The sequence below is a fragment of the Amycolatopsis sp. NBC_00438 genome (genome assembly GCF_036026695.1).
GTDB lineage: Bacteria > Actinomycetota > Actinomycetes > Mycobacteriales > Pseudonocardiaceae > Amycolatopsis.
Genome location: NZ_CP107923.1, coordinates 6962844 through 7019550 on the forward strand (window position 1 = coordinate 6962844; position 56707 = coordinate 7019550).

56 protein-coding genes (2 of these 56 only partly in view) are annotated in these 56707 nt (G+C 70.7%); 18 read left to right on the plus strand and 38 right to left on the minus strand.

Translation table 11 applies throughout. The annotated features are described in order from the left end of the window. Positions 1-197, plus strand: the 3' end of a protein-coding gene (locus OG494_RS31225) for a hypothetical protein (protein WP_328444804.1). 289 nt of this gene lie to the left of the window's left edge; the window shows 197 of its 486 coding nt (coding positions 290-486); its start codon lies beyond the left edge, outside the window; its stop codon occupies positions 195-197. A 44-nt stretch (positions 198-241) separates the two neighbouring features. On the opposite strand, the gene OG494_RS31230 is transcribed toward OG494_RS31225, so the two are convergent. The 11 genes from OG494_RS31230 to OG494_RS31280 all read right to left on the minus strand — a co-directional run bounded on the left by OG494_RS31230 (position 242) and on the right by OG494_RS31280 (position 14069). Then, entirely contained in the window at positions 242-1345 is a 1104-nt protein-coding gene (locus OG494_RS31230; RefSeq protein ID WP_328444806.1) for a uroporphyrinogen-III synthase, read from the minus strand. Beyond that, positions 1342-1683 (minus strand): nitrite reductase small subunit NirD, encoded by a 342-nt coding sequence (gene nirD / locus OG494_RS31235; RefSeq protein WP_328444808.1) that lies wholly within the window; start codon positions 1681-1683, stop codon positions 1342-1344. The genes OG494_RS31230 and nirD overlap by 4 nt, the downstream gene beginning before the upstream one ends. Continuing rightward, positions 1680-4184 carry a nitrite reductase large subunit NirB gene (nirB, locus tag OG494_RS31240; protein WP_328444810.1) on the minus strand — a complete coding sequence of 835 codons (2505 nt, stop codon included), beginning with the start codon at positions 4182-4184 and terminating at the stop codon, positions 1680-1682. The genes nirD and nirB overlap by 4 nt, the downstream gene beginning before the upstream one ends. Position 4185: 1 nt before the next feature. After that, positions 4186-5574 (minus strand): nitrate/nitrite transporter, encoded by a 1389-nt coding sequence (locus OG494_RS31245; protein ID WP_328444812.1) that lies wholly within the window; start codon positions 5572-5574, stop codon positions 4186-4188. Next, a complete protein-coding gene (locus OG494_RS31250) occupies positions 5571-6992 on the minus strand; it encodes an FAD-dependent oxidoreductase (RefSeq protein WP_328444814.1) in 1422 nt (473 codons plus the stop codon). Before OG494_RS31250 ends, OG494_RS31245 begins: the two co-directional genes overlap by 4 nt. After that, complete coding sequence (locus OG494_RS31255) at positions 6989-9037, minus strand: molybdopterin oxidoreductase family protein (RefSeq protein WP_328444816.1); 2049 nt, start codon at positions 9035-9037, stop codon at positions 6989-6991. The genes OG494_RS31250 and OG494_RS31255 overlap by 4 nt, the downstream gene beginning before the upstream one ends. Positions 9038-9189: 152 nt before the next feature. Beyond that, complete coding sequence (locus OG494_RS31260) at positions 9190-9615, minus strand: hypothetical protein (protein ID WP_328444818.1); 426 nt, start codon at positions 9613-9615, stop codon at positions 9190-9192. Positions 9616-9646: 31 nt separating this feature from the next. After that, positions 9647-10444, minus strand: coding sequence for a TIGR02569 family protein (locus OG494_RS31265; protein ID WP_328444820.1), 798 nt, complete (start codon positions 10442-10444; stop codon positions 9647-9649). Positions 10445-10599: 155 nt separating this feature from the next. Next, entirely contained in the window at positions 10600-11775 is a 1176-nt protein-coding gene (moeZ, locus tag OG494_RS31270; RefSeq protein WP_328444822.1) for an adenylyltransferase/sulfurtransferase MoeZ, read from the minus strand. A gap of 153 nt (positions 11776-11928) precedes the next feature. Continuing rightward, entirely contained in the window at positions 11929-13089 is a 1161-nt protein-coding gene (locus tag OG494_RS31275; protein ID WP_328444824.1) for a DUF3152 domain-containing protein, read from the minus strand. Positions 13090-13169: 80 nt separating this feature from the next. Then, positions 13170-14069: an alpha/beta fold hydrolase gene (locus OG494_RS31280; RefSeq protein ID WP_328459076.1), complete on the minus strand. Its 900-nt coding sequence runs from the start codon at positions 14067-14069 to the stop codon at positions 13170-13172. A gap of 213 nt (positions 14070-14282) precedes the next feature. On the opposite strand from OG494_RS31280, the gene OG494_RS31285 reads away from it, so the two are divergent. Next, complete coding sequence (locus tag OG494_RS31285) at positions 14283-14909, plus strand: TetR/AcrR family transcriptional regulator (protein ID WP_247061100.1); 627 nt, start codon at positions 14283-14285, stop codon at positions 14907-14909. Positions 14910-14993: 84 nt separating this feature from the next. Here the strand turns inward: OG494_RS31285 and OG494_RS31290 are convergent, their stop codons facing one another. Together OG494_RS31290 and OG494_RS31295 are read right to left on the minus strand one after the other, a co-directional pair. Continuing rightward, complete coding sequence (locus OG494_RS31290) at positions 14994-15905, minus strand: alpha/beta fold hydrolase (RefSeq protein ID WP_328444826.1); 912 nt, start codon at positions 15903-15905, stop codon at positions 14994-14996. After that, positions 15902-16810, minus strand: coding sequence for an AurF N-oxygenase family protein (locus tag OG494_RS31295; RefSeq protein ID WP_328444828.1), 909 nt, complete (start codon positions 16808-16810; stop codon positions 15902-15904). Before OG494_RS31295 ends, OG494_RS31290 begins: the two co-directional genes overlap by 4 nt. 55 nt (positions 16811-16865) lie before the next feature. Between OG494_RS31295 and OG494_RS31300 the strand changes: the two genes are divergently transcribed. Then, entirely contained in the window at positions 16866-17633 is a 768-nt protein-coding gene (locus OG494_RS31300; RefSeq protein WP_328459077.1) for a TetR/AcrR family transcriptional regulator, read from the plus strand. Continuing rightward, on the plus strand, positions 17630-17947 hold the full coding sequence (locus OG494_RS31305; protein ID WP_328444829.1) for a DUF4873 domain-containing protein: 318 nt from the start codon (positions 17630-17632) through the stop codon (positions 17945-17947). Before OG494_RS31300 ends, OG494_RS31305 begins: the two co-directional genes overlap by 4 nt. A gap of 166 nt (positions 17948-18113) precedes the next feature. Here the strand turns inward: OG494_RS31305 and OG494_RS31310 are convergent, their stop codons facing one another. From OG494_RS31310 to OG494_RS31325, 4 genes are all read right to left on the minus strand, one after another. Then, the gene (locus OG494_RS31310) at positions 18114-18569 is read right to left on the minus strand and encodes a pyridoxamine 5'-phosphate oxidase family protein (RefSeq protein WP_328444831.1); all 456 of its coding nucleotides are present in this window, start codon (positions 18567-18569) and stop codon (positions 18114-18116) included. A 109-nt stretch (positions 18570-18678) separates the two neighbouring features. Further along, entirely contained in the window at positions 18679-19968 is a 1290-nt protein-coding gene (locus OG494_RS31315; RefSeq protein ID WP_328444833.1) for a DUF418 domain-containing protein, read from the minus strand. 95 nt (positions 19969-20063) lie between these two features. After that, positions 20064-20294, minus strand: coding sequence for a DUF3107 domain-containing protein (locus OG494_RS31320; protein WP_247063962.1), 231 nt, complete (start codon positions 20292-20294; stop codon positions 20064-20066). A 119-nt stretch (positions 20295-20413) separates the two neighbouring features. After that, positions 20414-21067 carry a ferritin-like fold-containing protein gene (locus tag OG494_RS31325; RefSeq protein ID WP_328444836.1) on the minus strand — a complete coding sequence of 218 codons (654 nt, stop codon included), beginning with the start codon at positions 21065-21067 and terminating at the stop codon, positions 20414-20416. A gap of 421 nt (positions 21068-21488) precedes the next feature. Between OG494_RS31325 and OG494_RS31330 the strand changes: the two genes are divergently transcribed. Together OG494_RS31330 and OG494_RS31335 are read left to right on the plus strand one after the other, a co-directional pair. Beyond that, positions 21489-23117 (plus strand): DEAD/DEAH box helicase, encoded by a 1629-nt coding sequence (locus tag OG494_RS31330; protein WP_328459078.1) that lies wholly within the window; start codon positions 21489-21491, stop codon positions 23115-23117. Between the two features lie 24 nt (positions 23118-23141). Continuing rightward, positions 23142-24482, plus strand: a complete 1341-nt coding sequence (locus OG494_RS31335) for an Rv3212 family protein (protein WP_328444838.1) — start codon at positions 23142-23144, stop codon at positions 24480-24482. Positions 24483-24490: 8 nt separating this feature from the next. On the opposite strand, the gene OG494_RS31340 is transcribed toward OG494_RS31335, so the two are convergent. The 7 genes from OG494_RS31340 to OG494_RS31370 all read right to left on the minus strand — a co-directional run bounded on the left by OG494_RS31340 (position 24491) and on the right by OG494_RS31370 (position 31004). Continuing rightward, on the minus strand, positions 24491-24976 hold the full coding sequence (locus OG494_RS31340) for a hypothetical protein (RefSeq protein WP_328444840.1): 486 nt from the start codon (positions 24974-24976) through the stop codon (positions 24491-24493). A gap of 12 nt (positions 24977-24988) precedes the next feature. After that, complete coding sequence (locus tag OG494_RS31345) at positions 24989-25840, minus strand: RecB family exonuclease (RefSeq protein WP_328459079.1); 852 nt, start codon at positions 25838-25840, stop codon at positions 24989-24991. A gap of 162 nt (positions 25841-26002) precedes the next feature. After that, on the minus strand, positions 26003-28489 hold the full coding sequence (locus OG494_RS31350) for an alpha-L-rhamnosidase-related protein (protein ID WP_328444841.1): 2487 nt from the start codon (positions 28487-28489) through the stop codon (positions 26003-26005). Positions 28490-28615: 126 nt separating this feature from the next. Further along, a complete protein-coding gene (locus OG494_RS31355) occupies positions 28616-29245 on the minus strand; it encodes a MarC family protein (protein ID WP_328444842.1) in 630 nt (209 codons plus the stop codon). Between the two features lies 1 nt (position 29246). Next, positions 29247-30110: a PHP domain-containing protein gene (locus OG494_RS31360; protein WP_442874300.1), complete on the minus strand. Its 864-nt coding sequence runs from the start codon at positions 30108-30110 to the stop codon at positions 29247-29249. Between the two features lie 148 nt (positions 30111-30258). Continuing rightward, the gene (locus tag OG494_RS31365) at positions 30259-30819 is read right to left on the minus strand and encodes a PH domain-containing protein (protein ID WP_247014507.1); all 561 of its coding nucleotides are present in this window, start codon (positions 30817-30819) and stop codon (positions 30259-30261) included. Between the two features lie 20 nt (positions 30820-30839). Further along, positions 30840-31004, minus strand: a complete 165-nt coding sequence (locus OG494_RS31370) for a hypothetical protein (RefSeq protein ID WP_167379843.1) — start codon at positions 31002-31004, stop codon at positions 30840-30842. A gap of 195 nt (positions 31005-31199) precedes the next feature. Here OG494_RS31370 and OG494_RS31375 point away from each other — a divergent pair, with 195 nt between their 5' ends. Continuing rightward, positions 31200-31613, plus strand: a complete 414-nt coding sequence (locus tag OG494_RS31375) for an NUDIX hydrolase (protein ID WP_328444854.1) — start codon at positions 31200-31202, stop codon at positions 31611-31613. A 131-nt stretch (positions 31614-31744) separates the two neighbouring features. Here OG494_RS31375 and OG494_RS31380 read toward each other — a convergent pair whose 3' ends face one another. Together OG494_RS31380 and OG494_RS31385 are read right to left on the minus strand one after the other, a co-directional pair. Next, entirely contained in the window at positions 31745-32851 is a 1107-nt protein-coding gene (locus OG494_RS31380; RefSeq protein ID WP_328444856.1) for a DUF2332 domain-containing protein, read from the minus strand. 7 nt (positions 32852-32858) lie between these two features. Further along, complete coding sequence (locus OG494_RS31385; protein ID WP_328444858.1) at positions 32859-33362, minus strand: MaoC family dehydratase; 504 nt, start codon at positions 33360-33362, stop codon at positions 32859-32861. Between the two features lie 332 nt (positions 33363-33694). Here OG494_RS31385 and corA point away from each other — a divergent pair, with 332 nt between their 5' ends. The 3 genes from corA to OG494_RS31400 all read left to right on the plus strand — a co-directional run bounded on the left by corA (position 33695) and on the right by OG494_RS31400 (position 36450). Continuing rightward, positions 33695-34783, plus strand: a complete 1089-nt coding sequence (gene corA, locus OG494_RS31390; protein WP_326946327.1) for a magnesium/cobalt transporter CorA — start codon at positions 33695-33697, stop codon at positions 34781-34783. A gap of 180 nt (positions 34784-34963) precedes the next feature. Beyond that, positions 34964-35614, plus strand: coding sequence for a metallophosphoesterase family protein (locus OG494_RS31395; RefSeq protein WP_328444862.1), 651 nt, complete (start codon positions 34964-34966; stop codon positions 35612-35614). Then, a complete protein-coding gene (locus OG494_RS31400) occupies positions 35611-36450 on the plus strand; it encodes a chromosome partitioning protein ParB (protein WP_328444864.1) in 840 nt (279 codons plus the stop codon). The genes OG494_RS31395 and OG494_RS31400 overlap by 4 nt, the downstream gene beginning before the upstream one ends. Before the next feature lie 4 nt (positions 36451-36454). Here OG494_RS31400 and OG494_RS31405 read toward each other — a convergent pair whose 3' ends face one another. Then, complete coding sequence (locus OG494_RS31405; protein ID WP_328444866.1) at positions 36455-38269, minus strand: diguanylate cyclase domain-containing protein; 1815 nt, start codon at positions 38267-38269, stop codon at positions 36455-36457. A 346-nt stretch (positions 38270-38615) separates the two neighbouring features. After that, on the minus strand, positions 38616-40115 hold the full coding sequence (locus OG494_RS31410; RefSeq protein ID WP_328444868.1) for an MFS transporter: 1500 nt from the start codon (positions 40113-40115) through the stop codon (positions 38616-38618). A gap of 117 nt (positions 40116-40232) precedes the next feature. Between OG494_RS31410 and OG494_RS31415 the strand changes: the two genes are divergently transcribed. Then, positions 40233-40898, plus strand: a complete 666-nt coding sequence (locus tag OG494_RS31415; protein WP_328444870.1) for a TetR/AcrR family transcriptional regulator — start codon at positions 40233-40235, stop codon at positions 40896-40898. A gap of 95 nt (positions 40899-40993) precedes the next feature. Here OG494_RS31415 and OG494_RS31420 read toward each other — a convergent pair whose 3' ends face one another. Next, positions 40994-41188 carry a PspC domain-containing protein gene (locus OG494_RS31420; protein WP_328444872.1) on the minus strand — a complete coding sequence of 65 codons (195 nt, stop codon included), beginning with the start codon at positions 41186-41188 and terminating at the stop codon, positions 40994-40996. Between the two features lie 253 nt (positions 41189-41441). Here OG494_RS31420 and OG494_RS31425 point away from each other — a divergent pair, with 253 nt between their 5' ends. After that, positions 41442-42347, plus strand: coding sequence for a hypothetical protein (locus OG494_RS31425; protein ID WP_328444874.1), 906 nt, complete (start codon positions 41442-41444; stop codon positions 42345-42347). Positions 42348-42407: 60 nt separating this feature from the next. On the opposite strand, the gene OG494_RS31430 is transcribed toward OG494_RS31425, so the two are convergent. From OG494_RS31430 to OG494_RS31455, 6 genes are all read right to left on the minus strand, one after another. After that, the gene (locus tag OG494_RS31430; protein ID WP_328444876.1) at positions 42408-43589 is read right to left on the minus strand and encodes an ABC transporter ATP-binding protein; all 1182 of its coding nucleotides are present in this window, start codon (positions 43587-43589) and stop codon (positions 42408-42410) included. A gap of 2 nt (positions 43590-43591) precedes the next feature. After that, complete coding sequence (locus OG494_RS31435) at positions 43592-44431, minus strand: carbohydrate ABC transporter permease (protein ID WP_247061047.1); 840 nt, start codon at positions 44429-44431, stop codon at positions 43592-43594. Further along, positions 44431-45402, minus strand: a complete 972-nt coding sequence (locus OG494_RS31440) for a carbohydrate ABC transporter permease (RefSeq protein WP_328444877.1) — start codon at positions 45400-45402, stop codon at positions 44431-44433. Before OG494_RS31440 ends, OG494_RS31435 begins: the two co-directional genes overlap by 1 nt. Further along, the gene (locus OG494_RS31445) at positions 45399-46721 is read right to left on the minus strand and encodes an ABC transporter substrate-binding protein (protein WP_328444878.1); all 1323 of its coding nucleotides are present in this window, start codon (positions 46719-46721) and stop codon (positions 45399-45401) included. Before OG494_RS31445 ends, OG494_RS31440 begins: the two co-directional genes overlap by 4 nt. A gap of 243 nt (positions 46722-46964) precedes the next feature. Further along, positions 46965-47483 carry a general stress protein gene (locus tag OG494_RS31450; protein WP_328444880.1) on the minus strand — a complete coding sequence of 173 codons (519 nt, stop codon included), beginning with the start codon at positions 47481-47483 and terminating at the stop codon, positions 46965-46967. A 217-nt stretch (positions 47484-47700) separates the two neighbouring features. After that, the gene (locus OG494_RS31455) at positions 47701-48897 is read right to left on the minus strand and encodes an acyl-CoA dehydrogenase family protein (RefSeq protein ID WP_328444882.1); all 1197 of its coding nucleotides are present in this window, start codon (positions 48895-48897) and stop codon (positions 47701-47703) included. 140 nt (positions 48898-49037) lie between these two features. Here OG494_RS31455 and OG494_RS31460 point away from each other — a divergent pair, with 140 nt between their 5' ends. Together OG494_RS31460 and OG494_RS31465 are read left to right on the plus strand one after the other, a co-directional pair. Then, positions 49038-49466: a DUF4190 domain-containing protein gene (locus tag OG494_RS31460; protein WP_328444884.1), complete on the plus strand. Its 429-nt coding sequence runs from the start codon at positions 49038-49040 to the stop codon at positions 49464-49466. A gap of 41 nt (positions 49467-49507) precedes the next feature. Continuing rightward, on the plus strand, positions 49508-50200 hold the full coding sequence (locus OG494_RS31465; RefSeq protein ID WP_328444886.1) for a DUF4190 domain-containing protein: 693 nt from the start codon (positions 49508-49510) through the stop codon (positions 50198-50200). Here OG494_RS31465 and OG494_RS31470 read toward each other — a convergent pair. Then, on the minus strand, positions 50197-51108 hold the full coding sequence (locus tag OG494_RS31470; RefSeq protein WP_328444887.1) for a slipin family protein: 912 nt from the start codon (positions 51106-51108) through the stop codon (positions 50197-50199). The genes OG494_RS31465 and OG494_RS31470 overlap by 4 nt on opposite strands. 95 nt (positions 51109-51203) lie before the next feature. Here OG494_RS31470 and OG494_RS31475 point away from each other — a divergent pair, with 95 nt between their 5' ends. From OG494_RS31475 to OG494_RS31490, 4 genes are read left to right on the plus strand one after another with little or no spacing between them, the layout of a single operon-like run. Next, on the plus strand, positions 51204-52112 hold the full coding sequence (locus tag OG494_RS31475) for an aminoglycoside phosphotransferase family protein (RefSeq protein ID WP_328444888.1): 909 nt from the start codon (positions 51204-51206) through the stop codon (positions 52110-52112). Positions 52113-52122: 10 nt separating this feature from the next. Continuing rightward, positions 52123-53421 (plus strand): magnesium transporter MgtE N-terminal domain-containing protein, encoded by a 1299-nt coding sequence (locus OG494_RS31480; RefSeq protein WP_328444889.1) that lies wholly within the window; start codon positions 52123-52125, stop codon positions 53419-53421. Beyond that, entirely contained in the window at positions 53414-53923 is a 510-nt protein-coding gene (locus OG494_RS31485) for a DUF1003 domain-containing protein (protein WP_328444891.1), read from the plus strand. Before OG494_RS31480 ends, OG494_RS31485 begins: the two co-directional genes overlap by 8 nt. Before the next feature lie 10 nt (positions 53924-53933). Further along, the gene (locus OG494_RS31490; protein ID WP_328444893.1) at positions 53934-55079 is read left to right on the plus strand and encodes an Mrp/NBP35 family ATP-binding protein; all 1146 of its coding nucleotides are present in this window, start codon (positions 53934-53936) and stop codon (positions 55077-55079) included. Positions 55080-55151: 72 nt separating this feature from the next. Here the strand turns inward: OG494_RS31490 and tatB are convergent, their stop codons facing one another. Together tatB and OG494_RS31500 are read right to left on the minus strand one after the other, a co-directional pair. Then, positions 55152-55571: a Sec-independent protein translocase protein TatB gene (gene tatB / locus OG494_RS31495; RefSeq protein ID WP_328444895.1), complete on the minus strand. Its 420-nt coding sequence runs from the start codon at positions 55569-55571 to the stop codon at positions 55152-55154. Positions 55572-55741: 170 nt separating this feature from the next. Further along, positions 55742-56707, minus strand: partial view of a S1C family serine protease gene (locus OG494_RS31500; protein WP_328444897.1) — the 3' portion only. It continues 552 nt past the right edge of the window; 966 of the gene's 1518 nt are visible here — the last part of the coding sequence; the start codon falls outside the window, past its right edge; the stop codon is at positions 55742-55744.

Sequence of the window (56707 nt, forward strand, 5' to 3'; positions counted from 1 at the left end):
CCTACGACAGCGCCGTACACGAGCTGGACGTCCGGAGCACCAGCCTCCTGTGCCCGACCGCCCAGGCCGCGATCACCCCCTTCTCGGTTCCGGCGGACGTCCCCGGCGGAGCGGCCTTCGTGTCCGCCTGCCTCGCGGACGACCAGCTCCACCCGCTCGGCGACTGCGTCGCGTATGCCCGCTCGGACGCGAGCTGACGTTCGCCCGGCTCGAGAGCGGGCTCGGTCATCTCCGAGCCCGCTCAGGCGTCCACCGCCAGCCGGTAGCCGCGCTTCACCACCGTCTGCACCACTCGCCCGCCACCCAGTGACGTCCGCAGCCGGCCGATCGCCGTCTCCACCGCGTGCTCCTCGCCGCCGCCCGGCAAGGCCGCGATCAGCTCGCGCCGCGACACCACCCGGCCGGGCGACGCCGCCAATGCCCGCAGCAGCGCCATCGGTGCCGGCGCGACCTCGCACCATTCACCGTCCACAATGGCCGCCTCACCGCGGAGTTCCAGGCACCGCCCGCCCGCCCGCAACCGCGGCGAACGCGCCACCAGCGTCTCCGCAAGCGTCCGGGCCAGCGCGCCGATCCGCGCTCGGTGCGGCTGGATCGTCGGGACACCCAACGCAGCCAACGGACCCGCCGTGATCGGGCCGACGCACGCGGCCACCACGGGACCCGAAAGCGCCGAGATCAACCCGGGCAGCCGGCCCGTGCGGCGGGCCAGAGCCAGCAAGGAAGCCACAGCCGGCGCGCTCGTGAACGGCAGCGCGTGGATCGAGCCCTCCAGCACGCCGTCGAGCAGGCGGTCCACCGGGCCCGGGTCGACCGGGCCGACCCAGCGGTACACCGAAATCTCGATGACCTCCGCGCCCGCCTCGCGCAGCGTGTCCACGAAGTACGGCAGCGGCTCGCCGTGCAGCTGGACCGCGATCCGCCTGCCGGAGACGCCGGTGGCCAGCAGGTGCTGCAAGAGTTCCGCGTTGCTCTCCGACGCCGGCGAGTAGTCCTCCGACAGCCCCGCCGCGCGGATCGCCCCCGTCACCTTCGGGCCGCGCGCGAGCAGCATCGACGTCGAAAGGCGCGCGACCAGCTCCTCCCCCAGGCCCCAGCCCTCGGCCGCCTCCAGCCAGCCGCGGAAGCCGATGCCGGTCGTCGCCACCACGGCGTCCACCGGCGAGCCGAGCAGCCGCGCGGTCGCCGCGTGCAGCTCGGTGTCGTCCGTCAGCGGCACGATCCGGATCGCCGGGCCGTACCGGACGCCCGCCCCCTTGCGCACCAGCAGCGCGCCGAGCTCGTCCGCCCGGCGCGCCGCGGTGATGCCGATGACAAAACCGGCCAGCGGGAGCACTTCCGTCACGGCGACTCCACTTCGACCACGCCCTCTCGCACGCGCACCCCGTACACCGGGACCGAGACGCCCTCGGCGTCCAGGCACTGTCCACTGTCGAGCGCGAACCGTTCTTTGTAGACCGGCGACGCGACCACGGGCACCCCGCCGGCGTCCCCGACGATCCCCCGCGAAAGCACCGCCGCGCCACTGCACGGGTCCCAATTGGACAGTGCGTACCACCGCGCACCCGGCAGCCGGAAGATCGCCACCTGGACGCCGTCCAGCAGGGCGGCGACCCCCGAGTACTCCGGCACCGCGTCCACGCCGCACACCGCCGTCCACGTCCGTTCGAGAGACGTCGTCATCGCCGCACCTCCGGGACACCCAGCATGACCGGTACTTTCTGCGCCCGCTCGGACCGGAACGAGATCGCCGGGTCGGGCGTGCCCGGCGCGTTGACGAAGGAGGTGAACCGGGCCAGCTTCGCCGGATCCTCCAGCACACCGCGCCACTCGTCGGCGTAGTTGTCGACGTGCTTGGCCATCGCCGCGTCGAGGTCCTCGCAGATGCCGAGGCTGTCGTCGACGATCACCGCGCGCAGGTGGTCGAGCCCGCCGTCCAGCTCCTCGATCCACGGCGCCGTGCGCTGCAGCCGGTCGGCCGTGCGGACGTAGAACATCAGGAACCGGTCGATCGTCCGAATCAACATCTCTGTGTCCACATCGGACACCAGCAGCTCCGCGTGCCGCGGTGTCGTGCCGCCGTTGCCGCCGACGTAGAGGTTCCAGCCGTTCTCCGTCGCGATGATCCCGAAGTCCTTGCTCCGCGCCTCGGCGCACTCGCGCGCACACCCGGACACCGCCGACTTCAGCTTGTGCGGCGACCGCAGCCCGCGGTACCGCAGCTCCAGCTCGATCGCCAGGCCGACGCTGTCCTGCACGCCGTAGCGGCACCACGTCGTCCCGACGCACGACTTCACCGTGCGCAGCGCCTTGCCGTACGCGTGCCCGGACTCGAACCCGGCGTCGACCAGCCGGCGCCAGATCAGCGGCAGCTGGTCCACCGTGGCGCCGAACAGGTCGATCCGCTGCCCGCCGGTGATCTTGGTGTACAGCCCGAAGTCCTTCGCCACCTGCCCGATCACGATCAGCTTCTCCGGCGTGATCTCGCCGCCGGGGATCCGCGGGACGACCGAGTAGGTGCCGTTGCGCTGGATGTTGGCCAGGAACCGGTCGTTGGTGTCCTGCAACGTCATCCGCTCGCCGCCGAGCACGTGACCGCCGCCCAGCGTGGCCAGGATCGACGCCACCGCGGGCTTGCAGACCGCGCAGCCGGTGCCCGTGCCGTAACGGGCGATGACCTCGCTGAACGTCGGGATCCGGGTGGCCCGGACGATCTCGAACAGTTCCGCCCGCGACTGTCCGAAGTGCTCACACAGGGCTTTCGACTGCTCGACGCCGGCCGCGGTCAGCAGCCTCCCGAGCAGCGGGACGCAGGAGCCGCACGCGGTCCCGGCGCGGGTGCACGCCTTGAGCTCGCCGACGGTGTCGCAGCCGTCCTCGTGGATCGCCCGTGTGAGCGTGCCCTTGGAAACGGCGTTGCACGAACAGATCTGCGCCGCGTCCGGCAGCGCGTCGACGCCGACCGCGGCGCCGCCTCCGGCCGGGGCGAGGATCGCCGAAGGCTCGGCCGGCAGCGGACGGCCGACCAGGGCCCGCAGCGTGTTGTACTCCGCCGCGTCACCCACCAGCACCCCGCCGAGCAGCGTCTTGCCGTCGTCGGTGACCACGAGCTTCTTGTACGTCCCGGCGACCGCGTCGTTGACGGCGACCTCGAGCGCGCCCTCGGTGGCCGCGTGCGCGTCACCGAACGACGCGACGTCGACGCCCATCAGCTTCAGCTTGGTCGACGTGTCCGGCTCCGGGAACGTCCCGGAGCCGCCGGTCAGCTGGGCCGCGACGATCTCGGCCATCGCGTACCCGGGTGCCACGATGCCGTAGACGCGGCCCTCGACCGAGGCGCACTCACCGATCGCGTACACCGCCGGATCACCGGTGCGGCAGGAAGAGTCGACGAGCACGCCGCCGCGCGGGCCGACGTCCAAACCGGACTGCCGCGCGAGGTCGTCCCGCGGCCGCACCCCGGCGGAGAACACGACCAGGTCGACGTCCAGCTCGGTGCCGTTGCCCAGCCGGGCCACCAGCCGCGAGCCGTCGGCCTCGATCGCGTCGGTCGAGGTTCCCGTGTGGACAGTCACATCCAGCCCGGAGATGAGCCGCCGTAGCAGCGAGCCGCCACCCTCGTCCACCTGGAGCGGCATCAGCCGCGGCGCCATTTCGACGACGTGCGGCGAGAGTCCCATGTCCCGCAACGCCTTGGCCGCTTCCAGGCCGAGCAGGCCACCGCCGATGACGACGGCCGCCCGTCGTCCCCGGCCGGGCCGCTCGGCCGCCGCGCGGATCGCGTCGAGGTCCTCGATGGTGCGGTAGACGAAACAGCCGGGCAGGTCGTGCCCGGGCACCGGTGGCACGAACGGCCGCGACCCGGTGGCCAGGACCAGAGCGTCGTACGAGACCGTGGAACCGGACGCGGTGGCGACCGTGCGAGCAGGCCGGTCCACCGACACGGCCAGCTCACCGAGCCGCAAGTCCACATGGGAGTCACCGGCGTAGTCCGAGCCGGGCAGCGCCAGCGACGAGGGATCCCAGCCGTCCACATAGGACGTCAGGGCCACCCGGTCGTACGCCGGGCGCGGCTCCTCGGAGAGCACGACGATCCGCCAGGTTCCGGAGCTGTCGGCGGTGCGCACCGCCTCCACCAGGCGGTGGGCGACCATGCCGTGTCCGGCGACGACCAGGGTGGGCATCTCAGACCTCCGCTCCCGCGAGCGCCAGACCGCGCTCACTCGGCTGTTCGGCGGGCTTGCGCAGGTAGACCGCCCAGGTGACGGCGAAGCACAGCCCGTAGAAGACCAGGAACCCGATGAACGCCGGCACGCCGCTCTTGGTGTCGGCGAACGACTGCCGGAAGGCCAGGTTGATGAACAGCCCGCCTTCCGCGCCGATCGCGCCGGCCAAGCCGATCAACGCGCCGGACAGCCGCCGCGCCTTGAGCAGTTCGGCCGCCTCTTCGGCACCGTTCGCGATCGCCGTGCGGGCTTTCGCGCGGAAGATCGCCGGGATCATCTTGTACGTCGAACCGTTGCCGACGCCGGTGAGGACAAAGAGGACGATGAACGCGACGGTGAAGAGCGTCAGGGACTTCGACGTCGAGGCGAGGATCAGCACGACCGTCGCGAGCGCCATCCCGACGAACGTGGCGAAGGTGACCTTGCCGCCGCCGATCCGGTCGGACAGCCAGCCGCCGGCCGGCCTGGCCAGCGAACCGAGCAGTGGGCCGAGGAACGTCACCGCGGCCGCCTGCAGCGGGGTGCGGCCGAACTGGTTCTGCAGCACGAGCCCGAACGCGAAGCTGTACCCGATGAACGAACCGAACGTGCCGACGTAGAGGAACGACATCACCCAGGTGTGCGGGTCCTTGACGACCTCGCGCATCGCCTTGGTGTCACCGCGCACGGTGGCCAGGTTGTCCATGTAGAAGTACGCGCACACGGCGGCGACCACGATCAGCGGGATGTAGACGTACAGCACGATCCGCGGCGCGGTCGCGCCCGCCGTGCCGATCACGAGCAGCCCGACCAGCTGGATCGCCGCGACGCCGAGGTTGCCGCCACCCGCGTTGAGGCCGAGTGCCCAGCCCTTGTGCTTCTCCGGGTAGAACGTGTTGATGTTCGTCATCGACGACGCGAAGTTGCCGCCGCCGACCCCGCCGAGGGCCGCGACCAGCAGGAACGTGCCGAGCGACGTGCCGGGGTGCAGCACGATCGCGGCCAGGATCGTCGGGATCAGCAGCAGGAGAGCGCTGACGACCGTCCAGTTGCGACCGCCGAACTTCGCCACGGCGAACGTGTACGGCAGCCGCATCAGGCCGCCGATCAACGTCGGCGTCGAGACGAGCAGGAACTTGTCGGCGGCGGAGAACCCGTAGTCCTTGCCCATGAACAGGACGATGACCGACCACAGTGTCCAGATGGAGAAGCCGATGTGCTCGGCGAAGACGGAGAACCAGAGGTTGCGGCGGGCGACCTTCTTGCCGGTCTCCTCCCAGAACACCTCGTTCTCCGGCTCCCAGTGCTCGATCCAGTGCTTTCCTTGGTGCGCCACGGCGTTCTCCTTCGTGCGGGTCGAGTTGCTCATTGCGCGGCCAGCCAATTCGCGACGGCGCCGACGGTGTCGGCGCACCCGCCGCAGCCCGTGGTGGCCCGCGTGGCCCGCGCCAGTGCGGGAGTATCGGTGGCCCCGGCTTTCCAGGCGTCGATCAGCCGGGCCTTGGTGACGTTGTTGCAGCGGCAGATCACCGCGGTCGCCGGCAGGTCGGCCGGACTGGCCGCGGGGGTGGCACCGGCCGGCAGCGCCCGGCCGAGGAGCACCGCGAGCCGGTCTTCCGGCAACGGCGTCCCGCGGTCGTGGTACTGGGTGATCGACGCGGCCGCGTCGGGCAAGCCCAGCAGGATCGCCCCGGTGACGCGGTTTTCGCGGACGACGAGCTTGCCGTAGCGACCGCCGGCCGGGTCGGTGAACGTCAGCACCTCCGCGTCGTCGTCGGTGGCCTCGACCTGCGTCTCCCCCAACGCGGCGAGGTCGATGCCGCGGGCCTTGAGCCGGGTGACCGCGGTCGTGCCGCGGTAGCGCGCGGCGGCGTTCGTGCCGGTCAGGACGTCGGCCAGCACCTCGGCCTGCTCCCACGCGGGCTGGACCAGCCCGGCCGGGGCGCCGGGGTGACGAGCGCAGTCGCCGAGCGCGTGGATCCGGCCGTCGCTGCTGCGCAGCACGTCGTCCACCAGGATCCCGCGGTCGACGTCGAGCCCGGCGTCCTCGGCGAGGCTCGTCTCGGCCCGGACGCCAGCGGCGACCACGACCAGGTCGGCCGGGACGAAACTGCCGTCGTCGAGCTTGAGGCCGTCGCCAGGCAGGTAGCGGGCGGCGGTGGCACCGAACCGGAAGGTGACGCCCATCGCGGTCAGCTGCCGGGCCAGCACGTGCCCGGCGGCCGGGTCGAGCTGGCGCTCCATGACGTGGCCGTTCGGGTGCACGACGGTCACCTGGTTGCCGCGCCCGGCCAGGCCGCGGGCGGCTTCGAGCCCGAGCAGCCCGCCGCCGAGCACCGCGACCGGCGCGCCGAAGCGGGCGGCGTCGAGGATCCTGGCGCAGTCGTCGAGCGTCCTGAAGGTGACAACACCGGGTCCGAGGCCTTCGACCGGCGGGATCCACGGGTTGGCGCCGGTGGCGAGCACCAGGGCGTCGTAGTACACAGTGGATCCGTCACCGAGTTCGACGCAGCGCTTCCCGCGGTCGATCCGCACGGCTTCCGTGCCGAGGCGGAGGTCGACGTTCGCGCGCACAGCCCACTCGTCGTCGTGCAGCCGGACGCTCGCCGGGCTCATCCCGCCCGCGACGACGGCCGAGAGCAGCACCCGGTTGTAGGCCGCGTGCTTTTCGGCGCCGAGCACGGTCAGCCGGACACGCTCGGCGGCCGGGTCGCGGCGGCGGATCTCGTCGGCCAGCCGGGCCCCGGCCATGCCGTACCCGACGATCACGACGTCCCGGGCGCTCATGCCACACCGTCCACAGCGGACAGGGCGACGGCGCACACCTTGAACTCCGGCATCCGGCTGACCGGGTCGAGCGCCGGGTTGGTGAACAGGTTCGCGCGCTGCGCGCCGGGGAAGTGGAACGGCACGAAGACCAGGTCAGGCCGCAGCGTCTGCGCGAACCGCACCTTCGCCGTCATCTCGCCGCGACGGGAGCGGATCCGCGCGTGGTCGCCTTCTTCGAGCCCGGCGCGCTTGGCGGTGTCCGGGTGCACCTCGACGAACGCCTCCGGCACGACGTCGTTCAGCTCACCGATCAAGCGGGTCTGCGCGCCCGACTGGTAGTGCTGCAGCACGCGGCCGGTGGTGGCCTGCAGCGGGAACTCGTCGTCGGGCAGTTCGGCCGGGCCGGTGTGCTCGACCGGCACGAACCGCGCGCGGCCGTCCGGGTGGGCGAAGGCGTCGAGGAACATCCGCGGCGTGCCGGGGTGGTCGTCGGCCGGCACCGGCCAGTGCAGCGCCTCGCCGGCGCGCAGCCGGTCGTAGCTGACACCCGAGTAGTCGGCGATGCCGCCCTTGGAGGCGATCCGCAGCTCCTCGAACACCGTCTCGGCCTCGGCCGGGAAACGCTCTTCGGGTTGGCCGAGCCGGCGGGCGAGTCCGTTGAGGACGTCCAAATCGGACCGCACACCCGGCGTTGGATCGATGGCCCTGCGTCGCAGCAGGATCCGGCCCTCCAAGTTGGTGAGGGTGCCGTCTTCTTCGGCCCATTGGGTGACCGGGAGGACGACGTCGGCGAGCGCCGCCGTCTCGGACAGCACGAAGTCCGCGACCACCAGGAGGTCCAGGGCGGACAGTCGATCTTGGACCCGCTGGGAGCGCGGCGCCGAGACGACGACGTTGCTGCCGAACACCATCAGTGCCTTCGGCCCGCCCTCCTGACCGAGCGCTTCGAGCAGTTCGGACGCCGAACGCCCGGGTCCGGGCAGCGAGTCGGCGTCGACGCCCCACACTCCGGCGACGTACTCGCGGGCGGCCGGGTCGTCGAGCTTGCGGTAGCCGGGCAGCTGGTCGGCTTTCTGGCCGTGCTCGCGGCCGCCCTGGCCGTTGCCCTGGCCGGTGAGACAGCCGAAGCCGGAACCTTTCCGGCCCGGCAGGCCCAGCGAGAGGGCGAGGTTGATCCAGCCGCCGACGGTCGCGGTGCCCGTGGCGTGCTGCTCGGTGCCGCGGGCGGTGAGGATGTAGGCGTTGCGCGCGTTGGCGAGCTTCGCGGCGGCCAGCCGCATGTCGGCGGCCGGAACGCCGGTGACCTGCTCGGCGCGTTCCGGCCACCAGGACGCGGCGATCCGCCACATCTGCGCGAAGCCGGTCGTCCTCTCGTCCACATAGGAATGGTTCAGGTGCCCGTCGGCGACGACGGCGTGCAGGATGCCCAGCGCCAGCGCGAGATCGGTGCCGGGCGCGGGAGCGAGGTGCAAGCCGGCGAGCTCGGCGGTCGGCGTCCGCCGCGGGTCGACTACGATCACGTCGGCACCGCGCAGGTGCTGGGTGAACGGCGGCATCGTCTCGGCCGGGTTCGCCCCGGCGAGCAGCACGACGTCGGCGCCGGCCAGATCGGTGACGGGGAACGGCATCCCGCGGTCGGCGCCGAAGGCCTTGATCCCCGCGGCGGCGGCCGAGGACATGCAGAACCGGCCGTTGTAGTCGATCTGCGAGGTGCCGAGCGCGACGCGGGCGAACTTGCCGAGCAGGTAGGCCTTTTCGTTGGTCAGCCCACCGCCGCCGAAGACCGCGACGGCGTCCGGGCCGTGTGCTTCCCGGAGTTCCCCCAGCTTCCGCGCGACGAAGTCGAGAGCGAAGTCCCAGCCGACCGGCTCGAGCACGCCGTCGACACGGACCATCGGACTGGTCAGCCGCCTCGGCGACGTCAGGAGTTCGCCGGCCGTCCAGCCCTTCTGGCACAGGCCGCCGGCGTTGACCGGGAAGTCCCGCGGCGTGACGCGGACGCCCTCGAGGCGCATGCCGCACTGCAGCGCGCAGTACGGGCAGTGCGTGTCGACCTGCGGCACGTGCACCTCCGGCGTCGTTCGGGATGACCCGACGCTAAGGAGGCCGTGTTACTCGGAATCGACCGAATGTTTCCGGCAGTTGACATTGCGGCGCGACTCACGCGCCCCCGGCGGTGAGGTGCGTGACCGGCGCCACTCCGGGCGTGCGGTGTTCAGCGCCTGCCCCAGCCGTCCTGTTCGAGGAAGCGCCGCTCGAACCACCACGGCGACCGGCTGAGCGGATCGGGCGGCGCGCGGCGCGCGAACCGGCGGTCCGCGCGGGAGAGCACCGCCCTCACCAGCGCGCGCTCCCGGCGTGGCAGCTTCTGGAGAAGCCCGGCCAGGTCCCGCCGCGCGCCCACCGGGTCGCACTCCGAGCAGGGGCACACGTCCGACACCGACAGCACGTCCGGCGAGCGGGTGCCACGATCCCAGGCGAGCAGTAGTTCGGCGGTGCTACCCGGGCCGAACCCGGCGTCCACCTCGGCGAACGCGAGCTCACGCGCGGCGCGGCGGGAAAGGTGCGGAACCCGGATCGGCGGCGTGGCCGCCTCGATGCGATGAGCCCGGCGCAGGCTCGAAGGCCGGCTACGCGGCATGGCCCTTTCGAAGAGCGATCATGCGTCCAGGTTAGAGCACGCCGCTGACCTCGCGGGCCGCCACGCGAAGGCCGTCCAACGCCGCCCGCGTCGACCTCGGGTTCAACGCGTTCGCCGCCAGGCGGAACAGCACCGCGCGCAGCAGCAGCTGCGGCCACTCCGGCAGGTGGGCCCAGCGTTCGACCAGCTCGCGGGTCGCGCCGCCCCAGGCCAGCGCGTCGACCGCGACGATCGCGGCGCCGTACTCGCCCGGGCGGTAGTACGGGACGAAGTCGACCAAGCCCGGTGTCGCGTCGCCGTCGAAGAGCAGGCCCGCCAGCAGCTCGCCGTGCGCGACCTGGGACGGCAGCTTGATCGGCCGGCGCGCACCGGCCAGGACCTCGAACCAGCGGCCGCCCTTGGTCTCGTCCAGGGGAACCTCGAGCTCTTCCCAGGCGACCCGGTCGGCGACGGCGTCGACGTCCTTGCGGGCGGCGATGAAGTCCGGCCGCGGCAGCCCGACGGTCGCCCGGTGCAGCTTCACCGCGGCCAGCACCGACGCGTCACCGCGGTGCTCGGCCGAGCCGGCGACGAACCGCGACGCCGTCCAGCCGCCGACGATCCACCGGCCGTCGGTGGACCGCACCGGCTTCGCGACCCGCAGGCCCGGCTCGTCGACGTAGTCGAGCGCGCGGGCGGTCCACAGGGTCCGGGCCTTGTCGGTGACCGGTTTGAGCACCAGATCGCCGCAGCGCCACGCCGCCGAGTCCGGCATCGGTTCGCCGCCGTCGGCAAGCCCGCCGAAGGCCGAGCAGACGTGTCCGGGAGGGCGTTCGAGGGTTGACCGCACAAGTTCCGACGGTACCCGGCCGGGTGGTCCACGATCGAGAAGACGCGCTGGTCACACACCGTTTTGAGAGCACGGTGAGAACCGGGCCGAAACGCCGTGAAGGCCACCTTGAGGGACTCTGAGTCCCTCAAGGTGGCCTTCACGGACAACCACTGTCAGTAGGTCGGCAGGCTCGGGTCGATCTGCTTGGCCCAGGCCAGCACGCCGCCGCCGAGGTGCGTCGCGTCCTTGAAGCCGGCCGCGTGCAGGGCCGCCAGGGCCTCCGCCGAGCGGGCGCCCGACTTGCAGTGCAGGACGATCGGCTTGTCCTGCGGCAGCTCGGCCAGCGCCTCGCCCGAGAGGATGCGGTCCTTCGGGATCAGCGTCGCGCCCTTGATGTTGACGATCTCGTACTCGTGCGGCTCGCGGACGTCGATCAGGGCGAAGTTCTCGCCGCTGTCGAACTTGGCCTTGAGCTCCGCCGGCGTGATGGTGCTGCCGGACGCCGCCGACGCGGCCTCGTCCGACACCACGCCGCAGAACGCCTCGTAGTCGATCAGCTCGGTGATCTTCGGGGTCTCCGGGTCCTTGCGGATCTTGACCTCGCGGTACTTCATCTCCAGCGCGTCGTAGCTGATGAGCCGCCCGAGCAGCGGCTCGCCGATGCCGGTGATGAGCTTGATCGCCTCGGTCACCATGATCGAGCCGATGGACGCGCACAGCACGCCCAGCACGCCACCCTCGGCGCACGACGGGACCATGCCCGGGGGCGGCGGCTCCGGGTAGAGGTCGCGGTAGTTGAGGCCCCTGCCGTTCGGCGCGTCCTCCCAGAACACGCTGACCTGGCCCTCGAACCGGAAGATCGAGCCCCAGACGTACGGCTTGCCCAGCAGCACCGCGGCGTCGTTCACCAGGTAGCGCGTGGCGAAGTTGTCCGTGCCGTCGACGATCAGGTCGTACTGCTCGAAGATCTCCAGCGCGTTCGACGAGTCCAGCCGCTCGGTGTGCAGGTACACCCGGACCAGCGGGTTGATCTCGGCGATCGACTCCTGGGCGGACGCGGCCTTGAGCTTGCCGACGTCGGACTGGCCGTGGATGACCTGGCGCTGCAGGTTCGACTCGTCGACGACGTCGAAGTCGACGATGCCGAGCGAGCCGACGCCGGCCGCGGCCAGGTACAGCAGCGCCGGGCTGCCGAGGCCGCCGGCGCCGATGACCAGGACCTTCGCGTTCTTCAGCCGCTTCTGCCCGGTCACCCCGACGTCCGGGATGATCAGGTGACGGCTGTAACGAGCCACCTCTTCCTTGGTGAGCTCGGCAGCCGGCTCGACGAGCGGCGGCAGTGCTGACATCGGGTCCTCCATCTCGCGCGGATCGCGTCCATCCCACTATGCACAACGCGCGCGGGCAAACAGACCTTCCCAGGTCCGGATCGTGGGACGGCTACCGCGGCGTTCACGGGTTCCGGGTGGCGGAGCCCCCGGCCCGGGGCGAGGCCCCGGATGTCACGGCGTGGGGTTCGGCCAGGAGTTGGTCTTGCAGATCAGACCGTCCTTGGCGACCTTGCCCTTGTCGCCGCCGGGGATGTCGTTGAGCATCGAGACGTAGTCGTCGTTGACGCCGAAGGACTGCTGCATCATCACCGGCGCGGGCTGGTTGTTGCCGCCGCAGCCGACGTGCTGGTTGCCCAGGGCGTGCCCGACCTCGTGGTTGATGGCGTATTGCCGGTAGCCGGTCATGTCGGCGCCGTAGGCCTTCGCGCCGCGCACCCAGCGGGCCAGGTTGATCAGGACGCGGCCCATGCTCTTGCGGTAGCAGGACGCCTCGAACTTGATCTGGAACCCGCAGGCGTCCGCCCGGTGCGTCGTCTCCGGCGTGGTGAGGCTCACCTTGAACGACGGGTTCGGGAAGTTCGCGTCCACCCGCTGGAAGGCGACCTTGCCGTCCCACGTCCAGCTCTTGGGATCCGACAGCGTGCCCTGGACCGCCGTGGCGAAGGCGTCGTCACCGGCGTAGCTGGCCGGGTCGATGCCGTCCTCGACGTCGACGGTGTAGGTGTACAGCTTCCCGGAGCCGACCTTCGGGCCGCTGCCGGGCACGGTGTGCCACGCGCCCGCGCCGGCCTGGGTGAAGGGGCTGCCCTCGGGGAGGTCCGCGGTCGGCACCTTGAGGTCGACCGGCGTCGCCGGGTTCTCCGGGATGCCCTGCCCGTCGGCGCCGTCGATGGAGCCACCGGACGTGTCGCCGCCCGCCGACTCGATCCCGGAACCGGCGCCCTGCTCGGCGATCGGCTCGGCCGGGCTGTTCGCGGTGTTGACGACGACGAGCACGGTCAGCACGACGAGGATCGGCAGCGCGTAGACGCGCCAGCCGTAGGTCTTGGTGAGCTTGGCGAAGGCGGTCTTCGGGGGCTCTTCGGCCTGCTTGGCCTCCCGCGCCTCCACGTGCGGCTTCCAGGAAGCGCTCAGCGGCTCGGCGGAGGTCCGGCGCCCGCCCGGGCGGTAGCGGTCCTCGCTGACGCGCTGGGCCGGCGCCTTCGACGGGCGGTACTGCCCGGTGCGCGGCGGCTCTTCGGGCTCCGGGGCGCCTTGCGCGGGCCGGCGGGCCGACGCGCGGTGGGGAGCCCGCCGATCATCACCTCGCGCGTCCTGCTTCACCCGGTCCACCGCACCAGGGTGCCACAGCGCCGAAGCGGCGCCCTCGGCGACTGGCGGATCACGCAGCGATCAGTTGTCGCCCGATCGGGCTACCAATTTCCGGCTTCGACGTGCTCCCACATGCCGAGGACCGCCTTCGCGACGACGATCGGACGCTCCATCTGCGCCACGTGGCCGGTGCGCGGGAGCACCAGCAACCGGGCCCGCGGGATCGCGCGGGCGGTGCGCATGGCGCGTCGCACCGAGATGACGCGGTCCTCGCGACCCCAGACGACCAGCGTCGGCACCTTCACCAACGGCGCGAGCGCCCACAGGGACGCCTTCCCGACCGCCGACCAGGCCCGGAAGATGCCGAACGTGCTGCGCGCCATCGCCGGCGCGGCCCAGGCGAAGGCCGCGCGGGCGCCGTGCTCCTCGGTCAGCTCGTCGAGCCGGCTCTCCGGGAACCTCGACGGGTCCGCGAAGCACAGCTTGATGACCTGCGCGGCGCGTTCCCGCGGGCCGAGCGCGGCGAGCTGGGCGCGCGCCCGCGCGCCGACCAGCGGCAGGTACGCGAACGCCATCCGCGGGTCCGACAGCCGCCGCGGGTCGGGGCGCCGGTCGGGCATCGCGGGCGAGATGAGCGTCAGCGTCTTGACGAGCTCCGGGTGCCGCGCGGCCACGATCAGCGCGATGGCGCCGCCCATCGAGTTGCCGAGCAGGTGGACCGGCGCGCCGACGTCGCGGATGTGCCGCGCGACGACCTCGGCGTGCGCTTCGAGGCTGAAGTCGAACCCGGCCTCGGGCTCGGAGGAACCGAAGCCCGGCAGATCCGGCGCGGTGCCCCCGGCGACCGGGGCGAGCAGTGCCGCCAGGTCGGTCCAGTTCGTCGACGAACCGCCGAGGCCGTGGAGGTAGACGGCCGGCACGCCGTCCGGGCCCGGCGTGCGGCGCACCTGGAGGCGGGCGGTGCCGACCTCTTCGAACGTCGCCGGCCAGGGCGGCAGCACCGGTTCGAGCGACGGCAAAGCCCTGGTGGAGAGGGGCACGTGGGTCACCGGCGGCCGGGCCGCGCCGACGTCTCCCGGGCCGTGGGCGGAGGTCTTCACGGCTCCAGGATGCCCGACACTTGGCACAGCACGCGTACCGGCGAGTAATCTTCAGGTCGACTTCACGCGGTGGCGACCCCGCCCGTCGAAGGTGGCGAAGACGGGAGGAAGAGCATGACGGAGATGACGCGGTTGCAGCAACGAGGGGTGCGCTTGCCCCGGACCGAGCGCCGGGCCCAGCTCCTCGCCGCGGCGCAGCGGGTCTTCGCCGAGAACGGCTACCACGCCGCCGCCATGGACGAGATCGCCGAGGTCGCGGGCGTCAGCAAGCCGGTGCTCTACCAGCACTTCCCCGGCAAGCTCGACCTGTACATCGCGCTGCTCGAAAGCCATGTCGACGAGCTGGTCAGGCGCGTGCAGGCGGCGCTGGACTCGACGACGGAGAACAAGCAGCGCGTCCCGGCCACGGTCGGCGCGTTCTTCGACTTCGTGAGCAGCGACGCGGGCGCGTTCCGCATGGTGTTCGAGTCCGACCTGCGCGGCGAGCCGGCGGTCCAGGAAGCGGTGGACCGCGCGACGTCGGCGAGCGTGGACGCGATCACGGACACGATCACGGCGGACGCCGGCCTCGACGAGGACAAGGCGCGGCTGCTGGCGGTCGGGCTGGTCGGGATGAGCCAGGTCAGCGCCCGGTTCTGGCTGCAGCACCACCAGTCGATGAGCCAGGAGGAGGCGGTCGCCCTGACGGCCAACCTCGCCTGGCGAGGCATCGGCGGCGGCTTCCCGCTCAAAGACTCCTGAAGACTCATCTTTCCTAGGGAAAGTTCCGTTTTCGACCCCCGAAAGCGGAACTTTCCCTAGGAAAGATGCATTGTTTACCGTGTGTCAACGAGGGACGGCCGTGCGGACCAGGGCCGAGATGCGGCGGGCCACTTCGTAGGGGCGTTCCTGCGGCAGCATGTGGCCGGCTCCCGGGTAGCGGACGAACTCCGCGTGCGGCAGCTCGTCGGCGATCACCTTCGCGTGCGCCAGCGGGCACAGCCGGTCCTTCTCCCCCGCCAGCACCACCGACGGGACGTCGCAGAGCGCGCCCAGGCCGCCGACGCCGCGGTGGGACGCGATCGCTTCCAGGAACAGCCCGGCGCTCGCCGGGTGGGCGCACAGCAGCTGCTCGACGACGCTGTCCACCTGCGCGCGGCCCGGCCGGTCGCCGAAGACCAAGCGACGCGAGCCGGACCGGACCATCCCCGGCCGCAGGCGCAGCGTGTCCGACCGCAAGCCGGCCAGCAGGCGGGCCAGCCGCGGCTCGAAGCGCGTGACGCCCCGGCCGACCAGGCCCGGGAACCCGAGCGTCAGCCGGTCCATGTCCCCCGACGACGTCGCCACGAACGCCGCCCCCGCGAGCCGCGACGCGACCAGCGCGGGGTGCCGTTCGGCGAGCACCATCAGCGTCATGCCGCCCATCGAGTGCCCGGCGAGCACGAGCGGGCCGTCCGGGACGCGGTCGGCGATCACCTCGGCGAGGTCGTCGGCGAGCCGGGCGATCGACGCCGAGCCCGGGCGCGCGTGGGCCGAACCGCCGTGGCCGCGCAGGTCGTAACGCAGCACGCGCACGCCGGGGTCGAGGTACGGCAGCACGAAGTCCCACGTCCGGTGGTCCTGCGTCCAGCCGTGCACCAGCACCAGCGTCACGGCTGAGTCGGCGGGCCCGGACAGCTCGACGTGCAGCGCGGCGCCGTCACTCGCGACGAACCGGTGCCCGAGCGACGGGTTCCGGAGCCGCGACGCGGTGGTCACCGGCCCGCCGGCAGCAGGAAGGACTTGCGCCAGAAGTACTTGCCGGGCAAGCCGACCAGGCCCGACTCCTCGAGGAACGGCATGATCTTCTCGCCGGCCCAGGCGATCGTGCCCTGCCAGTGCGGGTTGTTCAGCGCCGCTTCGACGCCGTCGCGCGGCCGGATGCCGACCGCCTTGTAGACGTTCGGGTTGATGAACGCCCGCGTCACGAAGTACGAGATGAGCGCGATGATGAACTGCTGGTAGCCGATCTCGGCCTTCGACAGCTTCGCCATGCCGCGGGTGACCTCTTCGCGGGCGAAGGTGACGTGCCGCGCCTCCTCCAGCACGTGGATCCGGTTGACCATCCGGACCAGCGGCTGGATGCCGTCGTCGTTCATCTGCTCGCGCTGCAGCCGGTCGAGCACCTCCTCGGCGACCAGGATCGCGCCGTAGCGCGCCGGGCCGTAGGAGATCGTCGGCATCAGCTTCGCGAGCTTCCGCAGCCACGGCACCGGGCCGTAGGCGGGGCAGCCGATCCGCGACGCCATCCGCGCGAACATCGTCGAGTGCCGGCATTCGTCGGCGATCTCGGTGAGCGCGAACTGCGCGTGCGCGGACGTCGGGTCCTGCTCGTAGACCTCCTTGAGCAGCATCTGCATCAGGAGGATTTCGAACCACAGCCCGGTGGTGGCGACGCTGGCGACCTCGTGCTTGCCGAGCTCGATGCGCTGCTCCGGCGTCAGTTTGTCCCAGAGTTCGGTGCCGTAGAGCGAGGAGCGCTCGTCCGGGATGAACCGCTTGCCCTCGACCAGCGGCGCGGTCCAGTCGATGTCGACGTCGGGGTCGTAGAACTTGTTCGCCGACGACTTGAGCAGCCGCTCCGCGGTCTTGTCGCGATCCGGTTCCTTCAGCGTCCGCGTCATTGCCGACAACCCCTTCCGAAACATGTAACTTGAGGTAACAGTTACCTCTGGTAGCATCCCTCTCGTGATCGAACGTGTCAAGCGCTCCGGCAAGTCGTCCAAGCCTTCGTCGCGCGACGAGGAGGCGACCGGTGACGCCCGCCGGGACCGCTGGCGCAAGCACCGGATCGCGCGGCGCAAGGAGTTCGTCGAAGCCGCGTTGCGCGCGCTCGACACGCACGGCCCGGACCTCGGCATGGAGGACGTCGCCGCCGAAGCCGGCGTCACGAAACCCGTGCTGTACCGGCACTTCGACGACAAGGCCGACCTCTACGTCGCCCTCGGGCAGCGCGGCACGGAGATCCTCTTCGAGCGGCTGATCCCGGCGATCAACGCCGAGCTCGCGCCGGTGCCGCGGATCCGGATGGCCCTCGACGCGTTCTTCACCGTGATCGAGGAGCACCCGAACCTGTACCGGCTGCTCGCGCACGGACGTCCGGAGAAGCCGGTCAGCTCCGACGTCGTGGCCGAGGACAAGGAACTGATCGCGACGGCGCTGACCGCGCTGCTCGGCGACTACATGCGGATGTTCAACATGGACTCCGGCGCGGCCGAGCCGTGGGCGCACGGCATCGTCGGCATGGTCCAGAACACCGGCGAGTGGTGGCTGGACCGCCGCTCGATGGGCCGCGACGCGGTCGTCGAGTACCTGACCCAGATCATCTGGGCGGCCATCGACGGGCTGAGCCGCCAGCACGGCGTCGTCATCGACCCGAACCAGCCGCTGGAAGCGAACAAGGTGGTCCAGCTGGGCCGCGCCGACCCCGTGGAGGAAACCTCATGAGCGACCACGACGAAGACGGCTACAGCGGCGAAGCGACCCTGGTGGTCGACGGCGTTTCGCTGACGGCCCAGGTGGAACTGCGCGGGTACTTCCAGCCGATCGACGGCTTCTACCGCTGGTACGGCCGGGTGGCGGTGCACGAAGAGCTGTCTCGCCTCGCCGGCGGCAAGAAGAAGGCCGTCGAGATCCACGCGGGCGAGCATTCGGCGACGGGCGAGCTGTCGGACCCGGACCCGTGGGGCCGCTACCGGATCACGGGCACGAGCACGCCGCCGTTCCACGTGCCGACGACGCTGGAAGAACTCAACGCCTGAGCTCGCCCAGAAGTCCGTGAAGGCCCCCTTCCGGGACTCTAAGTCCCTCAAGGAGGCCTTCACGGACTTTCGCTCCACCCACGGCGACGCTCGCCCGGAAGCGCCGCCGCGGGTGGAGCGGCAGGAACCGGCTCGGCCACCCGCGCGGTGGCCGTGCCGGTACGGCTCAGGGGGTGCGGGGGCCCGGCAGCTCGCGGCCCGGGAGCCAGCCGTTCGCGATGTCCGTGGCGCGCCAGCCCCGGACGCTCAGCCGGACCGCCACCACCGGCGCGTCCAGGAACGGCGCCGCCTCCGGGACCTTCGCCACCAGCGTCTCCCGCACCTGCGTGTCGTCCTCGCCGCCGACGACCTCGGCCAGCGCCTGGGCCTGCAGGAACGGCTGCATCGGCGAGCCGGTCGACACGACCAGCGAGACCACCGGGTTCTCGCGGATCGCGGCGAGCGTCCGGCCGCGGCGTTCCAGCACCAGGTTCAGCGTGAACGGGCCGTCCTCGGCGAAGTAGACGCCGCCGACCCACGGCCCGTCGCTGCCCGAGGTGGCGAGGAACAGCGACTTGTGCGTCGCCAGGGTGCTCCGCACGAGGTCCGCCACGGCGGTCGTCGTGGGCTCGGCTGTGGTCATCGACTTGCTCCGGTGGGGGTGTCGGTCCGGGCCCCGTGGCGCCGGATCGCCGACGAAGTTAAGCGCCGAAACCCCGACACACCAAGCAAAGCGCACCGATCCGGTGAACCTAGCGACCGGCCGGGAGGTACGCGTCGGGCAGCCGGTCCGGCCACCGCGACAGCCGTGCCATCGCCCATTCGAGCGGGCCGCGCCCGATCCGGCGACGCCAGGCCACCGAGGTGATGAGCGCGACCGCCGAGAAGGCCACGAAATGGGTGAGGGCGAACACGTCCGGGCCGTCGTCGGCGCTGTCCCAGATGAGCCAGATCGCCACGAAGTGCAGCGCGTACGCGGAAAGCGCGCGGCCGCCGAGATCGGCCAGCGGACGCAGGAGCCGCTCGAAGCGCGGTTCGAGCAGCAGGCAGCCGCCGATCACCGACGCCGCGAGGCCGATCGACACCAGCAGGTCGAACGGCGTGCACGACGCGCCGCTCGGCAGGAGCTCCCAGGCCCACGTCGTGGTCGGCGGGGTGCCGTGGATCCAGGACTCGTCGAGGTGCAGCAGCGTCTCCGGGCTCATGCCGTAGCTCGCCGCCGCCGGTTCCAGGGCCCGGTGGACGGCGTCGAGGCCGCCGAAGACGCGCGTCGCGACCCACGAGACGGCGTACGCGCCCGCAGCCAGCGCCGCGCCGCCGAAGCACAGCCGGCGAGCGATCGCCGGGGAGCGCAGGTCGAGGCGTCCGATCGCCATCCCGGCGAAGAGGTACGCCATGAGCGTGACCGCCGGGAACGTCCCGGTCAGCAGCAGCACGCCGGCCGCGCGCCCGAGGCCGTGCCAGGTCGCGAAGTCGCCCCACGCGACGTCCGGCGCCTCGAAGACCAGGTCGCGCGGCGCGAAGGCGGAGCGGAGCGCGAAGGACACCAGCGGCATCACCACGGCCGTGACCAGGGCGGCGACGGCGAGCGTGCGCGCCCGGCAGCGCAGCCACGGGATCGCGAGCAGGAAACAGGCGCCGTAGTAGGCGAGGATGACCATGTAGCCGGTGCCCAGCCCGCTCAGCAGGAGCCCCAGCGCGACCAGCAGCGGGGCCCGGGTCGCCAGCCGGAGCGCGACGCGTGTGCGAGCCCGGCCCTGTCTGGGCCGCCGCCCGCCGGACATCAGCGCGATCGAGACCCCGGCGAGCACCGCGAAGAGCGCGGCGGAATGGCCTTCGAAGGGCTTGAACCAGACGGCCCTGCCGCCGTCGAGCGGGTTGGGCCCGAGATGCACCGCGTACATCCCGAGCACCGCGAGCCCGCGGGCCACATCGATCCCGGTCAGCCGGACGGCCGGTCCGCTCCGGGGAGCGGGACCGGCCGCGGGCTGGTGTTCGCGGCTCCGTACCGGAGCCGTTGGTACCGCGAAGACGCCGTCCACCTCATCTCTCGTTCACCCCGTCGAATCCCTGCCGGAGCAGGGTGACGGTCGGGGCTGAGAGCGAGCTGAGACCTGGCGGTTACCGCGGTGTGATGTCAGTCGCCGACGCCGAAGCCGACCTTTCGGGTGTCGGACGGCGCGATCTCGACGTAGGCGATGCGATCGGAGGGCACGATGTACTTCCGGCCCTTCTCGTCGCTGAGGCGGAAGAGCCCGTCACCGGCCGTCAGGGCTTCGGCGACCAGCTTCTCCACCTCGTCGGGAGACTGGCCACTGGACACCACCAGCTCGCGCGGGGTGTCCTTGATGCCGATCTTGACCTCCACGTGGGACCTCCGCTGGAAATTCGAAAGGGATGTGCTCGGCAAGGCTAACCGAACCGGGTCGTTGCGGTGCCGCATGTCCGCGCCCGGCCACGTCGTCGTGTCCTGGTACTCCATCGGGGTCAGCCCAGGCCGAGGGCCTGCATGCGCTTCGTGTGCCCCTGTTGCAACCGTCGGAAGAGCGCCGCAATTCCGGAGAGGTCGCCCGAACCGCCGATGATGAGCTCGGCCAGGCCGTCTCGTTCGGCGACGACGTACTGGGCCTGCGTGAGCGCTTCGCCGAGCAGGCGGCGCCCCCACAGGGCGAGCTTGTCGCGGGTCTTGGGGTCGGCTTCGATCCCGGCCGCCACCTCGCGCTCGGCGAAAGCGGAGTGTCCGGTGTCGGCCAGCACGGTGAGCACCAGGTCCTTGGTCTCGGGGTCCAGCCAGCTGGCCATCTCCCGGTAGAGATCGGCGGCGAGGCCGTCGCCGACGTAGGCTTTGACGAGCGACTCCAGCCACGACTTCGGCGGGGTCGAGGCGTGCCAGTCGTCGATGTGCTTCGGGAACGGCGCCATCGCGTCCTCGATCGCCACGCCGTGCGCGGCCAGGTGCGCGGACAGCAGGCCGTAGTGACCGATCTCGGCGGCCGCCATGGCCGCCAGCGCGGCCCGCCCGGCCAGCGTGGGCGCGCTGCGCGCGTCTTCCGCCAACCGGTCGAAGGCGGACAGCTCGAGGTAGGCGATCACACCCAGAAGGTCGACGACGCCTTCGGTGATCTCTTTCGGGTCGGTCACGGCAGCAGGGTATCGCCGAAGCACCCGGGCGTGTCGGGACGAGACCGATCCCACTGCCTCCGGCGTGCCGGGTACTGTCGAAAAACTGCTGACCAGGTACACTGCGTTTGATATCGAAGCTTCCGCACGTCACTACAGGCGTCGGGATCAGGCAGGCCACGAGGCCCGCCGACGTACTGCAATGTGCGTGCACGCCTCTTCCGGCATTCCCGGGACGGACCGGTTCCGCGCTTCACTTCAGCGCTGGGGACCAGGGTTTACTCCCGGTCGAGTGTCGAAACGGGACTCAGGGTTGTGCGCGCTGGTCACGAGAGAGGCGATCACCCTGACCGCAGAAAATCCCACAACCGAACAGAACTCCCCCGCCGTCGCGCTGGAACACAGCGAGACCGGCCCGGCCGCGCTCGACACCTCGCACCCGCTGCAGGCGGGCGTCGAGGTCGAGCCCGAGGCCCCGACCTTCGCGTCCTTCGGCGTCAAGCCGGAGATCATCAAAGCACTCGCCGAAGTCGGCATCGAACGGACCTTCGCGATCCAGGAGCTCACGCTGCCCCTGGCGATGGCCGGCGACGACCTCATCGGCCAGGCCCGCACCGGCATGGGCAAGACCCTGGGCTTCGGCGTCCCGCTGCTGCACCGCGTCGAGGTGCCGGGCGACGGCACCCCGCAGGTGCTGGTGGTCGTGCCGACCCGCGAGCTGTGCATCCAGGTCGCCAACGACCTCAAGGGCGCCGGCAAGCACCTCGGCATCCGCACCCTGGCCATCTACGGCGGCCGCCCGTACGAGCCGCAGATCGAGGCGCTCCGCAAGGGCATCGACGTCGTGATCGGCACCCCGGGCCGGCTGCTCGACCTCGCGGAGCAGAAGCACCTGGTGCTCGGCAAGGTCCGCGGGCTGGTGCTCGACGAGGCCGACGAGATGCTCGACCTGGGCTTCCTGCCCGACATCGAGCGCATCCTGCGGATGGTCCCGGACAAGCGCCAGACGATGCTGTTCTCGGCCACCATGCCGGGGCCGATCATCACGCTGGCCCGCACGTTCCTGAACCAGCCGACGCACATCCGCGCCGAGGAGAACGACGCGAGCGCGATCCACGAGCGCACCACCCAGTTCGTCTACCGGGCGCACTCGATGGACAAGCCCGAGGTCATCGCCCGGATCCTGCAGGCGGCCGACCGCGGCCTCACGATGATCTTCAGCCGCACCAAGCGCACCGCGCAGAAGGTGGCCGACGACCTGGTCGAGCGCGGCTTCGCGGCCGCCGCCGTGCACGGTGACCTGGGCCAGGGCGCCCGCGAGCAGGCCCTGCGCGCGTTCCGCTCCGGCAAGGTCGACGTGCTGGTCGCGACCGACGTCGCCGCCCGCGGCATCGACATCGACGACGTCACGCACGTGATCAACTACCAGTGCCCGGACGACGAGAAGACCTACGTCCACCGCATCGGCCGCACCGGCCGCGCGGGCCGCACCGGCGTCGCGGTCACCCTCGTCGACTGGGACGAGATGCCGCGCTGGAAGCTCATCTCGGACACCCTCGGCCTCGAGAAGCCGGAGCCGGTCGAGACGTACTCGTCGTCGAAGCACCTGTTCGAGGACCTGGGCATCCCGGCGGGCACCACCGGCCGGCTGCCGCTGGCCAAGCGCACCCGCGCCGGCCTGGGCGCCGAGGTCGAAGAGGACCTCGGCGGCAAGCGTCGCGGGCGCGGCCAGCCCCAGGGCCGCGGCAACACCTCCGCCGGTGGCCCCGAGTCGCCGTCGGCCGAGGAAGCGCCGCGCAAGCGCAACCGCACCCCGCGCAAGCGGACCCGCGGTGCCGCGCGCACGGGTGAGACGAGCGAGGGCACCGACACCGCGGCCGCCACGTCCGGCACCGAGTCCGGCGAGGCCGCCGAAGGCCGCACCCGGACGCGTCGCCGCACCCGCGGCACGGCCCCGGAGACGGCCGGCGCGGTGGAGAAGGAGTCCGGCGAGAACGCCGAACGCCCGGCTCGGCGGCGCCGCCGTCGCCGCCCGGCCGCGACTTCTGATACACCTGCGTCGGCAGACTGAGGCTTTAGCGCGGGGAGCAGGTACGTGAGCGACGAGGACAAGGCTGCTGCTTCTTTGCCCGAAGAAGAGCCGGAGCAGCCTTCGGAAGCCGCTTTCGGCTCCGAAGACGTCCTCGACGACGTCGAACCTGCTCCGCCCGCGCCGCGGGTCAAAGCACGTCGTTCGCCTTGGAACCGCGGCCGGGACCGCGTGCTCGCCGCCGTGCTCGCGGTGGTCGTCGTCGCGGTCGCGCTGGTCATCAGCGCGACCAGCGACAGCGAAGGCACCGACCGGACCAAGGCCGACCCGCCACCGCCGCTGCCCGCGGCGCCGAACGCGGTGCCCGGCTCGATGGCCGAGATCTGGAGCGCCCGCAGCGGCGCGACGCCGATCCCGGTGGCCACCGGCGACTCCGTCGTCACGGCGGACGGCGGCGAGGTCGCCGCCCGCGACCCGCTGACCGGGCAGATCCGCTGGCACTACACGCGTGACCTGCCCTTGTGCACCCTCAACGAGACGTGGGGGCGGGTCAACGCCGTCTACCACAAGACCGAGAACTGCAGCGAGGTCACGCAGCTCGACCCGGGCACCGGCCGGATCACCGCCCAGCGCAACGGCAACGCCGAGCTGGGCACCCGGCTGGTCAGCGACGGCTCGCACGTGACCACCACCGGCAAGAAGCTCCTCGACACCTGGCGCGACGACCTGGTGCAGAGCGCCGAGTACGGCCAGGTCCCGGCGCTGGTCAACGCGGGCAAGCAGCCGCGCACCGGCTGCACGTACGGCACGGTCGCGGCGGCGTCGGGCAAGGTCGGCGTCATCGAGCGCTGCCCCGGCGACCCGGCGGACCGCCTGAGCGTCTACAAGGCGGCGCCGGAGAAGGACGACGAGCCCCAGATGGCGTTCAGCTCGGTGCTGGCCGGCAAGCGGGCGCGCGTGATCGCCATGTCAGGCGACCTGACGGCGGTGATCCTGCCGGACCAGAAGCTCCTGGTGATCTACAACGGCGACGGCTCCCAGCGCGCGGCGTACCCGCTGGACGTCCCGGCGGCCGACCTGGCCGCGGACCCGCAGGGCGGCGTCGAGCAGACGTCCCAGACCGCGGCGAACGTGTACTGGTTCAGCGGCTCGAAGGTGCTGGCGCTCTCGCGTGACGACTTGTCCCCGCGCTGGACGCTGGGCAGCGCGATGGGCCCGGGAGTGACGTTCGCGGGGCAGCTGGTGGTCCCGATCAAGGGCGGCCTGGCGGTGCTGAACGAGAACGACGGCTCCACGATCCGCACCGTGGGTGTCGACCGCCGCGGCTACGCGGGCCCGGTCCGCCTGGGCACGGCCGGCCCGGTCCTGCTGGAAGAACGCGGCGACACCCTCACCGCCTTGAAGTAACCGGTTCGTCAGGTGAGCCAGAAGAGGGTCAGCGCGGAGACCACGAACAGGACCACGGCGATCCCCGCACCGGCGGCGGGAAGGCCGTTGCGGCGGTCGGCGACCCGCTGGGCCAGCAACGCCAGCACCGCGGCGACGGGGTGACCGATCAGCAGCACCGGGCCGGGGCCGGGTGCGTCCGTGTACAGGCAGACTCCCGCGACCACCAGCACGCCGACGGCCAGGACCGTGAGGCCCGCGGCCAGTGAGCCGGTGAAGCCGCGCCACCAGCGGCCGCCCGGCTTCGCGGGTTTCGCGGGCTCGGCCGCGGCTTGCTCGACGGCCTCCGGCGAGGTGGCATCAGCCTCACCTTCCTCCGGCTCGTCGGCCTCGGCCGGCGCGTCAGGTGACGGCGCCGCCGGGTCCGCGATGACCGGGTGGGGCGTCGTTTTGTCGTCCGGCCGCGGGGTCGGCAGGGGGACCGTTGCCAGTTCCTCGGTGTCCGGTGAGGCCACTTTCTCTCCTGTTCAGGGCGCGAGCAGGTCCCAGGGCTGCGCCTGCTGGGCCGTGTCCTGGCCCGCCGCGCAGCTCGGCCTGAAGTCGCACCAGGCGCAGCGGCGGTCCGGGCGGGGTGGGAACAGCACGTCCTCGTCGCCGCCCGCGTTCAGGGTATCCGTGGCCAGCCTCAGGTCCCCGGCGGTCTCTTCGGCGCGTTGCAGGTGCCGGCGCAGGCTCTCGGGCGTGTGCTCGGCCGCCGCGATCGTGCCGCTCGGGAGGTGGTGCAGCTCGACCGTGGTGCACGGGGTGCGCAGCGTCCGCGCCGACGCCACCGCGTACAGCGCCAGCGCCTGCGACGCCCGCGCCTCGTACTCGTCCGGCGCGCGGCGGCCCGTTTTGTAGTCGACGACCACCAGCTCGCCGTCACGCTGGTCGATGCGGTCCGCGCGGCCTTCGATGATCATCGACGGCCGCTCCCCCGGCTCCGGGTTGACCGGCGCCGACACCCAGCGCTCGAGCCCGACCGGGTCGTGCGTGACGTCGTTGTCCTCGACGTACTCCGCCACCCAGCCCTTGGCGCGGGCCCGGTAACGCGCGGCCTGGTCGGCGTCCTCGAACCCCGCGTCCTTCCAGTACTCGGCGACGAGCGCGACGGCCTTCTGCGGCACGCGCTTGAGCACCGGCAGGTCGAACAGCGCCCGCAACGCGTTGTGCACCACCGCGCCGAGCGTGCTGTGCGCCCACGGCCCGGTGCGCTGCGGCGTCGGCCGCGTCAGGTACGACAGCTGGTACCGGCGCGGGCAGTCGTCGAAGGTCGACAGCCGCGCCGGTGACACCTTCGTCAGCCGGACCGGTTGCGCGACACCGAAATCGAAGCCCATCTGCTCCTTCACGGTTCCCCACGCTACGCACCACCACCGACACTTTCCGCGCCGGACCCGCACCGGCCGCCGCGCCCGCACCACCGCGCAAAGCCGTGAAGGCCTCCTTCCCGGCCATAAGAGCCGGTAAGGAGGCCTTCACGGCTTTTCCTACCGCACCACCTACCGGACCACCAGCACCGAGTGGGTGCCGCCGGTCGCGGCCACCGTCACCGTGCCGTTCACCGCGGCCGTCCGGACGACGTGGCCGTCCAGCAGCACCACGCGCCCGGCCGGCACCGCCAGCGAACCGGACGTCCCGCGCGGCGCCGTCACCGTCAGGGAGAACACCGAACCCTGCTGGCCCCACGAAGCCGACAACGCGCCCTTCGGCGTCGGCACCGCTCCACGCGCCCACGCGACCGTGCCCGGCTTCGGCGAAACCTGCCACGTCGCAAAGCCCGGTGACGTCGGCGAGACGCCCAGCAGCTCGTTCGTCAGCGCCGGGACGACGCCGGTGGACCAGCCGTGCGCCGCCGACGTGTAGCCCTGCTCGTAGTGCGAACCGCCGTCGCCGATGCCCTCCCAGTCCGTGATGCCCGGGTCGTGACTGGTCATCCAGCCGTACATCCGCTTGATCTGGTCGATCGCGGACGCCGCCTGCCCGGTCTGGAACCGCGCCACCAGCTCCGGGTACGAGGTGAACGCGTACACGCGCTTGGTGCCGTCCGAGACCAGCGTGTCGTTGTCCATGAACGGGTTCCCGTACGGCAGCGCCCCGGCCGCCAGCCGGGCCAAGGCGGTAGACGACTGCGCCGGCGACGCGATACCCGCGACGATCGCCTGGCTGTTGCCGTCCTGGCCGTGGCGCACCGCGCCCGTCGCCGAGTCGAGGTACGCCCCCGCCGCCGGGTCCCACAGGTACTGGTTCACCGCCGCCGCGACGCCGGAAGCGCGCGAAAGCCACCGATCGGCGTCGGCCGCGTGCCCGGTCGCCTTGGCGAGCCCGGCCGCGCCTTGGAGGGCCCGGACGTACAACGCGTTGTAGTACGTCACTTCGCCGGTGCGCGGGAGGAACGCGTAGTCGCCGTAACCGCCGGTGCCGTTGAGCCCCTTCGAGAGCAACCCGTGCGCGTCGGTGACCGACGGGTACCACGCGTCGAGCGTCTTCACGAGCTTCGCGTAGTACGACGACGCGTACCCGGTGTCGCCCGTGTAGAGCACGTAGTCCCAGCTCGCGGTGACCCACCAGAGCGGGTAGTCGAACAGCGGGAGCGTGTAGCCGTTGATCGACGCGGGCGGGATCCAGCCGTCCGCGCGCTGGTGGTCGGCCAGGTCGGCGAGCACGTTGCGCGCCGCCGTGCCGTCCTGGTGCGTCAGGTACTCGGTCAGCCCGGAGATCGCGACGTCGCCGACGTACGGGTCCCGGTCGCGCTTGGCGCCGTCGTGCAGCACGACCTTCCCGTCGAGCGACGGCGAGAACGCGCCGCGGGGGTCCACATCGGACGCCCGGAACGTGTCCATGCCCAGCTCGTTGGTGTAGGAAGCGTTGTACCAGTAGCGGTTCAGGGCGTCGTCGGACGACTCGAACCAGCCGCGGTAGGTGTCCGGCGTGCCGAGGAACGGCGTGAAGTCGAGCGAGACGCCGTTGATCCGCACCTCGCCGGACGCCTGCGTGAGCGGCGCGTCGGACGCGAGCGCGTCGAGGCTGATCCGCAGGTAGCGGAAGCCGCGCAGGCCGTCCGCGCACACCTGCGTGCCGCTCTGGCAGCCCATCGCGTCACGCCAGACGGTCGGCGTCGCGGGCACGGCGATCTGGTCGCTGCCCGGCCCGTTCGAGAAGTCCGAACGCGAGAAGTCGGAGCGTTCGCCCAGGTACTGCTGGGTTTCCGAGGTCGACACGCGGATGCCGGGGTGGTTCGCCGACGCGCCCGCGAACGAGATCTTCGGGTACCCCGAGACGACCTTGCCGAAGTCGAGCACCGCGACCGGCGTCGGCGGGTCGGCGACCAGGCCCGGCCAGACCTCGGTGACCCGGCTGAACTCGCCCGACGGCGTGGCCTGGTCCTTCGTCACGGTGATCCGGACCTGCGCGGTCGTCACCGCGCGGTCGAACGCCACCGCGCGCTGCACGTCGGTGTTGCCGGTGACCGTCGCCGCGGTGCGCCAGGCGCCGCCGTCCAGGACGTCGACCGTGAAGTCCTGCGGCACACCGTCCACACTGGACAGCACGGTGACGCCGGGGAGTGCGACCGCCGCGCCGGAGGTGATCGTCAGGACGTCCGGGTAGGCGCCGATCGTGTCGTCGTTCCAGAACGTGTCGGTATTACCGTCGACCGCGTTGCCGGGAGCGTAGGTCCGCGGCTGGCCGTTGCCGCCGTTGTTGGGCGCGTGGAACGACGACGCGGCCGCCGTCGTCCCGCCCGGCCAGGCCGGCTTCGGCGGGGGTGCCTGCCGTTTGAGCGTCGTGACGCCGCGGCCGAGCAGGCCGTTCGGGTTGGTGACGTCACCGGTGGTGGACAGCACGCGCACCGGCCGGACGTCCCGGCTCGTCGGTGCGACGACGTACTTCTGCCAGCCCGGCGCCGCCACGGCGGACGTGGCGGGCACCGCGGCGACGCCGCTCGCCACCAGGACCGTGACCGGCAGGACTGCTCTGAGCCACTTCATCGAGGCCTCCGCAAGGCGTTTGAATCGTTTCAACCGCTGAGCTGAGATTCAGGCTGCGCGAGGCGTGCCAACGATGTCAACGTACGGGCCGGATCCTGTCCGGCAGGACAACCCGAGTGGCGGGGGTCAGTTGCCGCCGGCGATGAAGCCGCGCACCGAGTTCGCGACGAGCTCGACGGCGATGGCCGCGAGGAGCAGACCGGCCACCTTGGCCAGCAGCGTGATGCCGCTTTCCTTGATCAGCCGGATGACGACGCCGGAGTAGCGCATGCAGATGTAGATGATGAAGTGCGTCATCACGATCGCCAGTGCCAGCGCGATGTACGCGCCGATGTGGCCGTCGGCCTGCCGGACGAACACGATGGTCGCGGCGATGGCGCCGGGCCCGGCCAGCAGCGGCGTACCGAGCGGCACGAGGGCGACGTTGACGTCTTCGGTGGCCGCTTCGGCCTCGTGGCCGTTGCCGGTCAGCAGCTGCAGCGCGATGAGCAGGAGCAGCAGGCCGCCCGCGCCCTGCAGGGCGGGGATGCCGATGCCGAGGTAGGCCAGGATCGCCTGGCCCGCGACGGCGAAGAGGCTGATCACGAGCAGTGACACCAGGACGGCTTGGCGGGCCGCGCGGGCGCGCGTCGCGAGCGGTTTGCGGCCGACGAGGCTCAGGAACACCGGCACCGTGCCGGGCGGGTCCATGATGACGACGAGGGTGATCGTCGCGCTCATGAAGAGCTTGGCGTCGAAGAAGTCGGCGATCGCCATCTCAGCCCTTCACGACCTGAAACCCGGTCGCGCGGGCCATGAGTTCCTCCAGCTGCCCGGGGTCGGTGGTGCATTCGCCGAGCGCGATGGTCTTGTTCGTGCCGTGGTAGTCGCTCGAGCCGGTGACCAGCAGGCCGAGCTCGCCGGCGAGCTCCCGCGTGCGGGCGCGCGTGGCCGGGTCGTGGTTCGGGTGGTCGGCCTCGACGCCGGTGAGCCCGTGCGCGGCGAGACCGGCGAAGGTCTCTTCACTGATCGTGGCGCCGCGGCTGAACGCGAAGGGGTGCGCGATGACCGTGACCCCGCCGGCCGCGGCGATCATGTCGATGGCTTCTTCGACCGGGGTGTCACGGCGGGCGACGTAGTAGCCGCGGCGGCTGTTCAGGTACTCGGCGAAGGCCTCGTCGACGCTCGTGACCAGCCCGGCGCGGACCAGTGCCTGCGCGAGGTGCGGGCGTCCGGCGGGCGAGTCCTCGGGCAGCAGGCCGAAGATCTCGTCGGCGTCGATGGGCAGGCCGTCGGCGGCCATCCGCTCGGCCATCTTGCGCAGCCGGGTGCGGCGTTCGATCCGCAGCCGGGTCTGCTCGGTGACGACGGCCTCGGCGGCCGGGTCGAACAGGTAGGCCAGCAGGTGGACGCTGATCTGGCGGCCCGTCTCAGGGTCGGTCGAGACGGTGGACAGCTCGGCGCCGGGCACGAGCGTCAGGCCCGGAGGCAGGGCCTCGGTGGCCGGGGCCCAGCCCGCCGTGGTGTCGTGGTCGGTGATCGCGACGACGTCGAGCCCGGCTCTCGCGGCCGCGGCGACGAGCCCGGCCGGCGTGTCGGTGCCGTCGGAAGCGGTGGAATGGGCGTGCAGGTCGATGCGCATCGGGTCCATTGTCGACGATGCGCTGGGTCACACCCGCGCCGGGATCAGGCTGGTTCCGGACCGGCCGCCGCGCCCCGCCCACAGGACGCCGATCAGCCCGAACTCGCGCGGCGGCCGACGGCCGGCAAGCCGCACCGCCCCGCGCGCGTCAGCCGACCGGCTTCTTGCCCCGGGCGGCCCGCTGGGCCTTGATCATCGAGAAGCGCTCGGCCTGCTTCTGCTTGTCGCCGAAGACCAGCTCGGAGATCGTGTCGTAGAACTCCTCCGGCCGCGGCAGGAAGTCGATCTTGTTGAGCGCCTGGATCTGGCCGGCGGACTCGACCACCATCGTGCCGTAGCCCATCATCCGGCCGGTGGCCGTGCGCACGTAGCTGAGGTCGGTGACCTTGCTGATGGGCATCATCAGCACCTTGGTCGTGAACACCCCGGTGGTCATGACGAACCGCTTGTCGGTGACCACCAGCCGTTCGACCCACCACTCCATCACCACGTAGGCGAACCGCAGCACCACGATCAGCGCCACGTACCAGAGGATGTTCTGGCCGATGTAAAGCGCCGGTGGCAGCAGGTAGGACACCAGGACGCAGATGGCGAGCAGAGCCGCCGCCTCGAAGGTGTCCCACAGCAGCACCGCCCAGTGGCGGCGGATCCGGATGACCCGCCGCTCGGTGTCGAGGAGGTACTCGTCGGGGTCGCGTGGCGCGAACATGGTTCGAGGGTAGCCCCCGATCAGCCCTTGAACACGTTGCTGACGAAGGTGATCACCGATTCGGCCGAGCTGCGCAGGAAGTCGACGATGTTTCCGACAAGGCCCGCGGCCTGACCGGGCTGGGCAATGACGAAGAACAGCACCAACGCGATACCGGCGAGGCCCGCAATCTTCTTCACGTTCACCGCGATCAAATCCCGTCTCTTACGGTGACACCGGACAACAGCGAAAAACTGACTTTTTACGTTGTACCGCACTGGAGGGGCGCGAGGGAGGAAAGTCCCGCGCTTGGGTCAGCACGCCGTCCGGAGTGTACCGTATGGCTACTCTCCGTGTACAGGACATCGGTTTTCAAGTCGGTCACGTCTACCCTTCGGGACATGACGGGCCTCACCGACACCACTGTCCGCTGCGTCGGCGGGATCGCGTACGACGACCAGGGCCGATTGCTGCTCATCCGGCGGGCCAACGACCCCGGTTCGGGCCAATGGTCTCTGCCAGGCGGACGAGTCGAGCCGGGCGAATCGGACGAAACGGCCGTGATCCGCGAGATGCGGGAGGAAACGGGCCTCGACGTGATTCCCGGCACACTGGTCGGCACCGTGACCCGCGGGCCGTACGAAATCCACGACTACGCCTGCCGCGTCGCGGGCGGCACGCTCACCGCGGGTGATGACGCCACGGACGCCCGCTGGGCCGATGCGGCAGACCTTTCGGACATGGACACGGCCGGCGCGCTCGTCGATCTCCTGTACGTGACGCTGCGCGACTGGAACGCCCTGCCACGCGCCTGAGCAAGACGGCGTTGGGGTCAAAAACCGCCGGTTCGATCTACGCCGGCGGCCAAGCCGGCGCGCCGGGCACGGATCTCCGCCCGCGCCGCCGTGGGGTGCCGGCGGCGCGGGGCACCGCTCGGTCCGTCGCCCTACGCCGGGAGCCAGGTCATCCGCTGCCCGTGGGGCGCGGTGCGGGCCAGCGCGTGGGCCACGGCCTCGCCCTCGTCCCACCGGACCACGCCCAGCGTCGCCAGGCCGTCCGCGCCCGCCAGCTCCGCGCGACCGGGCAGGACACCCTCCAGGGCGGCGCCGTAGAACTCCTCCGACACCCACCACAGGGGCCGGGAGGCCGCCAGCGCGGCCAGGGCGTCGACGAAGGCCGCCCGCCGCTCGGCCGTGAAGTACGCCAGGACGTGGCTCGTCAGGACCACCAGGGGCGTCTCGAGGGGCAGCGTCGCGGCCGCCGAGGACAGGTCGTCGACGCCGTCGCCCCGGATCAGCGGCGGGCGGTGCTTGGCCTGCTCGGCCGCCGCGGTGCGCAGCAGCCGGATGCGGTCGGGCTGGTCGGCCCAGACGCACGCCTCCAGCCAGGCCAGCTCGTCCTCGTCGGAGAGGTCGACCGGGGACCGGTCCAGTCCGGCCCGCGCCAGGACCGCGAGCTTCTTGGGCAGCTTGGGCGCCACCGCGCCCGGCGCCAGGTCGAGCGCGCAGTGGAGGCCGACCGCGGCCTTGGCCGGGCCCGCCGTCAGCTGCTCGCCGCCGTCGCACTGGTAGCGGTAGCCGAAGCGGTCGAGGCCGAGCAGCAGGCCGGCGCTGCAGCCGACCTCCAGCAGCGCGATCTTCCCGCCCGCTTCCTTCGCCGCCCGGGCCACGGCCGGGTACAGCAGCGCGGCACGGCGGACTTCATTCGTCTGGGTGTAGCGCGACGAGATGAGCGCCCGCGCCTTGTCCGCCCGCTCCAGCAGGAACGACCGGAACAGCGGCCACGTCTCGGAGTCGACGCCGTCGAAGCCGCCCAGCGACGGGTAGTACCGCGAGAGCGGGTGGATGGGGTCGGCCTGGACGAGCCGGTGCGCGGTCGCCATCAGCAGCGTCGCGTGCGCTTCGCCGTCGCGGGCGGCCGTCAGCAGCCCCGCGACGTCGTCGTCCTCGGCCGCCTGCGTCGCGAGGTGGTCGTACAACGGTGACACTCCGCGCGCTTCGACTTCCGCGAACGTGCGCAGTGTGTTCTTGACCCGGTCCAGTTCGATCGTCATCGGAGCCTCATTCGTGCGGGGTCGGCCGGCCCGGCTGCTCGCCGCCGCGGGCTTCCCCGTAGGAGCGCTTCGGCACCATGACCTTCCGCCGGAAGGTGCACACGATCAGGCCGTCCTGCTTGTAGCCGCGGGTCTCGACGTACACGACGCCGCGGTCGTCCTTCGACTTCGACGGCGTCTTGTCCAGCACCTCGGTCTCGCCGTAGATGGTGTCGCCGTGGAAGGTGGGTTTGACGTGCTTGAGGGACTCGACCTCGAGGTTCGCGATCGCCTTGCCCGAGACGTCCGGCACGGACATGCCCAGCAGCAGCGAATACACGTAGTTCCCGACGACGACGTTCTTGCCGAAGTCGGTCGTCTCGCCGGCGTAGTGCGCGTCGAGGTGCAGCGGGTGGTGGTTCATCGTGATCAGGCAGAACAGGTGGTCGTCGTACTCGGTGACCGTTTTGCCCGGCCAGTGCTTGTAGACCGCACCGACCTCGAACTCCTCGTAGTACCGCCCGAACTGCACTCGTCTCTCCTGTCCGCGTAACACCGCGTGAGCCTGGTACGACACGCATCCGTAGTGAGGAGTACCCTCAACCATTGGTGTTCGCTCGTCAACGCGAGCCCCACCACTCTCCACGTCACACGACCGCGCCTGGCCCGAAGGAGGTGAGGAACCCCGATGAGTAGTGGCGATAGTCCGCTCCCTAGTAGTCCCAGCGTTCCCACCACACCGGCCGGCCGGCTCATTTCCTGGTAGGTCTTCCGCGGCTTCGGGAGCGCTGGTGTTGCCGGGCGGACCCCGTTCCGCCTGGTCCGTCGTCCTCGCACGACCACGCACGACGCCCAGGAGACCTCATGCCTGCCATTCCTTCGCTCGGCGGCCTTCGCGGCCGCGGCAACAGCCGGGCCAAAGGCGTCCCCGTCCGGCCGATCCCGGTGCCGCTGTCGGCGTACGTCGTGGACTGCGCGGTGTACGTCGGCGGCAAGCGCGTACCCGGCCGCTGGACGCACATCGAGGCGATCAAAGAGGTCCGCAAGCGCCACGAGGGGTTCGTCTGGATCGGGCTGCACGAGCCCGACGCCGACCAGATCCAGGGCATCGCGGAGACGTTCGGGCTGCACGAGCTGGCCGTCGAGGACGCGCTCGAAGCGCACCAGCGGCCCAAGCTGGAGCGCTACGACGACACGCTGTTCCTCGTGGTCAAGACCGTCCGGTACGTCGAGCACGAGTCGCCGACGACGGCCAACGAGATCGTCGAGACCGGCGAGCTGATGGTGTTCCTCGGCCGCGACTTCGTGATCACCGTCCGGCACGGCAACCACTCCGGGCTGGCCCGGCTGCGCCGTGAGCTGGACGACGACCCCGAGCGGCTGCAGCTCGGGCCGGCCGCGGTCGTGCACGCGATCGCCGACCACGTCGTCGACCACTACCTCGACGTCACGGGCCGGATCGAGAACGACATCGACGTGATGGAGGCGCAGGTCTTCGCGCCGCGCTCGCTGGTCAGCGCCGAGCAGATCTACCTGATGAAGCGGGAGGTCCTGGAGCTGCGCCGGGCGGTGATGCCGCTGGCGACGCCGGTCCAGCGGCTGGCCGAGGGCTACACGCGGCTGGTGCCGGACGAGGTCCGCTCCTACTTCCGCGACGTCGCCGACCACCTCACGACCGTGTCCGAGCGCGTCGCGGCGTTCGACGAGCTGCTGTCCACCCTGGTCGACGCGACGGTCGCGAAGATCTCGCTGCAGCAGAACACCGACATGCGCAAGATCACGTCGTGGGCGGCGATCATCACCGTGCCGACGATGATCGCCGGCATCTACGGGATGAACTTCGACTACCTGCCCGAACTGCACTGGAAGTTCGGGTACCCGCTGGTGATCACCGTGATCCTGGCGATCTGCCTGTTGCTGTACCGAATATTCCGGAAGAACGGCTGGCTCTAGGTCCCCTCTTTCTTTCTCGCCGGAATCGGAGAACACGTGATGCCTCGCATGCTGTCCAACCTCAAGGCCTGGGCGCTCGCGCTCAGCCTCCTCTGGATCTTCGTCATCACCTTCGTCATCGTCGCCGACCCCGGGTTCGCGCACGGCATGAAGTAGCGCCCGGCGTCGTACCCTGGGGGCGTGCCGAAAGCGCTGGTGGTCGCGGACGAGGTGGACGAGCGGTTGTGGACCGACGCGGTCCGCACCCGCCCCGTCGACCTCGTCATCGGCGCCGGCGACCTGCCCTACGACTACCTGGCCTTCCTGGCCAGCGCCCTGGACGCGCCGTGCGTGTTCGTGCCGGGCAACCACGACCCGGACCTGACCGGCTACACGCGGTACGGCGGACTGTCCATGAAGGACGGTTTCCCGACGGTCTGGCCGGGCCCGGCGGGCGGCGTCAACGCCGACGGCCGGGTCGTCGACATCGCCGGGATCCGGATCGCCGGGCTCGGCGGGTCGATCCGCTACAACGACGGCCCGAACCAGTGGACGCAGCGCCAGCAGGCGCGCCGGGCCCGGCGCCTGGTGCGCACCGCCCGGCTGCGGCGGTGGCGCGACGGCCGCGACGTCGACATCCTGCTGACGCACTCGCCGCCGCTGGACCTCGGCGACCGCGAAGACCCGCCGCACCGCGGGTTTTCCTGCCTGCACGCGGTGATCGACCGCTTGCGCCCGAAGTGGCTGCTGCACGGCCACATCCACCCCCACGGCGAGCCGGTGCCCGACCGGATCGTCGGCGACACGCGGATCCGCAACGTGGTGGGCCACCGGATCATGGAGTTATCGTGAAGGAAACGGGATTCCCGCGCGCGGACGCCGAAAACGACTTCCTCCGCGCCCGGCGCCAGCAGGTGCTTTCGCGGCTCTCGACGTGGCTGCGCCGCGAGCCCGACGACGTCAACATCATGCTGCCGTTCCACGAAGTGGTGGAGGCGCTCGGCTATCTCGGCGAAAAGCGGATCGGCCTGCGGGTGATCAAACTGGACTCGATCGCCGGCACGGTCGACCGCAGCCGCGACTTCGACCGCCGCTTCCGCCCGACGTCCGGCCGCGTCCGCGAGCGCTGGGAAAGACTGGCCCTGGCCGCCCGCCGCGGCGAAGACATCCCGCCGATCGAGGTCTACCGCGTCGGCGAGCTGCACTTCATCATCGACGGCCACCACCGGGTCTCGGTCGCCCACGCGCAGGGACTGTCCACAATAGAGGCATTTGTGACGGTGGTCCGCACCAAACTGGACCCGAGCGGCATCCGCCACCGCGGCGACCTGATCGTCAAGGACTACCGGAGGCTGTTCCTGGAGCGCGTCCCGCTGACCGGCCACGCGAGGGCGTCGGTGATCGTGTCGGACCCGTGGGACTACGCGAAGCTGGGCGAGCACGTGGAGGCGTGGGGGTTCCGGCTGATGCAGGACGAGGGCAAGTTCTGCGACCGGGCGAGCGTGGCCCAGCGCTGGTTCTCGGAGGAGTTCGTCCCGGTGGTGGGCATGCTGCGGCAGGCGGGGATGCTCGGCGACCGCACGGACGCCGAGGCGTACATGTGGGTGGCGGCGGAGCGGTACCGGCTGATCCGCACCCACCGGTGGGACGACGAGGTCATCGAGCAACTGCGCACCAAGCGAAGCTAGCGGCTCAGCCCGAGCCCATCGGGAAGGTGCGGCCCACCCAGGTCTCCGCCTCCGAGCTGGTCTGGTATTCCGGCTGATAACTCCCGGACGCCACCACCACGCCCAGCCCGTACAGCAACTCCGCCTGCGTCTGGGACACCACCCCGTACGCGCCGACCTTCACGCCCATCTCCTCCGCGCGCTCCACCAGCTGGCGCACGTTCCGGCGCGCCCACGCCGGGGCGTCGTCGGCCGCCAGGACGTCGACGATCGGGCCTCGCAGCATCACCCCCGGCGCCGGGATCGCCTGGGCCGGGATCAGTTCCAGTTCCGGCAGGCCCGTGATGTTCAGGACGAACAGCACTCCCAGGCGGGCCAGGTGGCCGAGCGATTCGATCAGGTCGCCGCGGTCGTCGATCAGGGATTCCGCGTCCGCGCACAGCATCAGGTGCCGGGGTTCCAGGCCCGCCCGGTCCAGCTCCGCGCGGACCATGGCGACCAGGTCCGCGTCGATGGCCATGCGGCGCGGGAGCGTCAGGCACACCATCGGGGCACCGTCGCCGAACCTCGACTGCCAGCTCGCCTTCGTCTCCAGGGCCTTCGCCAGCAGGTGCTTGCCGAGCGGGACCGTCATGCCGGTCGTCTCCGCCAGCGGGTAGAACTCCTCCGCCCGCAGGCGTCCGCGCGTCGGGTGGTTCCACAGCAGGGCCGCGTTCAGCGACGTCACGATCCGGGCGTCCGGCAGCACCACGTGCGGCTGGTAGACCACCGTGATCTCGCCGAGCTCCAGCGCTCCGGCGATGGCGGCCGCGAGCCGGTAGCGGTCGCGGTCGGCCTGGCACGCGCCCGCGTCGAACAGCACCCACTGCGCCTTGCCGAGCTCCTTCGCCCGGTGCAGTGCCACCTCCGCCGAACGGATCAGCTCCCCGTGCACCGCGCCCGGCACCTCCGCGACGACGATGCCCGCGCTGGCGCTCACGCCGACCCCGACACCGTCCGCGTACACCGGTTTGGCCAGTTCGCCGATCGCCTGCTCGACCAGTTTCACCACCGACGCCGGCTCGAGATCACCGCGCAGTGCCACCGCGAAGCCGTCGCCGAAGAGACGTGCGACAAAACCCTTGCTGGGCGCGAAAACCGTGCGCAACGTGCCGGCGACGCCGCGCAGGACCTGGTCGGCGACCTCGGTGCCGAGGCCGTCGTTGACGACCTTGAAGCCGTCGATGTCGAGGTACACCAACCCGATCCGCCCCTGGTCGCGGTCGGCGAGCAGCGCTTCGAGCTTGGAGCGGAAGTGCGCGTTGTTGGGCAAGCCCGTCAGCGGGTCGTGCAGGCTCTGGTGCTGGATGGTCTCCTGCAGCTGCCGCAGGTCGTGCGTGTCCTCGAACATCAGGATCGGGTACCGGCCGCGGTCGCCGGGCAGCGTCCGGACCGTCAGCCGGACGACGCGGGAGGTCTCGGGCCGGGAGCGGATCGCGAGCCGGTCCAGGACCCGGTCGCCGGACTCCAAAGCCGTGCGCAACGCCGACCTGTCCCGCATGGTCGCGCCGAGGTCTTCGGCGCGCGTGCCGAGGAACTCGTCCTCCCCGCCGGCCCGCGTCAGCCGCAGGAAAGCCGGGTTCGCCGCGCCGATAACCCCTGCGGGGTCTACAAGAACGACACCGGACGGGCATTGTTCGTAGAACGCGGCGAACCGCGCTTCGGCACCCCGCGAGGCCTGCACCTCACGCGCGAACTCGACGATCAGCGACTCCCGGTCGGCGGCTCCGGCCCCCGCCAGCGCGACGTCCAGCCGCCGGGCGGCGGCCACGAGATCCGGCGCCACCTCAGGCTCCCGCAAGGTTCACCTCTTCGCGCTCGATCGGGTTTTCCACCGCACCACGCGAACACTTCGGTGTCTACCACCCGATCGGGTGCCCCGGTCCAAAGTGGATCTTCAGCCGGGACCTGGAGTGAGCGCCGACCCCCTGACCTGTACGGCGTTCAACGTCGGGGCCGGCCGCTGAACCGGGACCCGGACGTCCTTCTGCACGCAGCTCACCTGGTTCGGATCACCGCCGCCGCAGTTCGGCATCGCCGTGAGCGCGGACCGGACTTCGAGGTCTTCCGACGCCCACACCCGGCCCTCCTGCGCACGTTCTCACCCCTACTGGTGCGCGGGAGGGCCGGGAAGGTCCAAGCGGGCTCTACATGTGGACGACGCCCGGCGCCGCCTCACCCTTCGGGGCGCCCGAGCGCAGCAGCAGGCCGCTGAGCACCGCGCCGGCCGCGAAGATGAAGCCGGCCCAGGTGAACGCCGTCGTGTAGCTCTCGATCGAGGCTTCGGCCACCAGCTGCGGCGTCGGCACCTTGTCCGCGAGGTACGACGTCGCCGCGTTGCCCGCGAGGGTGCTGAGCAGCGCCGTGCCGATGGAGCCGCCGACCTGCTGCATCGTGTTGACCGCCGCCGACGCCACCCCGGCGTCGTGCGCCTCGACGCCGAACGTCGCGACGCTCATCGCCGGCGCCATCGCCAGGCCGATGCCGAAGCCCATCACCAGCAGCGGGCCGAGGACCCCGCTGGCGTACGTGCTTTCGAGGTCGATGCGGCTGAGCCAGAACAGCCCGACCGCGGCGATCGCCATGCCCGTGGGCACCAGCGGCCGCGGGCCGAAGCGCGGCAGCAGCACGGCCGTCGCCGTCGTGGCGGCCAGCATCAGCGTCGCCACCATCGGCAGGAAGCCGACACCGCTCTGGATCGGCGTGAACTTCAGGTTCTGCTGCACGTAGAACGTCAGGAACAGGAAGATCGCGAACATGCCGATGGCGAGCAGGAACATCGCCAGGTACGAGCCGCCGCGGTTGCGGTCGAGCAGCACGCGCAGCGGCAGCAGCGGGTGCGAGACGCGCTGCTGCAGCCACACGAAGACACCCAGCAGCACCACGCCCGCGGTGAGGAAGCCCCACACCGAGACCGAGGACCACGAGTCGGACTCCGCGTTCGCGAAGCCGAAGACGAGCGCGAAGAGACCGGCCGACGCGGTGACCGTGCCGGGCAGGTCGAGCTTCGGGCGCGGGCCGTCGTCACGCTGGTTGCGCAGCAGGATCGAGCTGCCCACGAACGCGAGCACGGCGAAGATGATGTTGACGAACATGCACCAGCGCCAGTCGAGGTACTCGGTCAGCACGCCGCCGAGCAGCAGGCCGACGGCCGCGCCGCCACCGCCGATGGCCCCGAACACGCCGAACGCGCGGCCGCGCTCCTTGGGGTCGGTGAACGTCGTGGTCAGCAGCGAAAGCGCGGCCGGCGCGAGCAGCGCGCCGAACACACCCTGTGCCGCCCGCGCGATCAGCAGCATCTCGATGTTGCTCGCCGCTCCCCCGAGCGCGGACACCACGGCGAAGCCGGCCAGGCCGACGAGGAGGGTGTTCTTGCGGCCGAAGAGGTCCGCGAGCCTCCCGCCGAGCAGCAGCAGGCTGCCGAACGCGAGCGCGTACGCGGTGACGACCCACTGCCGCGCGTCGTTGGAAAAGCCCAGGTCGAGCTGGGCCGAGGGCAGCGCGATGTTCACGACGGTCGCGTCGAGGACGACCATCAGCTGCGCCAGGCCGATCATCACCAGGATCAGCCACCGTCTGGCGTGGTGGGGGTTCTCGGCGGCGCGCGCGTCCCCCGACGGCGCGACGACGAGCGTGGACTCGGTCATGGGTGTCCTCACTGAAAGTGATCAGGAAGCTATGTGGAGTAGGTATCTCCCCTTACGTGGCCCAAGGTACACAAGAACCGGAGAAGGTGCCTCTACTTCATTGGTAAGATGGGACGCATGACACGGGACGCGAGTCCCGCCGCACCGGCGCGGCCGCTGCGGCGTGACGCCGAATTGAACCGCCGCCGCATCCTCCAGGCCGCCCGCGAGGTGTTCGGCCGGCGCGGCCTCGAAGCCACGCTGGACGACATCGCGCACCACGCCGGCCTCGGCGTCGGCACCGTCTACCGGCGCTTCCCCAGCAAGGAACACCTGGTCGAGGCGATGTTCGCCGAGCGCATGGAGGAAATCGGCGACCTCGCGGCGGACGCGCTGAAGGCCGAAGACGCGTGGGCGGCGTTCGTCAGCTTCACGTGGAAAGCGGCCGAGCTGCATTCGACCGACCGCGGGCTGCGCGAGATCATGCTGTCCAACAAGTTCGGCCACGAGCACGTCGCGGACGCGAAAGCGCGCATGGTGCCGTTGATCACACAGCTCGTCGAACGCGCTCAGGCGGCGGGTGGCCTGCGGTCCGACTTCGCCCCGACGGACATCCCCCTGCTGCACATGATGGTCGGCTCGGTCGTCGAGTTCACGTGCGCGGTGGACCCGTCGCTGTGGCGGCGCTGCCTCGGCATGCTGCTGGACGGCCTGCGCGCCGAACCCGGCAAAGCGACGGAGCTGCCGCACCCGCCGCTGGACGAGCGGGAGATCGACGAAGCCATGTGTTCCTGGCGCCCCTGACCGGAAACCGCGGCCGCAACGACGAAAACCAGGCGGTGGCCGACGTCTCCGCCCGCGCTTCCGCCTGGTCCGCCCCGATCACCCGGCCCTCCCGGTCACTCGGACGGGATGACCGCCCACATGATGATGTAGGCCACGAACTGCGGCCCGGGCAGCAGGCAGGACAGCACGGCCAGCAGCCGCACGGTGTTGGGCTTCATGCCGAACCGCTGCGCGAGACCGGCGCAGACGCCGCCGATCATGCGGCCGTGGTGCGGGCGGCTCAGCCGTCGAGTGACCGGTGCGCTCATCGTCTTTCCCTTTCCTCGGACTTCCTCGTGACTCCACTTCACCACCGCGGCACCCGGTTCCGCATCGCTCGCGGGAAGGATCGCTCCCTTAGGGGACGACCGAAAGCGAAAATCATTCGGAGAACCCGGAAACCGCCGTGCGCGGGCCGGAAAACGGAGGACCTGCGCGTTTGTCGCTCGCGATGCGGAAAATAGTGAGAGATGTCCCCGTCAGGGGTGGCTTTTCGGCCGGATGTGGTGATACTTGCACCCCGTGTACCCGCGTGTGAAGTCTTTGGTCGTCGCGATGGTCTGTGCCCTGCTCTCGGCGGGCTGCGCCACCACGCAAGCCACCCCCGACCCGGCCGACGAGTCGGGGCCGACGCCGCTCACCGCGTCCGCCGCGCTCGGCAGCTTCGGCACCATCGACTACTGCAGCATGCTCGACGTGCCCAAGGTCGCGGCCGGCGCCGTCGCCGTCCCGACGTTCGAGAACTGCCAGGCCGACCTCGGCTGGCGCACGATCCTCGTCGGGCCGCTCGCCTTCGACTCCGACCCGAACATCAAGCCCTACGACTACGCCGGGCCGGTGCCCGACGGTGTCTCGGTGCAGCAGTCGATGTTCAACGACCACACCGCGTGCACCCGCGCGATCATCTTCGCCGACGGGAACCGGCTGGACGTGTCGGTCACCGACAGCGGCCCCGCCGACCAGGCCGGCCGCTGCGAGACCGCGGACGCCACCGTCGGCTCGGTGCTCGCCGCGATCACCGCCGGCAAGGTCACGCGCTTGACGTTCCCCGAGCGCTCGTGGGGCGCGGTCGCACCCTGCGTGCTGCTCGACAACCACGACCTCGACGTCCCCGCCGGGCCCGGCAGCAAGCCGGCCGCCGGGTTGTCCGGGCACAGCTGCATCCGCGGCAACGTCGGCTTCAAGCTCACGGTGGACACGGCGGGCACGAACGGCCCGGTCGAGACGCTCGGCGGCCGCGAGGCCCGGATCCGGGTCGCAGGCGCGTTCTGCATGGTCGACAGCACCCAGCCCGCCCCGGGCCTGCCCGGGCGGCGCGAGCTGGCGGAGATCAGCGTGGTCGACACGGCGGGCACGGCCGGTGACGCCACCTGCGCCCAGGCCCGCACCGCGGCGACGTCGATCCTGTCGCGGCTGCCCAAGGCCTGAAAGCCGTGAAGGCCTCCTTGAGGGACGTAGAGTCCCTCAAGGAGGCCTTCACGGACTTGCCTAGGCCTCGTAGGTGAGGTTCTTACCGTTGGCCGGGTCGAAGAGCTTGACCTTGTCCGCGTCGAACCAGACCTCGAGGTCCGAGTTCTCCTTGGCGGCCGATTCCGCCGAGAGCCGGGCCACGATCTGCGACTCCGAACCCGGGACGTCGGCCGAACCGCTGTCCGCCGCCAGTTCCGCGAGCTCCGCGGACGTGGCGGTTTCCCCTTCGACGGTGAAGTGGGCGAACTTCTCCGACCCCATCGACTCGAGGACGTCGACGTGCGCGGTGAACGTGCCGCCGCCCGTCTTCTGGCCGGCTTCGACCAGCGCCGCGTCCTCGAAGTGCTCCGGCCGGATGCCGACCAGCACCTCGCGGGGCGCGTCCGCCTTCTCCACCAGCTGCCGGATCCGGTCCGTCAGCGGCGTGACGCCCAGCGGGGTGCGCAGCTCGTTGTTCTCCAGCGTGGCCGGCACGAAGTTCATCGACGGCGAGCCGATGAACCCCGCGACGAACAGGTTCGCCGGGTTCTCGTAGAGGAACTGCGGCGCGCCGATCTGCTGCACGAAACCGCCGCGCAGCACCACGACCCGGTCGCCCAGGGTCATGGCCTCGGTCTGGTCGTGCGTGACGTACAGCGTCGTCGTGCCGAGCTGCTTCTGGATCTTCGACACCGACGTCCGCATCTGGCCGCGGAGCTTGGCGTCCAGGTTGGACAGTGGCTCGTCCATCAGGAACGCCTTGGGGTTGCGGACGATCGCCCGGCCCATCGCGACGCGCTGCCGCTGGCCACCGGAGAGGTTGGCCGGCTTGCGGTCCAGGTGCGCGGTCAGGTCGAGGATCGTCGCCGCTTCCTCCACCTTCGCCCGCACCGTCTTGTCGTCCACCTTGGCCAGCCGCAGCGGGAAGGCCATGTTCTCGCGGACGCTCATGTGCGGGTACAGCGCGTAGGACTGGAACACCATCGCGATGTCCCGGTCCTTCGGGGCCTTCTCGTTGACGCGCTTGCCGTCGATGCGCAGCTCGCCGGAGGAGATGTCCTCCAGCCCCGCCACCATGTTCAGCATGGTCGACTTCCCGCAGCCGGACGGCCCGACCAGCACGAGGAACTCGCCGTCACCGATGGTGATGTCCACTTCGGACACCGCGAGCGCGCCGTCGGGGTACTTCTTCGACACCTTGTCGAGGACGATTTCTGCCATGACTACCCCTTCACCGCACCGGAGGTCAGCCCCGCCACGATGCGACGCTGGAAGAACAACACGAACACAATGATCGGGATGGTGATCACGACCGCGGCCGCGCTCACCTGCCCGGTCGGGTCCTCGAACTGCGAGGACCCGGTGAAGAACGACAGCGCCGCCGGCACCGTGCGCGACGCCGTGGTCGACGTCAGCGAGATGGCGAACAGGAAGTCGTTCCAGCAGAAGATGAACACCAGGATCGCGGTGGTGAACACACCCGGCGCGGCCAGCGGCGCGATCACCTTCCGGAACGCCTGGGCCGGCGTCGCGCCGTCCATCTTCGCCGCCTTTTCCAGCTCCCACGGGATTTCCCGGAAGAACGCCGACAGCGTGTAGATCGACAGCGGCAGCGCGAACGTGATGTAGGGCAGGATCAGCCCCGGCCACGTGTCGAACAGCGCCAGGTTCCGCTCGATGTTGAACAGCGGCGTCACCAGCGACACCTGCGGGAACATCGCGATCAGCAGCGAGAGCCCGACCAGCAATTGCTTGCCGGGGAACTCGAGCCGGGCGATGGCGTAGGCGGCCATCGTGCCCAGCACCACGGCGATCACCGTGGAGATGATCGCGATGCCGATCGAGTTGACCAGTGCCAGCAGGAACTCCGACGTCTGGAAGATGTCCGCGTAGTTCTGCCAGGTCCACGACTGCGGGATGAAGTACCCGTCGGTCAGCGTGTCCTTGGTCTTGAACGAAAGCGAAACCACCCAGAGCACCGGCACCAGCGCGAACACCAGCACGAGGATGTCGACGAGCCCCCAGCGAAGCTTGCGGCCCGTCGTGACGGTTCCCATCACCATCAGCGCTTACCCCCAGTATCCGAACCCGGTGCGGCCGTGCCGAACACCTTGATGAAGATGAACGCGATGATCGCCACCGTGATGAAGATCAGCACCGCCATCGTCGACCCGATCCCGAGGTTGAGGCCCTTGACCAGGTTGTCGTAGGTCTGCATGGACACCGACCCGGTGTCCTGCGCGCCGCCGGTGAGGACGTAGATGTTGTCGAAGATCCGGAAGGCGTCGAGCGTGCGGAACAGCAGCGCCACCAGGATCGCCGGCTTCATCACCGGCAGCATCACCTTGGTGAACCGCTGCCAGCCGTTCGCGCCGTCCATCGCGGCGGCCTTGAGCAGGTCGTCGGGTACCAGCGCCAGGCCGGCCATCAGCAGCAGCGCCATGAACGGCGTGGTCTTCCACACCTCGGCGGCGATGATGATGAACAGCGACGGCCACTGGTCGGTGAGCGGCGCGCCGTCGGAGGCGAGCCAGTTGGCCAGGTAGCCGGTCTTCGGCGTCCACGCGTAGTACCACGAGAACGCCGCGACGACCGTGACGATGCCGTACGGGATCAGCGCCACGGTCCGGACGAGACCGCGCCCGACGAGCGTCCGGTGCATCACCAGCGCCAGCGCCATGCCGAGGACGAACTCGATCGCCACGGACACGAACGTCAGGAACATGGTCGTGCCGAACGCCGTCCACCAGTACGAGTTGGACAGCACGGCGCCGTAGTTGTCGAACCCGACGAACTCCTGCTGCGCCGGGAACCTCAGGTCGTACCGCTGCAGTGAAAGCCAGATCGAGTACAGGATCGGGTAGCCCGTGACCGCGATCATCACGACGAACGCGGGCGCGCACAGCCAGAGCCCGAGCTTCCGCTCGGCCTTCTTGCCCTCGGACAGGGCGGGTTTGCCCTTCTTGTGGGACGTCGCCCCTTCGGCGACGGTGGCCCCGGCGGTGTCGGCCGGGGTGGAGTCCTGAACGGTCACGGGATCACTCCCTTCGACTGGAGCGCGTCGCTGAGCTGCTCACGCAGCTTGTCCGCGGTGGCCTTCGGGTCGATTTCGGCCGGCGGCGAAAGGATCTTCGACATCACCGTCGACATGTTCTGGTAGGCCGGGGTCAGGGGCCGCACCGCGGCGTCCTTCAGCGCGTCCAGGATGGAGTCGCGCATCGGGTACTTGATCGCCATGTTCGGGTTGTCGTCGCCCGCCGGCTTGGCCGGGTCGAGCGGCGTGTCGTTGTGGTACACCGATTCGATGGTCGGCGGCACGCCGTCGTTGATCGCGGAGAACTTCTGGTTCTCCGGACTGCGCAGGCACAACGCCGCCTCATAAGCCTCGGGCTTGTGCTGTGACAGCGAACTGACAGCGAGGTCGTACCCGCCGATCGTGGTCTTGGCCGGCGTGCCGGGCAGCGCTTCGGGGTAGACGGCCCACTTCATGTGCTGGACGTCGGACGCCTTGTCCTTCGCGTAGGAGGCGTAGACGAACGGCCAGTTCAGCTCGAACGCGGCGTCACCGCGCTGGAACGTCTGGCGGACGTCGTCCTCCTTCGAGTTGGTCAGCGACGCGTCGGTGATCCCCGAATCGGTGATCTGCTTCAGCAGGGCGAGCGCTTTCACGGCGCCGTCGTCCATCACCACGGACTTGCCGTCGTCGGACAGGATGTGCCCGCCCATCGACTCGACCAGGGTGTTGTAGAAGACGACGAGGCCTTCGTACTGCGCGCCGGTGAAGACGATGCTGTACGGCTTGCCCCGCTGCTTCAGGTCCTTGGACGTCTGGATCATCTCGTCCCACGTCTTGGGCGGGGTCGGGGTGATCCGGTCGTCGTACCAGAGCAGCTGGATGTTCGTGTTCTTCGGGGCCGCGTAGAGCTTCCCGTTGTAGGTCGCCGTGTCCAGCGGTCCCTGCAGGACGCCTTCGGAGGCCGCGGCCTTGTTCTGGTCCTTCCATTCGTCGACCCAGCCGGCTTCGGCGAACTCCGAAACCCAGGTCACGTCGAGCCCCAGTACGTCCATCGCGGTGTCGCCCGCCGCCAGCCGCCGCGCCATCTGGAGCCGCTGGTCGTCCGAGCCGCGCTGGAGTTTGTTGTAGACGATCTCGTAGCGGCCGTTCGCCGCCTTGTTGCAGTTGTCCACGACCTTCTGGAAACTGTCCTCGGGTGCGTAGTACACGTTGATCTTCGTGCCACCGCCCGAGCTGCAGCCGGCCACGAGACCGGTCAGCAATGCCCCTGCCCCCAGCAGGGCGGTGGTGCGGCCGGGCGATCGCCCCCGTTTGCCCGCGCCGATCCTCTTCCCCATCAGGCCTCCTCACCCGCGTGCACGCCGGTTACCGCGATGCCCGGAGGGCACCGCGACGCGATGAGGCGAAACCGCGCCAGCACCCCGACGTGCTAGTGCTCGGGCCGCCACGCTGGTAGGCGGGGCCGCCCGACTGGTGTCGGACAACTTATGCCGGGCGATCACACCCCGCAAGCAGTATCGGTAACGATTCAGGCCAGTGCATGCCGAACTGTGATTATCGCCTGATATTGACGGGAAATCTCACGACGGCGGGTTGAGCGCGAGCTTCGCCAGCAGTTCCCGCGCCCGCTCGGCCGACCGCGGCTGGCACAGGACGTCGTACCGGCCCGCGACGAGCTGACTCGCCGACGAGAAGTCCCGCCGCCGCCCACGGGACGTGCCGTAGCCGATGGCGGCGAACACCATCCCGGAGAGGATGCCCAGCACGAGCCCGGTGAGCAGCTGCAGCGCGAAGCCCTGGTTGACGAACAGCCCGAGCAGCAGGCCGGCGAACACGCCGAACCAGGCCCCCGAGAAGGCGCCGGTGGCGAGCACGCGGCCCCACGTCAGCTTCCCGATGACCCGCTCGACCAGCATGAGGTCGACGCCGACGATGGTGACGTCGCCGACCGCGAACTCGTTCTCGGCGAGGAAGTCGACGGCCTGCTGCGCTTCGCCGTAGGTCGCGTAGGACCCGATCGGCCAGCCGGTGGGCGGCGTCGGCAACCGCGGCAGGTTGCCGGGCGCCCGGCCCCCGCCGAAGGGACTACTCACCATCATCACCTGCGCCCTCGTGGGTCTGGGCGTCCATCTTGTCAAGAACACCTGGACCGTGCGAGCCGCTTACCCCGAAAGGCCGGACCCCCAGAATGTCGACAAGTCGCTTCGCACTTTCATAGGGAAAGCTACGTCCAGGGCCCCTTCCGACGCGTCTTTCCCTGCGAAAGTGACGTCCTCGGGCCTCCGGACGCAGCTTTCCCCGTGAAAGTGGCGGGTCTCAGGAGCGGGACTTGTATTCGCGCAGCAGGCCGCGGCTGATGATCGTCTTCTGGATCTCGCTCGTGCCCTCGCCGATCAGCAGGAACGGCGCCTCGCGCATCAGGCGCTCGATCTCGTACTCCTTCGAGTAGCCGTAGCCGCCGTGGATGCGGAACGAGTCCTGCGTGACCTCTGCGCAGTACTCCGACGCGATCAGCTTCGCCATGCCCGCCTCGACGTCGTTGCGCTCGCCGGAGTCCTTGAGCCGGGCCGCGTTCACCATCATCAGGTGCGCCGCCTCGACCTTGGTCGCCATCTCGGCCAGCTTGAACGCGATGGCCTGGTGCTCGGCGATCGCCTTGCCGAACGTCTTGCGCTGCTGGGCGTACTCCACCGCCAGCTCGAACGCGCGGATCGCGATGCCGCACGCCCGGGCCGCGACGTTCACGCGGCCGACCTCGACACCGTCCATCATGTACGAGAAGCCCTTGCCGGGCGCCTCGCCGAGGACCATGTCCGCGCCGATCCGGTAGCCGTCGAACACCGCCTCCGTGGTGTCGACACCCTTGTACCCCATCTTGTCGATCTTGCCCGGGATGGTCAGGCCGGGCGCCACCTCGCCGAAGCCCTCGGGCTTCTCGACGAGGAACGTCGTCAGGTTCTGGTGGGGCTTCTCGGCGCCCTCGTCGGTCTTGACGAGCAGCGCGATCAGGTTCGACGAGCCGCCGTTCGTCAGCCACATCTTCGAGCCGTCGATGACGTAGCCGTCGTCGGTCTTCTTCGCCTTCGTCTTGATCGCCGCGACGTCGGAGCCGAGGTCCGGCTCGGACATCGAGAACGAGCCGCGGACCTCACCGGTCGCCATCCGCGGCAGGAAGTGCTGCTTCTGCGCCTCGGTGCCGTGGCGGGCGATCATGTGCGCCACGATGAAGTGCGTGTTGATCACACCGGACACGCTCATCCAGCCGCGCGCGATCTCCTCGACGACGAGCGCGTAGGTCAGCAGCGACTCGCCGAGCCCGCCGTACTCCTCCGGGATGGTGATCCCGAACAGGCCCATCTCCTTCATGCCCTCGACGATGTCGGCCGGGTAGGTGTCGGAGTGCTCGAGCTCCTGCGCGTGCGGGATGACCTCCTTGTCCACGAACGAGCGGACGGTCGCGAGGATCTCCGACTGCACGTCGGACAGGCCGGCGGTCTGGGCGAGACGGGCCATCACGGCTCCCTTTCCGGTTACGACGCCGCTCCCGGCGCTGGGTTACCGGTGAGTATGACCCGAAACGGACGACCCTGCTATGAGGGCGCTCACGCCGCCGACGTTCTGGCCCGTAAAGTGCGGTGCGAAGGGGAGGAACCATGACTTATCCGCAGGATCCGAACGACCCGTACGGCCAGCAGCAGCCCCAGTCGGGCGGTTTCCAGCAGCCCCAGTCGGGCGGTTACCAGCAGCCGGGTTACGGCCAGCAGTACCCGTCGGGCGGCTACCAGCAGCCCGGCTACCCGCAGTACCCCGGCGGCGGCATGGGAATGCAGCCGCCGGAGGGTCCCGGGCTCGCCATCGGCGCGCTGATCTGCTCGATCGCCGGCATCTTCCTGTGCTTCCTGATCGCCGTCGCGGGCATCATCATGGGCCACATCGCCTACAACAAGGCCAAGGCCGGTCAGGCCGAGGGCCAAGGCGTCGCGATGGCGGCGTTCATCGTCGGCTACGCCGCGATCGCGCTCAACATCCTGGGGTTCCTCCTCTTCTTCGGGGTCGGCGCCGCGAACGGCCTCTTCCGCTGACCGGCTAAGTTGGGGTCCTGCACGCACCGAGGGGGCCCGTGATGACCGACCCGTCCGGCGACAAGGACCAGACGTCCACGTCGTACGACCCGCCGTCGACCAGCGAGCCGTCGTCGTACGACCCGGGGGCCTACGAGCCGCCCGCGACGGCCGACCCGACGTTCGACAGCACGGTTCCGGACAGCACGGTTCCGGACAGCACCGTCGCCGACAGCACGGCCGGCGACAGCACCGCCTCGGACCACACCGTTTCGAGCGGCACGGCCGGCGACACGACGGTCGCCGGCGCCACGACGGCGCCGCCGTACCCGGCCGCCGGGAGCCTGCCCCCGGGAGCGTTCGAGACGCCCGCCGCGCACATCCCCGGCACGCCGTACGCGGCTCCGGGCTACCCGCAACAGGCGTACGCGCAGCCGTACCCGCCGGCCTACGGCGCGCCGTACGCGCCGCCGGCGCCGTACGCCCAGCCGTACCCGGGCGTCCCGCGCACCCAGGACAACGCGCTCGCGATCGGCGCCCTGGTCTGCTCGATCCTCGGCTTCTGCTCCGGCATCACGGCGTTGCCCGGGCTGATCATGGGCCACATCGCGCTGAGCCGCACCAACCGCGGCGAAGGCGGCGGCCGCGGCATCGCCACGGCCGCCGTGATCATCGGCTACGTCGTCGTCGCGCTGTGGGTCGGCTTCTTCACGACCTTCATCATCCTGGGCGTGAACGGCCAGTTCGACAGCTAGTCGGACGCCGGTAGCGCCACGTCGCCGGGGGTGCGCGGAGCCGGGGCCGCATGCCCGTTCGCCTCCGGTTTCGCTTCCACCGCATCGGGTTCCGGCGCGGCCTCGGGGATCGCCGGAGCGGCGGGCGCCGGCGGGGCCGCGGGCGCCGCCGCCTGCTTCGGGGTGTGCGCGTCGAGGAAGCGCAGCAGCTCCACCGGGAACGGCAGGATCAGCGTCGAGTTCTTCTCCGACGACACCTGGACCACCGTCTCCAGCAGCCGCAGCTGCATCGCCGACGGCGTGTCCGCCATCGTCGCCGCGGCCTGGGCGAGCTTGTGGGACGCCTGCAGCTCACCGTCGGCGGAGATGACGCGCGCCCGGCGTTCCCGCTCCGCCTCGGCCTGCCGGGACATCGAGCGCTTCATCGCCTCCGGCAACGCGACGTCCTTGATCTCGACCTTGTCGATGTGGATGCCCCAGTCGAGCGCCGGGCTGTCGATCATCAGCTCCAGGCCCTCGTTGAGGTGCTCGCGGTTCGACAGCAGGTCGTCGAGCTCGCTCTTGCCGATGATCGAGCGCAGCGACGTCTGCGCGACCTGGCCGACGGCGGCGCGGTAGTCCTGCACGTTGACCGCGGCGACGACCGGGTCGATCACCTTGAAGTAGACGACCGCGTCGACCCGGACGGTGACGTTGTCGCGGGTGATGCCGTCCTGGGCGGGCACCGGCATGGTGATGATCTGCATGTTGACCTTCTGCATCCGGTCCACGAACGGGACCAGCAGCTTCAGGCCGGGCTCCTGCACCCGGGACCGCACCCGGCCGAACCGGAACACGAGCCCGCGTTCGTACTGCTTGACCACGCGCACGCCGGCCGCGAGCCAGGCTCCGCCCAGTACGACGACGGCACTGACGATCTCCACCACCATGGCTGCTCCCGGGGTTGCGATTTCCCCTGAAAACCCAGCGTACGCCCGCGAGCACCAGGGCGAAACGCGCTGGACGCGGCGGCCAGACTGGGGTCGTGACCGACCTTCGTGTGCCCCCGGTCTTCGCCGCCCGCGCACCCCGCGTGCTCGGCCCCGGAGCCGTCCCCTGGCTTGCTGCGCTGCCGGCGCTGGCCGCCGGGTACGCCCGCGAGTGGGGCCTGACGTTCGAGGGCGAAGCGATGCACGGCTACGTCGGCGTCGTCCAGCCCGCGCGCCGGGCCGACGGCACGCCGGTGGTGCTGAAACTGGGCTGGCGCGACCACGAGTCCGCCGGCGAGCCGGTCGCACTGTCCACATGGGCCGGCCGGGGTGCGGTGCTGCTGCTGGACTCCGCGCCGGACGACGGCGTCCTGCTGCTGGAGCGGCTCGACGCCGGGCGCACCCTCGATCACCTCCCGCTGCGCGAAGCCGTCCCGATCCTCGGTGAGCTGGCGCGGCGGCTGGCCGTGCCCGCGCCGCCGGAGCTGACCCGGAGCGTCCGCGCCGAGGCCGCGCGGCTGGTCGAGGAACTCCCCCGGCGCTGGACCGAGCTGGGCGAGCCGTTCGACCGGCGGCTCGTCGACGACGCCGTCGCGATCTGCCGCGAGCTGGGGCCGTCGTCGGGATCGGCGCTGGTGAACGAGGACCTGCACTTCCAGAACGTTCTCGCCGGCCAGCGCGAGCCGTGGCTCGTCATCGATCCGAAGCCGTTGGCCGGCGACCTCGAGTACGGCGTGATCCCGTTGTTCTGGAACCGGTTCACCGAGTCCACACTGGACGAACGGATGGCGCTGATCGTCGCCTCCCAGGAGCTGGACGCCGGGAAGGCACGCGCCTGGACGCTGGTGCGGGCGGTGCAGAACTGGCTCTGGATGGTCGAGGAGTCCGCCGAACACGGCGTGGACCGCGACGACCCGGCGTTTGTCACAGTGCCGGAAATCGCCGCGTGGGCGACCAGCCGATAGGGTCGGCGCCATGGCCGCGGTCAACAGGGTTTTCGCAGCTCAGCTGTCGGGTTTGCCGGTGTTCGGCCCGGACGGTGAATCCATCGGCCGGGTCCGCGACCTCGTCGCCGGGTTGCGCCTCGACACGCAGCCGCCGCGCATCCTCGGCGTGGTCGTCGAGCTGACCACCCGGCGGCGGGTCTTCGTGCCGATGCTGCGGGTCACGGCGATCGAGCCGACCGCCGTCACGCTGGCCACCGGCTCGGTCAACATGCGCCAGTTCAACCAGCGGCCCAACGAGGTCCTGGTGCTCGGCCAGCTCCTGGACGCGCACGCGTCGCTGGCCGGCTCGGACACCCGCGTCACCGTCGTCGACGCCGGGATGGAGCCGACCCGCACCCGAGACTGGGTGCTGGCGAAGCTCGCCATCCGGGAGCGGCGGGCCGGGCTGGGCCGGCGTCGCTCGGCGATGCAGGTGCTGCCGTGGGCGGAGGTGGCCGGGCTGAGCCTGACCGACATCACCGGCCAGCAGCAGGGCGCCGGGCAGCTGCTCATGCTGTTCGACACCATGCGCTCGGTCGACGTCGCCGCGACGATCCGCGATCTGCCGCTCAAGCGCCGGCACGAGGTCGCCGACGCGATGGACGACGAGCGCCTCGCCGACGTCCTCGAAGAGCTGCCCGACGACGACCAGAAAGAGCTGCTGTCCTACCTCGCCGAGGAGCGCGCGGCCGACATCCTCGAGGCGATGAGCCCGGACGACGCCGCCGACCTGCTGGCCGAGCTGGCCCCGGCCGAGCAGAGCCGGCTGCTGGAGCTGATGGAGCCGGAGGAGTCGGCGCCGGTCAGGCGGCTGCTGGCCTACTCGTCCGACACCGCGGGCGGCCTGATGACCCCCGAGCCGGTGGTCCTCACGCCCGACACGACGATCGCCGAGGCGCTGGCGCACATCCGCAACGCCGAGCTGCCGCCGGCGCTGGCCAGCATGGTGTTCGTCTGCCGGCCGCCGACCGCGACGCCGACCGGGCGCTTCGTCGGCGTCGTCCACTTCCAGCGGCTGCTGCGCGAACCGCCGGCGGAGCTGGTGGCCAGCGCCGTCGACACCGGGCTGGCCGCCCTGCGGCCCAACGCGACGCTGCCCGAGGTCACCCGCTACTTCGCGGCCTACAACCTGACCTGCGGGCCGGTCGTCGACACCGAGGACCACCTGATCGGCGCGGTCACCGTCGACGACGTCCTCGACCATCTGCTGCCCGAGGACTGGCGCGAGACCGGCCTGCACGACACGACCGGCGAGACCGGCGAAAACCTGGAGGCCGAGCGTGCCTGAACCGACGTCCGGACGGCGGCTGGACCAGCCCCGCAGCCAGAACCGGTTCAAGCTGAACATCGACCCGGACACCTTCGGGCGGCTCACCGAGCGCGTCGCCCGGTTCCTCGGCACCGGCAAGTACCTGTTCTGGCAGACGCTGCTGGTGATCATCTGGATCGCGATGAACCTCGCCGCCGTGTCGCTGCAGTGGGACCCGTACCCGTTCATCCTGCTCAACCTGGCCTTTTCGACCCAGGCGGCGTACGCGGCGCCGTTGATCCTGCTCGCGCAGAACCGCCAGGACGACCGGGACCGCGTCTCCCTGGAAGAGGACCGGAACCGGGCCCTGCAGACGAAGGCCGACACGGAGTACCTGGCCCGGGAGCTGGCCGCGCTGCGGCTCGCGGTCGGCGAGGTGGCGACCCGGGACTACCTCCGCAGCGAGCTCGACCGGCTGCGGGAGGACCTCGACGTCCAGCCCAGGAAGGCCAAACCGAACCGCACTCCTACCGGCTCGTAACATGGACGGGGTGACCAGCACTCAGCAGCTCCCCAGCGTCGATGACGTCCGCAGCGCGCTGAAGAGCGTGCAAGACCCCGAGATCCACAAACCCATCACGGACCTGGGGATGGTGAAGGACGTCGTCGTCGGCGACGACGGCGTGGTCACCGTCGGGATCTACCTGACCGTGGCCGGCTGCCCGCTGAAGGCGACGCTGACCAACGACACGAAGGAAGCCGTCTCGAAGGTCCCCGGCGTCACCGACGTCCGGGTCGAGCTGGACGTCATGAACGACGAGCAGCGCACCGAGTTGCGGAAGTCGCTGCGCGGCGAGAGCACCGAGCCGGTGATCCCGTTCGCCCAGCCGGGCTCGATGACGCGGGTGTACTGCGTCGCGTCCGGCAAGGGCGGCGTCGGCAAGTCGTCGGTCACGGTGAACCTGGCCGCGGCGATGGCCCAGCGCGGGCTCTCGGTCGGCGTCGTCGACGCGGACATCTACGGCCACTCGATCCCCCGCATGCTGGGCACCCACGAGAAGCCGACCAAGGTCGACACGATGATCATGCCGCCGCAGGCGCACGGCGTGAAGATGATCTCGATCGGCATGTTCACCCCGGGCAACACCCCGGTGGTGTGGCGCGGCCCGATGCTGCACCGCGCGCTGCAGCAGTTCCTGGCGGACGTGTTCTGGGGCGACCTCGACATCCTGCTGCTGGACCTGCCGCCGGGCACCGGCGACATCGCGATCTCGGTGGCCCAGCTGATCCCGAACGCGGAGATCCTGGTCGTCACCACCCCGCAGCAGGCGGCGGCCGAGGTCGCCGAGCGCGCGGGCGCGATCGCGCTGCAGACGCGTCAGCGGGTCGCCGGCGTCATCGAGAACATGTCGTGGCTGGAGCAGGCCGACGGGTCTCGCCTGGAGATCTTCGGCTCCGGCGGCGGCCAGACGGTGGCGGACTCGCTGACGAAGTCGATCGGCTCGGAGGTCCCGCTGCTGGGCCAGGTGCCGCTGGACCCGCGCCTGCGCGAGCAGGGCGACTCGGGCACGCCGCTGGTGCTCTCGGACCCGGAGGCCCCGGCTTCGCTGGTGCTGAGGGAAGCCGCGAAGAAGCTGACGGTCCGCGCGCGCGGACTGGCCGGGATGATGCTGAACGTGACACCCGCGGGGCGCTAGACCAAAGTCCGTGAATGGCACATCGAGGGACTTCAGGTCCCTCGATGTGCCATTCACGGACTTTCGGTGAACTTACGTGGCGTCCGGGTCGATCGGCGGACGCTCGCCGGGCTTCAGCGGCTCCGGCTGGGGCTTCGTCTGGGCGGCCGTGTAGCCGTTCGAACCGTTGGCCCCGTTCGTGCCGTTGCCGCCGTTCGTGATGCCCTTGAGGCCGAGCGGGTCGCTGTCACCGTCGAACAGGTGCTGCGTCACCACGCGTTTCGGGTCGAAGTTGCGCAGCCCGCGCAGGTCTTCCAGCGGCTTGCGCAGCTGGTCGAACTCCGGGCCCATCTCCTCGCGGAGCTGCTCTTTCGCCCCGGTCGCGAAGTCGCGGACCTTCTTCACGCTCTTCGCCATCCAGGACGCCGCCTCGGGCAGCCGTTCCGGGCCGAGGATGAAAAGACCGGCGATGATGAGGACGAGGATTTCCCCCCATCCGACACTGTCGAACACCGTCAACCTCCGCTCGGAACCTACTGGCTCAGGGTACTCGCCACCGGCCCCGCTCAAGCAGGCCGAACGCGGTAACTCAGGTGAACCTTGTTCAGCCGTCGCCCGCCGCATGACATCTGCGTTGACCAGCGATCTGCGTGCGGGGCGCGGCGGGCTACCCAGAACAAGGTTCAATCGGAAGCCAGGGTTACGTCCACGACGAAGCTGGCACCGTCACGAGCCAGCGACACCGGGACCACCTCGCCGACGTCGTGCGCGCGCACCGCGACCGTCAGTTCCGCGGAGTCGCGGACCAGGCGGTTGCCGATCTTCGTGATCACGTCGCCCTCCTTGATGCCCGCGTTCGCGGCCGGGCCGCCGGGGGCGACGTTCTTGACCTGCGCGCCCATCGTGGACGAGCCGGCGACCGTCGAGGACGCGTTGATGCCGATGTCGGCGTGCTGGACCTTGCCGTCCTTGATCAGCGCCTTCGCGATCTTGATCGCGTAGTCGCTCGGGATGGCGAAGCCGATGCCGATGCTGCCGCCGTCCGCGCTGGACGAGCGGATCGACGAGTTGATGCCGACCAGCGCGCCGGTGGCGTCGACGAGCGCGCCGCCGGAGTTGCCGTGGTTGATCGCGGCGTCGGTCTGGATGGCCTCGTAAGTGACCGGCGCGGCGCCGTTGTCGCCGCCGGCGGTGATCGGCCGGTTCAGCGCGCTGACGATGCCCGCGGTCACCGAGTTCTGCAGCGCCAGCGGCGAGCCGATCGCCATCACGGTGTCGCCGACCTGCAGGTCCGACGACTTGCCGATCTGCAGCACGGTCGGGTTGGTGACGTTGACCTTCACCACCGCGAGGTCGGTCTTCGGGTCGGTGCCGACGAGCTTGGCGTCGGTCCGGGTGCCGTCGATGAAGATCGCGGTGATCTTGACGCCCGGATCCGCGGCGGCGGAGCTGATCACGTGGTCGTTGGTGAGGATGTAGCCCTGCGGGTCGATCATCACGCCGGAGCCCTGCTCGCCGGACTCGGCGCCGGGCTTGAACACCTCGAGCGAGACGACGGCCGGCGAGACGCGCTTGGCGATCTCGGCGACCGAACCGGCCGGCCGTTCCTTGGCGGCCTCGGCTTCGGAGATCGTCGCGGACCCGGTGAG

What these genes read in the sequence shown, in the direction of transcription:
- nirD (WP_328444808.1), bottom strand. Translation starts at nt 1,683, where the DNA reads ATGACGACGTCTCTCGAACGGACGTGGACGGCGGTGTGCGGCGTGGAC.
- nirB (WP_328444810.1), bottom strand. Translation starts at nt 4,184, where the DNA reads ATGCCCACCCTGGTCGTCGCCGGACACGGCATGGTCGCCCACCGCCTG.
- OG494_RS31245 (WP_328444812.1), bottom strand. Translation starts at nt 5,574, where the DNA reads ATGAGCAACTCGACCCGCACGAAGGAGAACGCCGTGGCGCACCAAGGA.
- OG494_RS31250 (WP_328444814.1), bottom strand. Translation starts at nt 6,992, where the DNA reads ATGAGCGCCCGGGACGTCGTGATCGTCGGGTACGGCATGGCCGGGGCC.
- OG494_RS31260 (WP_328444818.1), bottom strand. Translation starts at nt 9,615, where the DNA reads ATGCCGCGTAGCCGGCCTTCGAGCCTGCGCCGGGCTCATCGCATCGAG.
- moeZ (WP_328444822.1), bottom strand. Translation starts at nt 11,775, where the DNA reads ATGTCAGCACTGCCGCCGCTCGTCGAGCCGGCTGCCGAGCTCACCAAG.
- OG494_RS31285 (WP_247061100.1), top strand. Translation starts at nt 14,283, where the DNA reads ATGACGGAGATGACGCGGTTGCAGCAACGAGGGGTGCGCTTGCCCCGG.
- OG494_RS31295 (WP_328444828.1), bottom strand. Translation starts at nt 16,810, where the DNA reads ATGACGCGGACGCTGAAGGAACCGGATCGCGACAAGACCGCGGAGCGG.
- OG494_RS31305 (WP_328444829.1), top strand. Translation starts at nt 17,630, where the DNA reads ATGAGCGACCACGACGAAGACGGCTACAGCGGCGAAGCGACCCTGGTG.
- OG494_RS31310 (WP_328444831.1), bottom strand. Translation starts at nt 18,569, where the DNA reads ATGACCACAGCCGAGCCCACGACGACCGCCGTGGCGGACCTCGTGCGG.
- OG494_RS31345 (WP_328459079.1), bottom strand. Translation starts at nt 25,840, where the DNA reads ATGGGCTTCGATTTCGGTGTCGCGCAACCGGTCCGGCTGACGAAGGTG.
- OG494_RS31350 (WP_328444841.1), bottom strand. Translation starts at nt 28,489, where the DNA reads ATGAAGTGGCTCAGAGCAGTCCTGCCGGTCACGGTCCTGGTGGCGAGC.
- OG494_RS31355 (WP_328444842.1), bottom strand. Translation starts at nt 29,245, where the DNA reads ATGGCGATCGCCGACTTCTTCGACGCCAAGCTCTTCATGAGCGCGACG.
- OG494_RS31360 (WP_442874300.1), bottom strand. Translation starts at nt 30,110, where the DNA reads ATGCGCATCGACCTGCACGCCCATTCCACCGCTTCCGACGGCACCGAC.
- OG494_RS31365 (WP_247014507.1), bottom strand. Translation starts at nt 30,819, where the DNA reads ATGTTCGCGCCACGCGACCCCGACGAGTACCTCCTCGACACCGAGCGG.
- OG494_RS31375 (WP_328444854.1), top strand. Translation starts at nt 31,200, where the DNA reads ATGACGGGCCTCACCGACACCACTGTCCGCTGCGTCGGCGGGATCGCG.
- OG494_RS31380 (WP_328444856.1), bottom strand. Translation starts at nt 32,851, where the DNA reads ATGACGATCGAACTGGACCGGGTCAAGAACACACTGCGCACGTTCGCG.
- corA (WP_326946327.1), top strand. Translation starts at nt 33,695, where the DNA reads ATGCCTGCCATTCCTTCGCTCGGCGGCCTTCGCGGCCGCGGCAACAGC.
- OG494_RS31410 (WP_328444868.1), bottom strand. Translation starts at nt 40,115, where the DNA reads ATGACCGAGTCCACGCTCGTCGTCGCGCCGTCGGGGGACGCGCGCGCC.
- OG494_RS31415 (WP_328444870.1), top strand. Translation starts at nt 40,233, where the DNA reads ATGACACGGGACGCGAGTCCCGCCGCACCGGCGCGGCCGCTGCGGCGT.
- OG494_RS31420 (WP_328444872.1), bottom strand. Translation starts at nt 41,188, where the DNA reads ATGAGCGCACCGGTCACTCGACGGCTGAGCCGCCCGCACCACGGCCGC.
- OG494_RS31430 (WP_328444876.1), bottom strand. Translation starts at nt 43,589, where the DNA reads ATGGCAGAAATCGTCCTCGACAAGGTGTCGAAGAAGTACCCCGACGGC.
- OG494_RS31435 (WP_247061047.1), bottom strand. Translation starts at nt 44,431, where the DNA reads ATGGTGATGGGAACCGTCACGACGGGCCGCAAGCTTCGCTGGGGGCTC.
- OG494_RS31445 (WP_328444878.1), bottom strand. Translation starts at nt 46,721, where the DNA reads ATGGGGAAGAGGATCGGCGCGGGCAAACGGGGGCGATCGCCCGGCCGC.
- OG494_RS31450 (WP_328444880.1), bottom strand. Translation starts at nt 47,483, where the DNA reads ATGATGGTGAGTAGTCCCTTCGGCGGGGGCCGGGCGCCCGGCAACCTG.
- OG494_RS31455 (WP_328444882.1), bottom strand. Translation starts at nt 48,897, where the DNA reads ATGGCCCGTCTCGCCCAGACCGCCGGCCTGTCCGACGTGCAGTCGGAG.
- OG494_RS31460 (WP_328444884.1), top strand. Translation starts at nt 49,038, where the DNA reads ATGACTTATCCGCAGGATCCGAACGACCCGTACGGCCAGCAGCAGCCC.
- OG494_RS31465 (WP_328444886.1), top strand. Translation starts at nt 49,508, where the DNA reads ATGACCGACCCGTCCGGCGACAAGGACCAGACGTCCACGTCGTACGAC.
- OG494_RS31470 (WP_328444887.1), bottom strand. Translation starts at nt 51,108, where the DNA reads ATGGTGGTGGAGATCGTCAGTGCCGTCGTCGTACTGGGCGGAGCCTGG.
- OG494_RS31480 (WP_328444889.1), top strand. Translation starts at nt 52,123, where the DNA reads ATGGCCGCGGTCAACAGGGTTTTCGCAGCTCAGCTGTCGGGTTTGCCG.